This is a genomic window from Streptococcus mitis (assembly GCF_946190375.1).
In the GTDB taxonomy this organism is placed as follows: domain Bacteria; phylum Bacillota; class Bacilli; order Lactobacillales; family Streptococcaceae; genus Streptococcus; species Streptococcus mitis_CJ.
Window position 1 is genome coordinate 1 of the sequence record NZ_CAMIAF010000005.1, and the last position, 57671, is coordinate 57671.

Genomic DNA, 57671 nt, shown 5'->3' on the forward strand with positions numbered 1-57671 from the left:
GAATTCGCTCAAATTAACGAGAGATTCCTCGGTTTTCATTTCATTAAAAGTAAGAGGCCTATTTTTTCAGTGGACTCTGGTTAAAGTAGTACCTTTTTTTTATTACTTTCATTAGATGTATCCTCCATAACTGATTGTAGCAAATACAAAATCGCATGTCAATATATAAAGAACTCATATAAAAAGCAGTTACAAAAACTGAAACTGCTTTTCTATTCTTGCATAGCGTAACCAACACCACGCACGGTTTTAATGTAGCTTTTTTGACCTTTTACATCAAGCTTGCTACGTAGATAACGGATATAGACATCCACGATATTGGTTTCGGTCGCACTTTCATACTTCCAGACACTTTCCAACAACTGCTCACGCGTCAGGACTTTCTTGCTTCCCATAAGAGTAGCCAAAAGATCATACTCACGACGCGTCAGAGCAATCATCTCTTCGCCACGATAAACGGTATGATGTTCTACATCCATACGCAGATTTCGGTAAGACGTTGGAACCTTCATCTGACTACAGTGTTGGTCGATAAAGTCCCGACCTCGGAAAATGGCTGAAATACGAGCTACCAGATTCTCAATAATAACTGGCTTATAGATGTAAGAAACGGCAAAGCGTTGGATTGCCTCAATCTGATTTTGCAAGTCTTCGCGATGGTCCAAAACCATGATCACTGAGGCTGGCTTAGTCCGACTCAGCTTGTCTGCAAAATCTTGGGCTGTCATATCCCCCAGATGAGCATTCAATAAAATCAAGTCATAGTCTGTCTGAAGAGCCATAGAGAGGGCTTTTTGCCCCTCCTCAACCTGATCAACTCGGTATTGCTCTTTTTGGAGTTCCAAACTTAAAAAATGAGCTAGATTTCGTTCTTTCTCAAGTAATAAAATCCGTTTTCCCATGGCAGACCTACTTATTTTTCGTCATACCAAGAGTAGTGGAAGGTTCCTTCTTTGTCTTTACGTTGGTAAGTGTGGGCACCAAAGTAGTCACGTTGTGCTTGGATCAAGTTAGCTGGAAGGTCAGCTGAACGGTAGCTATCAAAGTAAGTAATAGCTGCTGAGAAGGTTGGTACTGGTACACCAGCTTGAACTGCAAGAGCTACGATATCACGCACTGCTTGTTGGTACTTAGCAGTAACATCCAAGAAGTATTCATCCAAAAGAAGGTTGGCAAGGTCTGCATCACGGTTGTAAGCATCTGTGATCTTTTGCAAGAAACGAGAACGGATGATACAGCCATCACGCCAGATAGATGCGATGTCTGCAAATGGCAAGTTCCAGTTGTTTTCTTTAGAAGCTACACGCAATTGAGCAAAACCTTGTGCATATGAAATGATTTTTGAGAAGTAAAGGGCTTGACGAATCTTTTCAATCAACTCAGCCTTGTCTCCTTCAAATTTGAAGGCAGCTGGTTTTGGAAGAACCTTGCTAGCATGTACACGTTCTTCTTTATAAGTAGAGATGTAACGTGCAAATACTGACTCAGTAATTAGTGACAATGGCACACCAAGGTCAAGTGATGATTGGCTAGTCCATTTACCAGTCCCCTTGTTACCTGCAGCATCAAGGATGTAGTCTACGATTGGTCCGGCTTGGCCTTCATCGTCTTTACGGCTCAAGATATCAGCTGTGATTTCAATCAAGTAGCTGTCCAATTCACCCTTGTTCCACTCAGTAAAGATTTCAGCCATATCTTCTGCAGAAAGGCCTAGCAAGTGTTGCATCAAGTCATAGCTTTCTGCGATCAATTGCATATCCCCATACTCGATACCGTTGTGAACCATTTTTACATAGTGACCAGCTCCATCAGGGCCGATATAAGTCACACATGGTTTGCCATCTTCTGGTGCTTTAGCTGAGATTTCTTCAAGAACATCTGCAACTAATTCGTAGGCTTCTTTTTGTCCACCAGGCATGATAGAAGGACCTTCAAGGGCACCTTTTTCACCACCAGAAACCCCAGTACCGATAAAGTTGATACCTGAGTTTGCCAATTCTTCATTACGACGAATAGTATCTTTGTAGAAAGTGTTTCCACCGTCAATCAAGATATCACCCTTGTCAAGGTGTGGAAGAAGGGCTTGGATAGTAGCATCTGTACCAGGTCCAGCTTGAACCATCAGCATGATACGACGAGGTTTTTCGATTGAGTTTACAAAACTTTCAACGTCATAGCTTGGTACAAAGTTCTTTTCAGGATGGCAAGCAATTACATCTTCAGTTTTTTCTTTACTACGGTTGTAAATAGCAACTGTGTAACCACGAGATTCAATATTAAGGGCAAGGTTACGACCCATTACGGCCATACCAACAACACCAAAGTTAGCTTTTGTCATTTGACACTCCTCTTGTTTAATTTGTTTTATTTTATCATTTTTACTTTTGAAAAGAAAGAATTTTGTAACGACTGCTTAGTAGTCCAAGTCATCCGCATGCCCAGAACCATTTCCAACAAAGTATCCTGTCTTACAGTTAAGGGTAAAGAGATAGGTTCCATCTGGCTTATAGAGGTTGTAATAACCATTGCCATTAACGATATTGACACGTTCGAGGATGTATTGATTTCCAGTGATATAACCACGTGAACGTGAAGTCGCTAGAATTTGTTCCAAGACGCCATCAGTGAAATCCCAGGCAGAGTTGTTACTATCATCAATAGCAGACTGATTGAACGGCACACGGCTTGAAGCTCTTTGTAGGTTAACTCCAGAACTTGATAGACCGCCATGACTATCATCACGCGCAGAAACTGAATTGTTTGATGAGGCGCTTGAAGATGGACTGGTGTTACTTGTACTACTCTCTGTAGAAGAATTTGAACTTGCTTGACTAGAACTGCTAGTTTGACCTGAGCTTGAGCTAGACGTACTTGTTTGCTGGCTCTTACCGAGGCTGATAGCCTTATCTAGCACTTTGTCAATCTCCGTATTCCCGGTTTTAATATCTGTAAATTTAGCGTCAGATTTAGCTTTGGCATTGGTATCCAAGACACCATCCACAATAGCTGGTTTTTCAAATTGTGCATTGACATCTTGAATGGCCTTGATTTGCGTTGCTAGACTATCATACTTAGATTTGGCAAGCGTATGTTCACGACTACCTTCTAGCTTGTCAAGCAAGGTCTTAAGTTGGCTCAACTTATCAAACTGGCTATTTTTCAAAGCCGTTTTATTGCTATCTGTATAGAAGGCATCATAAAGTGTATTAAAATCATCCACATCTGATTGATTGGCTGTAGTTGATTGAGCAGTTTGAATTTCCTTGGTCGAGCGATTCACTTGACGATAGACATAATAAGCACTGACACAGATAATCACTGACACAAGCGCCAAAGCGGTCAAAACAAAGCCTTTTTTACTTTTCTTTTCTGAGTCCTCTTGATCCAGACGAGAAAAAGTTTTCTCCTCTTCCACCTCCTCAGTCATTTCTGCTAAATTTTCATCCTCTAGCACTATAGGATCCCAGTCTTTATCCTCATCATCCAAAGACAGTGGAGGTAAGATAGCTTCAGAAGATGGAACTTCCTCTGAAGAGGTTTCCGACTCCTCTACAGCTTCACGCACTTCTTGGATTAAATCATCCAGACTCTGAGTTTCGACTAACTCCTCTTTTTTGTATTGGCGAGTCGCAAACTTATCTGCTTCGATTTCCTCTTTGTGTTGCTTGACATACTTGTCCAAAATGGAATCTTCAGGCAAGACTCCTGCTTCCACTTCTTCATTTTTACGAATCGCTTGACCAACTGTTAACTCTTTTGCTTCATCAAAATCAAATCGCGGTTCTTGGACTTCTTTTTTATGCCGATTCCGTCTTTTCTTACTCATGAGTATCCCTTTCTATTTTAACTCTTGGCGTTTAACACGCTGACCAAAATATTGATACAGATCTACTTTCAAGGTTCCGTTGTATAACTTACGTTTCTTATCCGCCTGACTACCATACTTGCTTTCAAATGCCTCATCACTAGTTAGGATAAACTTACTCCAAGTTTTCAGTGGTGCAAATACTTGCCCCATCTCAGCATAGAGCTTGGTAACTCCTGCATCATCTGATAAACGTTCTCCATAAGGCGGATTGGAGATAATCACTCCATTTATTTTATCAGAACGCAAATCCTGCACGCGCATCTGCTTAAAAGTAATGTCTCCTGCAACACCAGCTGCCTGGGCATTGGCCTTAGCAATTTCCACCATGCGAGCATCAATATCACAGCCCATGATATCCAGTTCCAGCTCACGATCCACTTTTTTAGCCGCCTCTGTGCGCACTTCTTGAATCAAGCGATCGCTAATCCAGTTCCATTCTTCAAAAGCAAAAGAGCGACGAAGTCCTGGTGCCATCTTTCGAGCAATCATAACTGCCTCAATACAGAAAGTCCCCGAACCACAGGTCGGATCAATCAAAGGCTTGTCTGGATACCAGTTAGAAAGTTGTAAAATGGCTGCCGCCATGTTTTCCTTGATAGGGGCTCCCCCTTTTTCGGTACGATAACCACGTTTAAAGAGGCTAGACCCTGTCGTATCAACCATGACAGTTGCCACATCTTTTAGAATAGAGACCTCAATCTTAAACTCTGGGCCATTCTCCATCAGAGGGACACCTTCTGGGCGAGCATAGTGTTTCTGCAATTTCTTAACAACAGCTTTCTTAGAAATAGCCTGAACACTCGGCTCATTGTGAAGTTTAGATTTAACACATTTGGCCTTGGAAATCGGGAACCGAGCTCCGAGTGGTAAATAATTTTCCCAATCTAAAGCAAAAACTCCCTGAAACAGCTCTTCAAAAGTCTTAGCTGGGAAAGTTCCTACGATAATTTTGATACGATCTGCTGCTCGAAGCCAGAGGTTGGTTTCGATAATAGCTCTCACGTCTCCTTGAAAACGAACACGTCCATTTTCAACCTGACAATCGTAGCCCAACTCTCGCACTTCACGACCAACGACAGCTTCAAGACCCGCTGCAGCAGTTGCAATTAAATTAAATTCTTTTTTCATGTTACAGTCTTGCAAGACCTTTCTATATGTCCACTTTAAAAAATGAGGTTGAGAAAATTTCTCAGCCCCAACCTATATGCAATTTTCTATAAGCCATGTTTTGTTCCAGAAGTGACTAGGACCACTTCCTTCGATAATCATCTGTCTACCACTAACAGCTCTAGCTGATAGCAGTCAGAATACTACGTTCGTTTCCGCGTACTCCATGCCCCGACCAAAATTTGGGTTGCTAGCTTGAGGGGTTTACCGCGTTCCACTCTCTCCGTTTCCAGAAAGACTCCGTCACTGTGGCACTTTCAAGCTTACTCTGGCCTATCCAAGGACTTAGCCATTTCAACTGCCGTAACGATTTCTCGTCCCTAGGCTTATGGTTTCGCCTAGCACAAACACTACAGGCATCACAGCCTGTGCTAGCATGGACTTTCCTCATGAGAAGCAACCCTCCTCACGCGATTATCCAAAAATTGCACATCTCAAATAACTACTTAGAAATCTGAGTTATCTAAAATTTGTTTACCAAAAACTTCTTTTTCCAATCTATTCAGGCGTTTCAAAATATCAAAATTCGTCATAGAACTTGTAGTTGCCGCTTCAATAGGCTCTGCTTGAACTGGTGAAGATTTCGGTTTACGAGCCAGTTCTTCCTTCAAATCCGCAATTTCCTGACGAAGTGACTTGACCAAGGCAGCATAGGTTTCATAATCCTTAATGACATCGTCTAAAAACTCATCAACTTCTACTTTACTATAGCCACGAACTTCACGTCCAAACTCTTGTTCAAAAATATCTTTCGCTGAAAAAATAATACTTGCCATGTCTCTCTCCATTCTCGCTTGCTAGTATTATTATATAAAAAAAGCCAAACAAAAATCAAGGTCAAAGCTTCAATTTTCGGAAAAATTTTCAGCAAGTTCATTTAGCTGATCAAATGTTAATCTCTTTATAAAATAGTCCTCTTGATTTTTCATCTTTTGGTAAAAATAAGCTAGTTTCGTTTGATTTTCTTCATCATAAAAAAGATAGGAACTATTCGTATTTTCCAGTAAAAACTGCTGGTAATCTCTTAACTGCCCCTTGTGTTCATAACGAGGATAGGCATATTTGACAAAGTCTACCTGCTTAAAGCGACTCAGTTTCATCTGATTGCCTTCATTCCAATTTTCCCCATGGGTTTCAAAAGCAAAAATGGTGGCCAAGTGGAAACCATATTCGGTCTTCATTTCCTGAGCAACCTCTAAAACCCAATATTCAAAGCCCAAAGTCCCTGTAAATACAAGCCAAGTCACCCCATCTGCTGCCATAGCTTCTAAATCTTTACGTATCGCTTTTTTAATCAATTTAAGACGAGGATCCTTGTCAGAAAACAAACCCAAATCAAAAGCAGAATAGCCTAAAACCAAAGCTGTAGTCATTTTTAACCCTTCCTGTGCAAATTTATGATATAATAGAGTGATGTTATTGTACCAATAAGGAGAATTATGGTCAACTATCCTCATAAAATTTCATCACAAAAAAGACAAACATCTCTTTCTCAACCCAAAAATTTCGCAAATCGAGGAATGTCTTTTGAAAAGATGATCAATGCTACCAACGACTACTATTTGTCTCAGGGATTGGCAGTTATACACAAGAAACCAACTCCTATTCAAATCGTACGAGTGGACTATCCACAACGAAGTCGTGCCAAGATTGTTGAAGCCTATTTTCGACAAGCTTCAACGACAGACTATTCTGGCGTTTATAATGGATATTACATCGACTTTGAAGCTAAGGAAACAAAACAAAAACGTGCGATTCCGATGAAAAATTTTCATCCACATCAGATTCAGCATATGGAACAAGTCCTTGCCCAACAAGGAATCTGCTTTGTCCTTCTTCACTTTTCTTCCCAGCAAGAAACCTACTTATTGCCGGCATTCGATTTGATTCGCTTCTATCATCAAGATAAGGGACAAAAATCAATGCCACTTGGATACATACGAGAATACGGTTACCAGATAAAACTAGGGGCATTCCCACAAATTCCCTATCTCGATGTTATCAAAGAACATTTACTAGGTGGTAAACAAGATGAATAAATACATTCTTATGCGAATATTAAAGTATACTGGAATCTTTTTCCTAACTCTCTTTATCGCATTATTTCTATTGGGCGGGGGTGTTTTCCTCTATTTTGTGAGCAAAGCTCCAGCCCTATCAGATAGTAAATTAGTTGCAACAACTTCTAGCAAGATTTATGACAATAATAACGAACTCATTGCCGATCTGGGCTCTGAACGCCGAGTAAACGCTCAGGCCAACGAAATTCCTACTGATTTAGTCAAAGCTATCGTGTCTATCGAAGATCATCGTTTCTTTGACCACAGAGGGATCGATACGATTCGGATTATGGGAGCCTTCTTACGTAACTTACAAAGTAATTCTTTACAGGGGGGATCAACCCTAACCCAACAGTTGATTAAGTTGACCTATTTCTCAACATCAACTTCGGATCAAAACATCTCCCGAAAAGCACAAGAGGCTTGGCTAGCTTTCCAATTGGAACAAAAAGCTACCAAACAAGAAATCCTTACCTACTACATCAATAAGGTCTATATGTCAAATGGTAATTATGGAATGCAGACAGCAGCCCAAAATTACTATGGAAAAGATCTAAAGGATCTATCTTTACCTCAATTAGCTTTGCTAGCAGGTATGCCTCAGGCACCCAACCAATACGATCCATACTCTCATCCGGAAGCAGCGCTAGACCGTCGTAATTTAGTTCTTTCAGAAATGAGAGGGCAAGGTTACATTAGTGCTGAACAATATGAAAAAGCCGTCAACACACCTATCACTGATGGTTTACAAAGTCTTAAGTCGGCTGCTACTTATCCAGCATATATGGATAACTATCTAAAAGAGGTTATTGAACAAGTAGAGCACGAAACTGGATATAATCTTCTTACTACTGGGATGGAAGTCTACACAAATGTAGACAAGGGAATTCAACAACGACTTTGGGATATTTACAATACAGATGAGTATGTCTCTTATCCAGATAATGACCTTCAAGTAGCCTCAACTATCGTTGATACTTCCAATGGTAAAGTCATCGCTCAACTTGGAGCACGTCACCAAGCAAGTAACGTTTCATTTGGTACCAACCAAGCTGTGGAAACCAACCGTGACTGGGGATCAACCATGAAACCAATCACTGATTATGCCCCAGCCTTGGAATACGGTGTATACGATTCAACTGCAACTACTGTCCACGATATTCCTTATAACTATCCTGGAACAAGTACCCCTGTCTACAACTGGGATCGAGCATATTTTGGTAACATTAGCCTGCAATATGCCCTTCAACAATCTCGTAACGTGCCTGCCGTTGAGACACTAAACAAGGTTGGTTTAGACAGAGCCAAAAACTTCCTAAATGGTTTAGGAATCGACTATCCTGTAATACACTATTCAAATGCTATTTCAAGTAATACAACTGAATCTAGTAAACAATACGGGGCAAGCAGTGAAAAAATGGCTGCAGCCTACGCTGCATTCGCAAATGGCGGTACTTATCACAAACCAATGTACATCAATAAAATCGTCTTTAGTGACGGTAGTGAAAAAGAATTTTCTGACGTTGGTACAAGAGCTATGAAAGAGTCTACTGCCTACATGATGACAGAAATGATGAAAACAGTTTTGACATCTGGAACAGGTTACAACGCCTATCTGCCTGGAATTCCTCAAGCAGGGAAAACAGGGACTTCCAACTATACCGACGAAGAAATTGAAAACCATATTAAGACTAGTCAATTTGTAGCACCAGATGAACTGTTTGTCGGTTATACTCGTAAATATTCAATGGCTGTTTGGACAGGTTATAGCAACCGTCTCACTCCTATTCTAGGCGACGGTCTCACAGTTGCTGCTAGAGTCTATCGCGCTATGATGAGCTACCTTGCTCAAAATAACCATCCTGGAGATTGGACAATGCCTGAAGGACTATACCGAAGCGGCCAGTTCGTATTCCAAAATGGAGCAAGAAATACATTAAATACTCCTGACACACAACAAACACAATCAGAAGTAGAGAATCCCTCTACCACAAATGAAAATACAAGTACACAAGTAACACCTACTCCTGGTCAACAATCAAATAATCCTGCTCCAACGAATCCAAATCAGGGACAGCCTGGCCAACAAATCCAACAACAACCACAGGCCCCTCAATTTCAACAACCACAACAGTAAACACAAAAAATCCTGAGAGTTAGAAATTCTCAGGATTTTTTACTACAAGATAGCTAATACTCAACGAAAATCAAAGAGCAAACTAGGAAGCTAGCCGCAGGTTGCTCAAAATACTGTTTTGAGGTTGCAGATGGACGCTGACGTGGTTTGAAGAGATTTTCGAAGAATATAAAGGAGTCGGCTACAAACCAACTCCTTTACCTTTATTTGACATGTTTGGCAAGTTCTTCTTGCGCTTTTTTATTGGATTCTTCTTTTTCTTTCATCCATTTATCTTGAGCTTTTTGGTATTCATCCACAGTAACTGCCTTGTCTTGAATTTCCAAGTATTTGTACAAGAGTGGCTCACTTGTACCTTTATTTCCTGACAATGCAAATGGTATTGTAAATGGTACCATCTTAGACAAGATTGGACGTCCTGTACGAGATGTAGTTGGAATAATCAAAGCACTATCTGTCAACCAAGCTTGAGCTGCAGCGTATTTATCATATCGTTTAGCAACATCTATAGCCTCATCACCAGCTTCAGTAACCAATTTTTCGTAATCATATAGACCTACTTTTTTAGCAGCTACATTATCTTTCCCTGAGTCAAATCCTAAATATGTTTTAGTACTTTCTCCTACAGATGGTTTGATGATATCAAGGTAAGTTGATGGATCGGCAAAGTCTGGACCTCAACCGACATTATCTGATAAATCCCAGTCTTCTCCAGCAGCATTTTCAGCAAAATATGTAATATTATTTACTTCGTCTTTTTGTAGTTGTTGGATATCAATAATGACATTATCAGTTCCTAAAGTCGCTTCCAAGGATTGTTTCATAGATTGCACGCGCTGAACTTTTGTAGTTGCTGTTTGGTCAACAGGCATATCCAAATGAATTGGGAAAGTCACACCTTCTGCCTGAAGAGCAGTCTTAGCCTTAGCAAATTCTGCTTTAGCTTTTTCAGGATTGTACAGACCGTCTTGAGCATCAGCAAGGTTCACATCCTTCCATTCATCCCCATAGGTTACTAATTTTTCTTTGACCATATCGCCAAAGTTCTTCCCATCTGCTTGAACAAATGTTGGTGGTACAAAGAGATTACGCAAGATTTTGCTTGCACCAGTTTCTCCATTCAACTGAGAGGCATAGGCTGTACGGTCAAAACCAAAGGCAATAGCCTGACGGAAATCCTTGTTTAAGAGAGCTTTTTTAGTAGATGTCTTTTGTTCTTCGCTGGTCTTAGATGTGTATTTATAAGATTGGCGGTCAATATTTGTACCAACTAGATACGTAACAGAGTCTTGTTGCGTATAGACGATATTGTCTTTCATACTCTTCTCAAGCTCTGCGAAACTTGCACTTGTTGGATAGAGACGAGCTGCTGTAAGGCTACCATCTTTAAAGTTTTCTGCTGGTTTGCTGGTATCTTGCCCATCCCAGAATGACAATTTGACCTTGTCAATATGCACATTGTCTTTATCCCAGTAGTTCGGATTTTTCGCAAATTCAACAGAGGATTTGGTCACAAGAGATTTCAACAAATAAGGACCATTGTACAAGATACTACTTGGATCCGTAGCTTTGGCAAAATCATCCCCTTTTGAGTTCAAAAACTCTTCATTGACTGGCGCAAGCACACCCATAGTTGTTTTAGAATTCCAAAAGCTTTCAGGTTTGTTCAAAGTGTATTGGACTGTTTGATCGTCAAGTGCTTTAATCCCAACTTGAGAGAAATCTTTAATTTCCCCTTTAGCATAGGCATCTAGTCCTTTGATTGAATCCTGTACCAAGTAAAGGGCTTCTGCTTTCTTATCTGTTGCATATTTAAGACCTGTCACAAAGTCTTGAGCCTTAACAGGAGCATACTCTTCTCCCTCAGATGTATACCACTTGGCATCCTGACGAATCTTATAAGTATAAGTCAAGCCATCCTTAGAAACTGACCAGTCCTCTGCCATTGAGGGAATAAGGTTCCCATATTTATCATTTTCAAGCAATCCATCAATCACATTACTAGTAATGTCGGCAGTAGCTGCCTTACCAGTTGTTAAATAGTTGAGATTATCTGGGTGGGTCTCGTAGGTAAATGCAAAAGTCTGCTCACCTTTAGCGCCTGAGCCCCCTGAACAAGCAGCTAAAATACCCGCTGCTAATAAAGTCACTCCCGCAAGAGCCAATACTTTTCTTGTTTTCATAGTCTTCTCCTTTGTTTTTTTATTCATTATAGACCCTTTTTCAAGTCCTGTCAATACAATTTTCTGAATTTTAGAAACTTATTTTTTAAACAATAAGGTTGCAAAAATATGAATATTATCAAAAAAACTCAACTACATTAGGTAGTCGAGGAATGATCAATCATATTTCTGTAAGCAGTTTGAGTTGTTTAATCTAACTCATTTCTTACACACTGCAAAGCTGCTCCGATTACCTGGTGCATATCGTAATAGCGATAGTGTCCTAAACGACCACCAAAGATAACCTTCCCTTGCTCATCAGCCAATTTTTTATATGATTTATATAAATGATTATTACGATCATTATTAACTGGATAATAAGGCTCATCACCTTTTTCCCATGTTTTAGAATATTCTTTAGTAATGATCGTCTTTGCTTGATTTCCAAATTCAAAATGTTTGTGTTCAATAAGGCGAGTATATGGGGTATCTGCATCTGTATAGTTCACAACTGCATTTCCTTGGTAATTCTCCATATCCAAGGTCTCATTTTCAAAACGAAGACTACGATACTCTAGTTCACCCAACTTATAGTCAAAGAATTCATCAATCATACCGGTAAAGACAATCTTAGGGAAGTCCTTCATATATTGCTCTTTATTGGCAAAGAAATCAACATTTGTTTCTACATCAATATTTTCATGATCCAACATTTTTTCAACTATTTGAGTGTAGCCACCAATTGGAATCCCTTGATAGGTATCATTAAAATAGTTGTTATCGTAGGTCAGACGTACTGGCAAACGGCGAATGATAAAAGCTGGAAGTTCCGTAGTTGGCTTGCCCCACTGTTTCTCTGTATAATCTTTGATTAATTTTTCGTAGATATCTGTACCTACAAGAGAAATCGCCTGTTCTTCCAAATTTTCAGGAGTTTTGCCATTTAAAATAGCACGTTGCTCCTCAATCTTAGCTTGTGCTTCTGCTGGCGTTACAACTCCCCAGAGTTTATTGAAGGTATTCATATTAAAAGGGAGGTTATAAATCTCACCCTTATAATTTGCGACAGGAGAATTTGTATAACGGTTAAACTCTGCAAACTGATTGACGTAATCCCAAATCTCCTTATCAGAAGTATGGAAAATATGAGCACCATACTGATGAACTTGAATTCCTTCCTCTTCACGAGTATAGATATTACCCGCGATATGATTTCGTTTTTCAATGACTTTTACTTTTTTTCCTTTTAAGGCTGCTTCATGGGCAAAGACTGCACCAAAGAGACCAGCACCAACAACAAGATAATCGTACATCTTAAGCTCCTTTGGAGTTCATTATCTGCCTCTTTTATTAGACTAGAAAATCATTCTATTGCTTATCTTACTTCTTGTTTATAAAATTCTTTCAAAGCATCTTGCCAAGTTGGAATAACAAATCCAGTAGCTTTGGCTTTAGCCAGGCTCATCGTTGAGTTTAGAGGACGTTTAGCTTTTGCTGGAAATTGACTGGAATCTACTGGCTTGATTTCCACATCTGTATCTTTCAAAATTTCAACTGCAAAATCATACCAAGTTGTGTCTTCTGTAGCATCATTTGACAAATGATAATAACCAAATTCCTTGCGGTTTTCAGCCAGGTAGGTAATGAACTCAGCCAAGGTACGAGTCCAAGTCGGACGACCGTGCTGGTCATTTACAACTGTTAAAGTCTTATGATTTTTCGCAAGATTTTGCATGGTAAAAACGAAATTTTTGCCATAATTTCCAAATACCCAGGCAGTACGGATAATATAGAAATTAGACACATGCTTCTCAACTAACTCTTCCCCCATACGCTTAGTGCGTCCATATTCTGTCTGTGGATCTGGTCGGTCATCTACTTCCCACTCTTGTCCAACTGGTTTCTTACCATCAAAGACATAGTCCGTAGAAATATAAACTAGAGTTGCGCCATGCTTTTCAGATGCTTTTGCGACATTTTCTGTCCCCGTCACATTAATGGCATAGTCCAATTCTTTCCCTTCATCCTCTGCTGCATCAACAGCAGTATAGGCTGCACAGTGGTAGACTAAGGTTGGTTTCACCTCTTCAAAAACTTTCTCAACCATCTCTGCATTGGTAATGTCCATCTCAGCCACATCTACTGCTACGTATTCTTCATTACGCTCATCCAATAAATAGCGAAGTTCCGTTCCTAATTGACCTTTTGATCCTGTAATTAAAATCATCTCTATACCTTTCTAATTTTCAACTCTTCCCAATATAGCAATAAAAAGCAGCGATTTCCTGCTTTTTATAATTTGATAATCTCCTGAGTTTTAGCATAATTTGCTTCAACAGCTTCTTTCTCTGCTTTCCACCATTCTTGATTATCTGTATACCACTTGATTGTTTCTTTGAGCCCAGCTTCAAAATTGGTAAATTCAGGTTTCCAGCCCAACTCATCACGGAGTTTGCTTGCATCAATCGCATAGCGAAGGTCATGTCCTGCACGGTCAGTCACATGGTCATAAGCATCCGCAGCTTGCCCCATTTCCTTAAGGATAAGCTCCAAAACTTCCTTGTTATTCTTCTCGCCATCAGCCCCAATCAAGTAGGTTTCACCAATTTTCCCTTTTGTCAAGATTGTCCAAACACCTGAAGAATGGTCATTGGTATGAATCCAGTCACGAACATTCTTACCTTCACCGTAAAGTTTTGGCTTGATTCCACTTAGGATGTTAGTAATCTGACGTGGGATGAATTTTTCAATGTGTTGATAAGGACCGTAGTTATTTGAACAGTTAGAAATCGTTGCCTTGACACCAAACGATCGTACCCAGGCTTTGACAATCAAATCTGAAGCAGCCTTAGTTGATGAGTACGGAGAGCTTGGGTTGTATTTTGTTTCAGCAGTAAATTTCTCACCTGGTCCTTCACCATGACCTGGCAAATCCTCACGTAGAGGGAGATCCCCATAAACTTCATCTGTTGATACATGGTGGAAGCGAATATCATACTTACGAGCAGCTTCCAAAAGAGTATAGGTTCCGATAAAGTTAGTATGGATAAATGGCGATGGATCATTCAGCGAATTGTCATTATGACTTTCCGCCGCATAGTGAACGATAGCATCGGCTTGAGCTGCCAACTTATCCACCAACTCCGCATTAACAATGTCACCAACAACTAACTCAACACGATCACCTAAAATTTCCTCAATATTAGCACGATTTCCAGCATAAGTCAACTTGTCCAAGACTGTCACGTGAACTTCTGGAAAATTCTTGTAAACATAATGAACAAAGTTAGAACCGATAAAACCTGCTCCACCTGTCACGATGATATTTTTGTATTCAGTCATATTCTTTCCTTTTTACAAATCTTCTTTTTTCAAAGGTTTTACATCCTTAAGTAGTGGATGATTTTTATCTGCTTCTGAAACCTCTGCTTCTGCAAGATTTTCCCATTCAATGCAAAGGCTTGGATCAGCGTAGTTCACAAAGGCATATTTGGGTTTGAGTTCAAGAGCCCAGTAGTCATTGACCAGGTAACTATAAGACACTGTATCTGATAGGACTTGGAAACCATTAGCCACACCTCGAGGAACAAAGATTCCCTTGCTTGCATCAATTACTGTCTGATAGGTATTCCCAAATGTTTCTCCCTTGCGTAGATCAACCCAAGAACCCAGAACTTTCCCACCATCTGCTACAGAGATGTACTTATCCCAAGGTTCTGCATGTAGGCCACGGAGGACATTTTTACGTGAGAAGGATACATTGTTTTGCAATTTTCCTTCTGCAAAGAAAGATTCTGGAAATCCAAGTGGGAGCATTTTTTCCTTTTGGAAATTTTCTTTAAACCAGCCACGATTATCTCCATGAACAGGAATATCAAACTCCAGCATACCTGGAATTGCATCAACCTTGCGTGCTGCAAGCGTCTTTCCGAAAAAATTATCTGTCATCTATGCTTCTCCTATCAAACGGAGTAGATACTGTCCGTATTCATTTTTCTTAAGTGGTTGGGCTAAAGCCAATACATCTTCACGACTGATATAACCCATGCGATAGGCAATTTCTTCCAAGTTTGCTACCTGAACATTTTGCATCCGTTGCACTGTCTCAATGTACTGCGAAGCCTCTAATAAACTTTCATGAGTCCCAGTATCCAACCAAGCAAAGCCACGTCCCATAACCTCAACGGATAAATCTCCACGATCTAGGTAAACCTTGTTAACGTCTGTAATTTCCAATTCACCACGCGGGCTTGGTTTAATACTTTTAGCAATTTCTACTACATCATTATCGTAGAAATAGAGACCTGTAACTGCATAATTTGAACGTGGATGCTCTGGCTTTTCTTCGATAGAAATAGCGTTCATATCCTTGTCAAACTCAACAACGCCAAAGCGTTCTGGATCCTTCACATGATAGCCAAAGACAGTTGCTCCTGACTCTTTACTAGCTGCCTTTTGTAGCATTTTAGAAAGGCCAGGCCCATGATAGATATTGTCGCCTAAGATCAGAGCAACTCTATCATCACCAATAAATTCTTCACCAATAATAAAGGCTTGTGCCAAACCATCTGGACTCGGTTGCTCTGCATAAGACAATTGAATCCCCAACTCAGAGCCATCTTGAAGAAGCTCTTTGAATCGATGCAAATCCTGTGGAGTTGAGATAATCAAAATATCTCTAATCCCAGCCAACATCAATGTTGAAAGTGGGTAGTAAATCATCGGTTTATCATAAACCGGCATCAGTTGCTTTGATGCAGCTCGAGTCAAAGGATACAAGCGAGTTCCTGAACCACCCGCGAGAATAATACCTTTCATAGTAGAGTACCTTTCTTTGTTGATGTACAATAATCAAATTGTTAAAAATACAAGTTTCAGTAACCAAACTCTTCTGTTACTACACTAAGTGCACGTTCAATGACTACATGCATGTCGTAGTATTTATAATCTGCTAAACGACCACAGAAAATAACCTTGTCATTTGTTGATGCTTCTTCTTGATATTTAGCAAATATGGCATTGTTTCTCTCATCATTGATTGGATAATAAGGTTCATCTCCACGTCTCCAATCAGCTGGGTATTCACGAGTAATGACCGTTTTATCTTGTGTTCCATACTCAAAATGTTTATGCTCAATAATGCGTGTATATGGAATTTCACGTTCTGTATAGTTTACAACTGCATTTCCTTGATAGTTTTCCTCATCTAACACTTCATGCTCAAAACGAAGACTACGGTATTCTAACTCACCATGTTTATAATCGAAGTATTTATCAATCATCCCTGTAAAGACAACTTTTTCAGCAGAAGCTTCTAATTCCTGACGATTGGCAAAAAAGTCAACTCCAAGTTCTACTTCTACATCCTTCAGCATATTTTCGATGATGACATTATAGCCACCGATTGGAATTCCTTGATAACGATCATTAAAATAATTATTATCAAATGTTAAACGAACTGGTAGACGTTTGATGATAAAGGGTGGAAGATCAGTCGCAGAACGTCCCCATTGCTTTTCAGTGTATCCTTTAATCAACTTTTCATAAATATCTGGACCAATCAACTTGATGGCCTGTTCTTCCAAGTTTTTAGGTTCAACGTCCTTCATGTGAGCCGTTTGCTCAGTAATCTTATCTTTGACTTCTTGAGGAGTTTTTGTTCCCCACATAGCATAGAAAGTATTCATATTGAAAGGTAGATTATAAAGGCTACCCTTGTAATTAGCTACTGGTGAGTTAATATAGTTGTTAAACTCAGCAAACTGATTCACATAATCCCAAACTTCTTTATTAGAAGTATGGAAGATATGCGCACCGTATTTGTGAACATTGATTCCTTCAACGTTCTCACAATAGATATTCCCACCAATGTGGTCACGTTTATCAATAACTTTTACTTTTTTTCCCCGCTTAGTTGCTTCATAAGCAAAGATTGCACCTGACAATCCAGCACCAACAACAAGATAATCGTACATTTTATGCTCCTTTAAAATTAAATTTTCAAAAATATTTAGTTAAACTTTCTTTAATTTCTTATAAAAATTTTCAAGAAAATTAATAATGAAATCATCCTTTAATAATACTAGAATCACAGCATAACTTCCGAAGAAAATAATTCCTTCCACACATAATAACCAAAAATAACTTAGTTGTAAGTTCTTTGCAAGAATCATTCCTAAAGTACTTATACCTACAGTAAATAGATAGCGTATCCCAACTATTTGATGTATTATTTTAAAGAGTAAATCTCTCGTATAGTAAATCTGAACACATAAAACAACGAATTCAGCAATCATAGTGGCAAACGCTGCTCCACTTACACCATAAGATGGAATTAAAATGAAGTTTAGTAGTAAATCTATTAACGCTCCTGAAGTCACTGAAAGTAATACGTACTTTTCTTTTTCTAAAGGTGTTAATACTTGAATACCTAATACACCCGTAAGTGCATTAGGAATAACTGCAAACATTAAAAATTGCATTCCTATAACAGCACCCAAATATCCTTCCCCAGCAAGTAGCAAAATACTTTCCTTTGATACTGAAATAAAGAATACTGACAATGGAAGCGATAAGAATAACGTAAAGTTCAAAGCTTTTGTCATGATTTCCAAAAACCGATCCTTCATTTGATTATTAGCATAGTAGGACATTCTTGGAAGCAAAACATTTCCTAATGAGGTAACAACACTCAAGAGAATTCCCTTTAGTTTTGTTGCTGCAGTATATAATCCCACATCATATGTTCCTTTCATACTTCCTAGCATAACGGTATCAAGATTCGTATAAATCGACACTACTAATGTCTGAGCAAATAAAATCAAAATAGGCTTTATATGTGGTTTAAAATGATAAGGTTCTGTCTTTTTAAATGATATATATTTAAATAATCGTTTAAAATTTAAAATATTTGATCCCACACTAGCAAAAACAGAAATTCCTGCATACATAATATAATCCTCAGGACTATGGATAAGTAAGAAAATCATAGCTAATGATAAAAGTCTGAAGAAAATCGATCTAAGAGTAATATAATCATATTGTTCAATTGCTTGAAAAAACCAACCAACTCCTATGACATTTAATAGTATGCCTATTGCATTGATATAAAATAATTCTTTATAGACGTACATTGATGGTAAAGTGAACAACATTATAAAATATGCAATGAGTACTAAAAATACAAGAATTACATTAATAATCAATAGTTCTTGGACAATGGTAGATAATTTTCTTTTATCATCACGTACTTTTGCTGCAGCACGTATGCCGTACGTTGGAATACCAAGTGAAGCAATCATCATAAAATAAGATACAATAGATGATACATATGCTACCGTACCATTCGCCTCAACTTGAAGTACTCTAGAAACATAGGGAAATGTTAACAACGGAAAGATGAAATTTGAAACAGTCAAAATAAAATTCATTATAAAATTATATCTGATGGATTTAACTTTATAACTTGCCATATTATCCCTCATCTAAATAGAAAATTTTTCTGGATGTTCTTTATAATACTCGAACATAGCCTTATTCTGAGGACCAAACGATAAATGTCCCACAACCACATTTTCACTGACCATCAATGGTTTTGAATTTAAGATGCAAAAATTACAAATTTGGACTTCATCCACTCCAAGTCCAGCTCCCTCAAACTCAACATTAAAATGATCCATCAATTCCCATAAGCTTTTCTCAAATAAAATTGCACCGATACTGAAGCGAATTGCACACGGATTAACTTTTTTCTCTTCTTTTGAAAATTGTGCATTCAATGTATCTATGGTAGGAATTACTTCTCCATCGCCCCAGAAAAACTTCGCTACTTCGGGATTACTCTCTATAAAACGAGGCTGTCCAGCTATATATTTCGATTTTTCTCCAAATTTTTCATAATAAACATCTTCCAAGCCTAATTTTTGTAAGATTCTTTTATGTCCATAACCATTAACCGGAATAAGTGGTGCTACCACACCTGGTGCATAATCCCCTTCTTGTGCAAAAATATATGCTTCTTTTAAATTTTCAAAATAATGTTCTGTAATAAAAATATCTTCATCAATTTTATAAATATATTGTGCTTGAGGATGTAGATTAATAGCTACGTTTTGAATTAAAGATATATTGTTCTGTTCCGTACTCAAATACGACCAATTATTTTCTTCACAAATTTGGTTTAATTTTTCTGAATAGATGCCAGAAGATAGGACACAAATATCCATTGTTTCTGGTGCAAATGTCTTTACTCTTCCTAGCACATCGTCATATAAAAATTCTTTATACCCCGCTAATATGATACATAAATCTTTACTATCTTTTTTACGGTCAATAAATTTCCCTGTATATTTAAATTTTTTTTCTAAGCGATATTGATTCTTTTTTCTTTGTAATTGATGATAAATTCCTTTGGTCAGACGACTCTTTTTAAGAAACTTTTTAATACCCATTTTTTCTCCTTTACGCTCTATAAAATTTTTTTAATTCACTAACCATTTATACTTCGGAAGTAGTTTTTTAAATGCTAAAGTAATCAGCAAGCTTAAAATTAATGTTACCAAAAATCGAAAAATTACCATTAAAATAATTCCATGAGGTGTAATCATTAAATCCTCAGCAACAATAAAGCCCCACTTTAATATCAAATAATTAAGAGTATCCGAAAAAATATAAATTCCTAGACCATTGACTAAAATAAGCTGGTATATTCTGGTATTCATCCATTTCGTGTTTATTGTTAAATAATAAGCAATGGTATAAGTTACTAAACTCCCATACACTGCTAAAATTTCTACAAATACCTTTGAAAGAATAATTGAGTATCTTTTAATACCCAAATTCATGAAAATTAACAAAACAAATCCGATTAAGAGGAAATATACAAATTTCTTGGTATGATTCAATAAATGGTTGTATACCTCCCTTTTTTGTTCAAATTTAAAGCCAATCGCGAAATAAAATAAAAATTGAAACGAACTTTTTATTAAAGGAACATTAATTTTATAACTGATTAAATGAAGTACAAATAGGAATAGTAACATTCCAATCCCCGTATCTCTTCTCAAGACGAAGTATGCAATCATAAAAATAATAAACAATGTAAATAAATACCACAGATGAGTATTTCCAAATAAAAACAGTTGGCCAAGGATGGCATTCAAAATACTCGTTTGTACAAAATAATTTGAAATATATTTTACAGGAAGCGTATATAAGATTGTAAAAACAATAAAGGGGATTATTAGTCTTTTAAATTTATTTTTAAATAAAGTGAAAAGACTCTGCCACTTATTTTTTTCAACTTGAATTCTAAAAAATGCCCCAGATATAGCCATAAATAATGGCATATGGAAATAATAGATAATTTCTGTTAATACATTCAAAACCTTTATTACTATAAGTGAATGATTGTTATTTATATAGTGATGATAATCAATCCCACCAAAATTTGTTGTGATAACATAATATGTACTATGTCCTAATACTACCAATAATATTGTGAGTACTTTTAAAAAATTATATTCTTCTTTTTTCACATCAATCTTCCTCAAAATAATTATTGAGATTATTTTTTATTATGCTTAAAGATTTTTCAATCGCTAAATTCGTAAAATAACCTTGCCTTACCTTTTTGGACAACTGTTCAATATTTTCTCTAAAAATCTCATATTGCTCTTCAGTCATATTAGTAATAATCTCTTGCATTTCAATTAAATCATTTACTACAATTCCAATATTATTTTCTTTAACAAAATCACTCAAGGCAGATTGTTTCCAAACAATAACCGGTATTTTTGAAGCTATAAATAACGACACTTTATGAGGATTATTGTATGTTAAATACTCCCCAGTAATCCCTGAACAAGTTAATATAGAATCGCCATCCCAAACTAATCCAAAATCACCTTCAAGTACAAAAGGAATTTTTTCAGGCGAAAAACTTCCTTTATATGATACATAATCATTATTGTTAGTCGATGAAGTAAAATTAGGTCCATATAAATTAAATTTTATTCTATTTTCATTTTTTAATAACTCAGTTAAATAACCACTTTTTTGGGGTGAAAGATTCCCTGCAATTACAACTGTTTTATCAAAAGATGCTTTTTCTTTATTAAAATTATCCAGTAAGTAATCAAAAATACCGAGTACAACTATTTTTTCACTGCCGATCTTATTTTCTATTAAAAACTCCTTCATTCGTTGGTTATGACAAATAATCACATCAGCATTTTTAACATACTGTTCCTTAGAAATTAGATTTTTTTTATTTCCCGAATACCTTAACGACTCTAAATCGTTTATTAAAAAGATCATTTTAGCTTTTCTACATTGTAGTAATTTCATTAAAAAATTTTTTAGTTTCCCATGAGTAGCAAAAGGAAATTGAAATATCACAATATCATTACTTCTAATTCTAATAAGACACAACAACAATTTAAACGCATAATCAAATATTCTTACTATCTTACTATTTTTTTTTAATGTTACTAGTGGTTTAAATTTACAGTCTTGAAATATTTTCTGTAGATCATTTGGTGCTTTTGTAGCTGCTGTTGAATCACTACCAAACTCTTCATCAATATAATATAAGTTACTCATTTTTCACCCTCTTAACAATTTTTCTAATTCTAGCCATCATTACTACCATATATACTAAAATTAAAGGCTGTTCAAGATTAATAGCGGTTTGCTTAATTCTTTGGTTTCTAATTTTATGATAATTATAGATCATCCCAAATTTTCTCTTTAATGTAAAATCAATTTGTAACAATTCCTTGGTCATCATTTGATGTGCAACTGGATTATTAAATAAAATTTTTTCACTATTTTTGGTTAATCCGTCTTCTAAATAGTCACAAAAATAAATGATGTCATTAAACCAACGTAATTTATAACCTCTTCTTGCAACTTCATTCCATAAGACAACTTCACTCATAAAGTTTTCTCCATCTATCTCTGGAAACTTAATACTCTTCAAAATAGCTGTTCGATATACTTCCGCCTTATCTCCTAAAATATTATGTTTAGCTCGATGTAAATTGTCACAATCTATATATGTTCCTTCAAAGGTCTCTCCAACTATTCTTTTTTTAGAGAAACCTCTATTAAATGCTATACCTGCAAAACTGTTATCAAAGGCAATTCCAGAATAGTAATTAAAAATTTTCTCAATAGCATCATCTGTCAATGAATCATCGGAATCAACGATGAAGAATAGCTCCCCTCTAGCTAAATCCAAACCATGATTAATTGCTCTATGCTTACCCCCATTTTGTTGATAAAAATATCGTATTTCAAAATCTGCCTGTTCCTTAAATGTTTCAACAAGCTCACCTGTCTGATCTATGGAACCATCATCTACAATAAGCCATTCAAAATGTTTATTTGTTTGACTGTTTAATGAATGAAACAACTTATTCATTAAATACCCTCTATTAAAAGTTGGTGTAAATACGGTAATTTTATTCATTAATACTTTCCTTCCTTTTTCCTAAATAATCAAAAAATAATATTGGAAATAGAAATACGGTGTAACCATAGCTCTCAAACATTAGAGAAATAAATACACTAATCAGTAGAATACTTTCTCTTAGTGTAAATGAGTATTTCTTTATTCTAGAAAAAATAAATATCAAAAATAATACAAAAAAAATAATTCCTTTCTGTAATAGCAATCCTATATAACCACTGTCAATTATGACTGTTCCTTGAACTAATGAGACAATTGCATCAATTCTTTTGCCAAATAAACTAATCCCATATTCTCTAAAAAATATATAACTACTAAAAATTCGATTAGTGAACAATTTATTTAAAAATTGAAAAATGCTATTGGCTTCAAAATTAATTGACATTAGAGTTATAAACAAAACAGACACAGTAATAGCTAAGTTAATAAAAAAACTATTTAACGGTCTATTTAACTTACCCATTTTATCAAAAAAGTAACAAAGGAGAATTACTAAAATACTTATATATCCTGAAGTTCTAGAGTCCGCTAACTGTAATACCCATAAATTCATCAATAATAAAAATAAATAAAAGAAGGATTTAAATCGTTTTATTTCAAAAAGATTTAAACTACAAACCGTTAATGAATAAATCATTAACCCTAATGAATTCGGGTGTACAAATCCTAAACTATTCCTAATACCACCATTTGATCTATATATTACAAAATTACTAATATAGCCAAAATGGGACAATAATATAATTGTTAACACGAAAACTGTAAGTGTAATAAAATGTATTTTGAAAAAATTTTTATTATCTTTTAATATAATTGTATATAATAAGAAGAAGTACGGTATTTCTAGAAATGTAAAACCATTAAAAAGATTTAAAATAAATGTTAAAAAAAACAATATTAAGGAAGTTAGTTTTAATCCATTTATTCCATACTTAAGACTATGCATCATAAACAGGAATAATATACATATAAAGATTACAATCGAAATTCCATCAATTCTGTCAATATTTACAAATTTCAGTAGATACAATATTGTTAACAGAGAAAAAATTATATTGAACAATGTGTTATATTTCTCTTCGAATTTCAAAACTTCCACTTCCTTTCTTAAATATCTCTAAAAATTTGTAATAAGCTTCTTCATTAAAATTAAAATTAACATTAGCAAAGTTATTCGCAATGACTTCCTCTAGCCCTTTTGCTAATTCGTTACTCGTATGCTCTACCTGGATTACTTCAAAATATTTTGCCATAACCTCAGAACCTTGAGTTTTTGTTGAAATACTAGGAATGCCTAAAACAGCTGCTTCTGCTAATACATAACTAAAAGACTCTGATACTGAACTTTGAATTAATCCCACACTATTCTTTATATATTTATATGGATTAGATTGAAAACCTAATAATTTTATATATTGGCTCTCTCCTAGATTGTTAATTTGATTCTTTAAATGATCATATAAACTACCATCTCCCAAAATAATTAAATGATATTGTGAATACTTTTTTCTAAATAAATGAAAAGCATTTATTAATAATTCAAAATTTTTAACAAGTTCTAATCTTCCTATCGCACAAAAATAAGGAATATTTTCTAATTCTATTTCCTCTTTACTTAAATTTTTTATTTCATCAATGTTAAGTAAATTAGGGATTACTTCTAAACTTGTCTTTGGAAAAATCTCCTCAAAGGATTCTTTTTGTGGAGTAGAAACAGCTAAGATTGAATTAAACTTTTGATAACAAGTCAATTCTTCTTTAAAATTTTTAAACGATCGTTTTGAATACCAATTTTTTGAGAAATCGCAATGGATATAAGCCAGTTTTAAGCTATCTTTATTCGATGATCCCGCTATGATTTTTGTTGGTTTTCCTTCTATATATGCAAATTCATAATCAAATTTTTCATTTTTAAAAATACTTCTCTGTATAATCCATCTATTCACAAATGACGGTGGCAAAAACTTAACAAGCTTATTCACTATTTTTTCAATAATAGCTGGTGTATTCTTTCTAATAAAATAATCAAGCCTTAAATGACTTAATTTTGAGCCATAAAAATTATTTTTTCCCGTATATACTAGAATGCTAATTTCAAACATACTTTCAAATTCTTGAACAAAGTTAACAAGTGATTTTTCAGCTCCCCCACCTGTTAAACTAGTTATACAAATTAACATTTTAGGTTTCAAAATTATTCCCTCCAGTCATTTCCTCAATTAAATCAATCCACTGTTGAATTATTTTATCTTTATCAAATTTATCCATATTATCCTTGGCATGATTAGCAAAGGAAGTTCGCAAGTTCGAATCTTCCATCAATTTAAGTAGTCTCTCACTCATCTTATCGGTATCATAACAATCAATTAGATAACCATTGACCCCATCTTCAACAATCTCATTAGGTCCCGTTGGACACCTGAAGCTAACAATGGGAAGATTATATTGTTGAGCTTCTAACAATACCAAGGGTAATCCTTCGTAACGAGAAGTCATGACATAAATTCCTTTATCTCCATAAATCACATCCTGATTTTTTTCGAGTCCTTTTATGATTAACTTATCTTGCAAATCATTTTTAATGATTAAATCCCTGATTTTATCTACCTCATCTTGATTACCAGAACCATAAATTTCCCAAGTCCAGTCAGTCTTTTCTTTCAGTACTTTCTTAGCAACTTGAACAAGATAATCATAGCCCTTTTGATAATCGAAACGACCTACTGTTATAATCTTGGTAGACTCATTGTTATAAGTTATATCGGAAAGAACGTTCTCTTTCCAATTATAAATATAAGCAATCTTGCTCTCAGAAATGCTGTATTTTCGTATAAAATTTCTACGATCTTCTTGCGTGAGAGTAATAATCTTGTCTGCTAATTTTGTTCCAACATATCTTTGGATTTTCCGAGAAAATTCACTATTATCCGCAATTGAATTGGTATGATCACACAAAACTACTTTAGTTTGAGTTCCTATTCCTGCCAAAGATAAAAATATATTAGCAGTTATCCCTATCCCAAAGGTAACCTCTATTTCATTATCTATGAAATATTTTTTTAACATTTTTGAGATTTTTAGAATATTCTTAGACAAGCGTACTCTATGGTCAAAAAAATTGGAGTATCTTACTTGAGAATTGATTTTAAAGAATAAATCTGATTGCTTTGTTGTAATTCCAATTAAATGAACTTCATACTTTTTTGTAAGTTCGTTTGCCAAAGATACCGCAACTCGCTCACCGCCACCAGAATCATCCAAAATCCATCTTACTAAAGCTATTTTTTTCATTTTTTACCATCATTTCAATTTACTTTTAATTAACGCCGAATAATTATTTTCAGGATCACATTTTATTTTTGTATCTAATTTATATGTCGTTTTAAAAATCTTCGTGTTTTCTGAAATATGTTCCCATATATTTCTATCAAATTTTTCAGAAAAATGATTTTCAAGCCAAAACAAATTCAGATTTGTTGATTCTAATTCCAACATTTGTTTTTTTATCTCGGCATCTGTATCAAATGCTATATCAAAAATATAGTCAATCAACAAATAATCAATGACATAATCAAATTTTTTAAAATATTCAAAGAAAAAATCACGAGTAAATTCGTATAGCGAACTATTCCCTGATAATAAAAAAGTCTTCCATCGATTCTTGGAAACATTTGGAGAATAATCTGTCATCTCACCTGTCTTTATTGTAAAATAAGATTTAGAAAAGTTATCCCATTTAAAAGACGAATGAATGAACACTGTTGAATCAATCCAAGTTCCACCATACTGCGAAAGAAGACAAACACGTATCATATCTGAAATATTTGCAATTGAAATATAGCCTTTTTTAATTTTTAATTTTAGATATTCAGGAATTTTAACATAGCGCTCAAAGGTGGATTCGTCTAAACAATAAAATTCAAAACCATTTTCATGAGCTAATTTTTTTCATGTTATCTAAACAATACTTTACAATTTCAGGAGCATTATCATAACCTTGCCACCACAATGTCCAAATAATTTTTTTATTTTCGAGATTATCTTGAGTAAAATTATAATTTTCTACAAATTCATCAAAATGTAGTTTTAGAAATTCTTTTGTTTTCTGGTGACGTTTTTCGCAAAAAAATCTTGCTTGATTTTCACCTATTACGTTTGGTACTTGTCCCAAAAATTTTCCTAAAAGTTGCCAATTTAAAACATTTGAAGGAAAATATTTTTTCTTATTTTTAATATCTAAATAGTAAGCTTGTGCTTTTCTAATCTTACTCACCTATATTCTCTCCTAAACTTATAACTCTATATTGATGAGGAAGTCTTTGTTCAATTGGAGGTAATGTCATATAATTATTACCATATATTGCTTTGAGGTAATCTTTATATTTATTTGGACAGTTCAGTTTTATTCCTTCAAAATCTAATTTAACAGGTTCACCAAAATAACAACTTGGTACTAACTCACGAAGTTTATATGCCCCTGTAAAATTACCTGCATAACCCTCCATTACTGAATATTTCTTTATCGTTTTTAAATATTTGTACTGTTGTTTTTCAAACGATAAAATATTTTCTATTTTTAAACGATCTGCTATTTTGATTATCAATTTTTCATGCCAAGGTCTATCAGCTTTATTCTGATTTACAATACTATTAAATTGAGATAATTGAACCATCATTCGTCTATATAAATACCGTTTTTCATGAATTTTTTTCTTTATACCTTTACTGGGTAAACCATCTATTGGAAATATATCAATCCACAAACTTTCTTCTTGTTCGACATTACTATAATTCATCACTATTCTTGTTGAAGTATCTCGAATCACAGAAAATGCTTTTCTATATCCTGGTGTATCCTCACTCAAAAACTGATATTTACCATTAATTTGTTCAGTAGCAATTTGTTTAAATCGTTCATAATCCTCTCTTGGCATACCCAAATCGATATCATCATCCCAAGGTATAAATCCTTTATGTCTCACAGCTCCTAATAAGGTTCCACCCAAGGCGTAATAAGTCAAATCATTATTTTCACAGATATCGATGAATAATCTTAACAACTCTATAATTTTACTTTGAATAATTTCTATATCTGACTTCATTTGTTGACCAATTTCTCTCAATATTTTCTAGTTAAATAGTCTATATAATTATTAGAAACTCTGTCCATATTTCTTTCCAAAAAATTTTGCCATTAAAAATGATATTCCTTTTTTAAACAAGTCAACCTTTTCCATGTACATAAAAGGGACTTCCTTAATTTTTAGATCGTTTTTATCTAACCACACATTAAATAGTATCTCACTAACTCTTCCAAATAATCTAGCCTCAAAATCAGTTAAATCTGATAAATCCATACTTTCATACATACTATCCAAAATAGGAAATAACCAAGAAAAATAATTGTCTGCCAGTTCTTTTTTCATGATGAACATGTTAAACATGCATCCGCTTCTTTGTTTCATTACCTTATCAAAACTAGAGAGATATTCTGGATTATTCATTTCAATCATTTTTCTAGCTAAATCTAAATGAGTACCATCAAAAGTATGATCGTAATGAGAATAAAGAGTTTCAATATAATATTTTCTTCTTTTAGGAACGATGACTTCTGAGTTCTCTAACAATTTCTCCACTTCAAACCTATTTAAAATTACATCATCAATATTTATTGATTCGTTGTACCCTTTAGTCATTTTAGTAAAATAACGACGATAGTGTACCAAACCTAAATAGTCGCACTCTAAATTTTTCCAAGCCCAATAGAGACCTGTAAGTTCACAATAGTACGGGTTTAAGGTTGAAATGTTTTCTCCAGAATTATCACCTTGAAATCCTAAATTTTCCTTTCCTTCACATCCTACGTAAATTGGCAGATACATACTTGTATCACTGGGCATTTTATATTTTTTATGTGTTGCTACTAATATTTTTATATTTTTCATATTAATTATTATTACCCATTAAAACTGTATAAAATCCCTTCAAAATAAGCAAAAAATCAGTCTTAAAAGATACATTGTCAATATATAATAAATCTAGATTCATTCTATCACCAAAAGGCATGTCATTTTTATTTGGCGTAACTTGCCAATAACAAAGCAAACCAGGTTTCACAGACAATCTTTTAGACATCTTTAAAGTATTATCCGTTTCTTTATGAGTAAAAATATGATGAGTTATCTCAAACTCTTGTAATGGACGGGGTCCCACTATAGCCATATCACCCTTTATAATATTCACTAATTGAGGTAATTCATCAATTGAAAGTTTTCGTATCACTTTACCGACTTTTGTAGTCATACTTTGAGAATGTTCTTTAAAATTTAGACGATCAGTTTTACCACTATTAATGCTTTCCTTTATTCTCTGATCAGCATCTTTGTACATGCTACGAAACTTTATTACTTTGAATTTTTTTCCATTTAAACCAACTCTATCTTGTAAATAGAAAACATCTCCTGGATCTTCTATCCAAATAGCCAGAATCGTTATAGGAATAATCGGTATGATTATCAAGGTAATAAATAGAAAAAACGCCAAAAATCTATCTAAAGTATCTTTTAAAATCAAATACATTTTTAACTAATTATTTCTTCCCATAAGCTCCATAGGAACCATAGACTCCATAAGCTCCATATTTTTCAACTTCTGTGTTAAATTTATTTAGAACTACACCTAAACATGGAATTCCTGTTTGTTCTAACTGTTCTTTAGCCTTTAAGACATCACGTCGTTTTGTCTCCCCAGCTGCCGTTACCAAGATAGAAGCATCACATTTTTGCGTAATGATGGTAGCATCAATGACCATCCCAATCGGTGCCGTGTCGACAATGACATAGTCAAAATACTTACGCAGGGTATCAATCATGGTATGGAAATTTTCACTCTGCAGGAGGGCTGTTGGGTTAGGTGATACAGGACCTGCCTGAATAACAAATAAATTTTCAACATTGGTATCACAAAGTCCATGAGAGAGGTCTGCGGTCCCTGCCAAAAAGTCAGTCAATCCAGTAATTTTTTCTCTTGACTTGAAGACACCAGACATAACTGAGTTACGGATATCCGCATCTACTAGTAATGTTTTATAGCCTGCACGCGCGAAAGCCCAGGCGATATTAGTTGACGTTGTAGACTTCCCTTCACCAGGTTTGACAGATGAAATGGCAAGAACTTTCAAATCATCACCACTTAATTGAATATTGGTGCGCAAAGCATTATAGTGTTCTTCAGCTTTTTTGGCAAAAACCAAATGCTTTTGTGCGATTTCTAATGTTGGCATATTTTCTCCCTTATTTTAACTTATTCAAATCTGGAACAATTCCTAAAAGTGCAACATGCATTACTTCTTCCACGTCTTCTGGTCGTTTGACACGATCGTCCAATAATTCAAGTAATAAGACCAAAATAACCATCACTGCTCCACCTGCTAGAAAAGCAAGTAAGGTATTTCGACGAATATTAGGTGAGGATGGTGTTAGAGCTGGTCTCGCTTCCTCTAGTGTTGTCACATCTGATACACGAGTAACTTTAATAATTTTTTCAGCAGCCACCTCACGAAGAGCGTTTGCGATACGACTGGCTTCTTCTGGTTGATCATCCTTTACAACAATCGATACGATACGAGTATCTAAAGGCACTGTTACTTGAATCTTCTTGCTTAATCCTTTGCCTGATTGCTCTAATTTAAGATTTGAAATGACTTTCTCCAGTACATCTTGCGAAAGGATAATTTCCTTATAGTCTTTTACCAGGTAAGTACCAGCCTGCAAATCCTGGTTGGTCAACCCTGCATTTTCTGATTGATTTCGATTGACCACATAAATCCGTGTCGTACTCGAATACTCAGGTGTCAGTACAAAACTACTTACACCAAAAGCAACTAAAGCCGCCACAATCGCCGTTAGGATAATAGCGATTTTCTTCTTCCAAAGGATTTTAAATAATTGAACAACGTCAATTGCGATTTCTTTATTTTCTTTCATGTCAACTCCTAAATAATTTGATCCGCTAAGATGAAACGAGGATTTTCAATAAATAATTCTCTCGCTCTTCTTTCACCGTATTGTTTTGAGATAAGTTCATAGGCTTCTTTCATATAAGGCGGTCTTTGGTCTAAATTGTGCATATCACTAGCAACAAAATGAACCAAATCACGCTCTAGAAAATAGCGAGCTCTTTTCTTCATAAATTTGTAGTTATCCCCAAACAACTTTGGTTTTAAAACACTTGAACTGTTGATTTGTGTATAACAGCCCATATCAATCAACTCTTTTACTCGTTTTTCGTTATTTTCTAATTCATGATAACGTTCAATGTGAGCAACTACAGGCGTTATCCCAAGCATGAGAACATTGCTCAAAGCAGTATGGATTTCCCTGTAAGGGGTAGCCATGCTAAACTCAATGAGTGCGTATCGCGTTCCATTGAGACTTGGGATCACCTGTTTTTCTAACTTCTCAAGCACATCATGGGTATAATAAATCTCTGCTCCATAGAGAATGGTCAAGTCTGGAGCCACTTCCTTGGCTATCTCCTTAACTTCTTGGAAATTTGTTGCTATTGTCTCCTCAGGTGTCTCAAACATTCCTTTTCGTCTATGTGATGTCGATACAATAGTCCTTACCCCTTGCCTATAGGCTTCTGTCAGAAGCGCCTTGCTTTCTTGCTTCGTTTTAGGACCATCATCCACACCAAATACAATATGCGAATGAATATCAATCATTTTGTTTTATTTTCCTTCCAACACATCATTAATTGCATCCTTGACTGACTCTAAACTGCTGTCACTTATCTCCATCATGTAAAGATTACTCTCAGGCATGGCGTAAGACGGTAAATCCATACGCCCTGTTCCTTTAAGATCTTGCGAATTGATCTTATAAGTTCCACCACTCTCTAGCTGGGCATTAACTAAATTCATCATAGTTTCAAGCGGCATATTGGTTTGCAAGGAATCCTGTAGCCCCTTAATAATACTGTCATAATTTTTCAAAGCTTCTGTAGAGGTTAATTTTTGCAGAATAGCCACAATGACCTTTTGCTGATTGCGACCACGGTCTCGGTCCCCATCTGCCAGAGAATAGCGTTCACGCACAAAGCCAAGAGCGTCTTTCGAATCCAAATGTAATGTGCCTACAGAGTAATGTTTTCCGTTATTTGTATGTGCATCAAATTCTTGGTCATTATAGACATCAACTCCACCGAGAAGATCAATCAACTTCAAGAAAGAGGTGAAATTCAAACGAGCATAATAGTTCAGGTCAATACCGTAGAGATTTTCCAGTGTATGAATGGAAGCATCTACTCCATAAATCCCCGCATGGGTCAACTTATCTTTTTGGTTGTTGCCTCCATCTGCAATTGGAACATAGGAATCACGAGGTGTCGTTGTCAAGAGAATCTTTTTCGTTTCACGATTAACTGTCATAATAATATTGACATCCGAACGAGAAACTGAACTGATTGGACCGTAAGTATCAATTCCGCTGATATAAACGTTGAAACTGTCACCTTTGACATCTTTTGGAGTTTCAACCGTCTTGGTTAATTCTTTGGTATAGATTTTCTTAATTTTTGAAGCATAGTCAGGATATTCCGATTCGATAATGTTTTCAAAGACACTGTTTAGAATGATTGCCTTTGTATCACCGGCTAGCAAGCTCTTATAGGCTGCAAGATAGGAGCTACTTTCTTCAACTGTCAATTCTTTATTTTGACTCGTCTTAATATCAGCGATTAGCTTTTGAATATTCTCATTATCCGTACCTGTTGGCCCCATAACACTAGATAATTGGGTAACATTATTGATATCGCTATCCTTTAAAACGACGACGCTGAGAGAATACTCTGAATAATTTGAAGTTGCATTAATATGACCTGTAAATCCTACAAATTGCTGCAGAGTAAATAACGAAACTGAACTCACTAAAACAGCTAGTGTCAAAAAGAAAATCGTGAACTTTTCTGCTTTTTTATAGATTATTAATAATCCGGCAATCACAGCAACCATCAAGGCAAAAACTGCGACCACTATATTAACGTGCCTGAAAGCAAGTATATTGTACTTAAAGATTAAAAACAATAAAAAACCAGCCAACAATAAATAAATAGTCAACAAAACTATATTAACACTTCGCTTCACTTTCTGTGAACGTGATTTTTTAAAACGTCTACTCATGATTAACACCTATACATTTAATGTTACTATTATATCACCTTTTTACGATAAGTTCTACATCTAGCCAGTTTATAAACATCCTTCGATATAGGTTATTTGGACATCATAAGCACTTATACTCTTTGAAAATCTCTTCAAAGTATACCAACACCACCGTATAATGGTTATATGTTACTGGAGACAATCTCAAAACAAGTCTTTGAAATTCTGTGTATCTCTTCCTAGTTGATCTTTGATTTTCATTGAGCATTAAACCATCAAAATCAATACAGCATTTCATTTACACTTCAACATAACTAGACAACTACTAGCCCATACAGCAAAAAACAGTCCTATTAGGACGACTTTATAAAAATCATCCAATAGAACTGCTCATCATTATTTAACATGATTTTCTGCTTCTTTTTGAGCTTTTTCGATTGCTTTTTTGCTTTCTTGCTCCCATTTGGTCTTCGCTTCTTCATACTGTTTGGTTGTCACAGTGTCTTTTTGCAGTTTCATGTACTTGTAGTTATTGCCGTCACCCTTGATACCGACCAGTGAATAGCCTCTTGTAAATGGCGTTACTTTGGTTACAGATGCTGTACCACCACTTGACATGGCTGACATAATCAGAGAATTGTCAATCATCCAAGCCTGTGCTTCAGCATATTTTTCATAGCGTTTGGCTACATCTTTATTTTCGCTATCTGCATCTTTGAGCATCTTGGTGTAAGTATCTAGCCCCAAGCTAGCAATCTTAGCTTTATCTTCTTGAGCATCTAGACCAAAGATTTTGAGATAGAATCCATCCTCTGCATTGAAAGGATTAAGATAAGTTGACGGATCTTGGTAGTCACCTACCCAACCATCAAAGTTCAAATCATAGTCTCGATCAGCTGGTGTCGGTGCCAAGAAAGCTACGTTATTAAAATCATCTGTTGAAAGTTGTTGAACATCAATGACAATGTTATCAGCACCTAAAACTGACTCCAGGGTCTGCTTAACAGAGTTCATACCTGTCACAGCATTCTTACTTGTTTGATCAACAGCCACATCCAAGTGAATAGGGAAAGTCACACCTTGACTTGCCAATTCTTTTTTAGCTTCCGCAAATTTTGCTTGGGCCTTTTCTTTGTTGAAATAGGCATCCTGAGCATCTGCCAAGTTAATACCTGACCATTCTGTGCCATAGTTGACCAATTTAGAAGCGACTACTTCTCCAAAGGTCTTGTCTCCAACTTGGACAAATGTAGGAGGTACTAGGGTGTTACGAAGGGTCTTGCTAGCTGCTTCTTCCCCATTTGACTGAGCAGAATAGGCTGTGCGGTCCAAGGCAAAGTTCACTGCTTGGCGGAAGTTCTTGTTCAATACAGCTGTCTCAGTTGAATTCTTCTGCTCATCTGTCGTTTTAGACGTATGGTTGTAAGCCTTACGGTTGACGTTGAAATTGAAGTACCAAGAAGTCTTGTCCTGCAAGCTATAGACGATATTATCCTTATATTTTTCCTTAGTCTTAGCAAAGTTAGAACTATTTGGATAAACCCCAGCGATAGAATAGGCTCCACTTTCAAAGTTACGGATGGTCAATTCTTGGTCTGAACCATCAAAGTAAGCCAATTTCACATGTTCAATCGATACTTTGTCATGATCATAGTAATGCGGATTCTTCACATACTCAATCGATGATTTTGATGTGAAATCTTTTAACAAATAAGGTCCGCTGTAGAGAATACTATCTGGAGATAGGGTACCAAAATCTTTCCCTTTTGAATTTAAAAACTCTTCGTTTACTGGGAAAAGAATACTGTTGGTTGTTTTTGAGTTCCAGTAAGGCTCTGGACGTGCCAAAGTATACTCAACAGTCTGGTCGTCAATAGCCTTCACTCCAACCTTAGAAAAGTCAGAATCCGCTCCTGTAATATAATCATTCAAGCCCTTGATCGAGTTTTGAATCAAGTCAATGGCCTGTGATTTATTGTCCACTGCGTACTTAATCCCTGTCACAAAATCTTGTGCTTTGACTGGGGCGTACTCTTCACCGTCAGCCGTGAACCATTTGGCATCTTTTCTCAGTTTATAGGTATAAGTCAGACCGTCGCTTGAAACAGACCAGTCTTCTGCTAAAGACGGAACTAGGTTTCCATGGTTATCATTTTCAAGCAAGCCATCAACTAGGTTAGTAATAATGGCTGTATTATCAGCGTAGTAGTCTAATAAATAGTTAAATGTAGTTGGATTTCCACTAAAGGTTGATGAGTAAGTTTTTGTATCTGAACCAGATTGTCCGCAAGCAGTTAAAAGCAGGGCAGCTGCAAAAGTCAGGCCTGCACTAAGGACACGCTTTTTTGTAGTCATCTTCTTTCTCCTTTATGTTAGTTTTTATAACATAAGTTTATTTTACCAAAATAGTGGAAATTTGTAAAGTTAATTGAATTTTGAGAATGAAAATTTATAAACCTTGGTTATAAAAAAACAAAGGATTTCTGCCTTTCATACAGTCCTCCCTTGTTTTTATACGATTTCAATTTTAAATTTTTCTGTAAAAAATATTTATAGTAATTCCACACAGAAAGCATCCCATGGAGCTAAGATTTGTTTTTCAAACGCTTCTTGAGCTAGGGTGTTTTCAATCAAGACAGACTTGACTTTTCCTTCTACTGTCAAGCCTTGCTCTTCATTGGATAAGTTGGCCACAACTAGGAAACGACGGTCCCCATCTTTACGGATATAGGCGAAGACCTTGTCAGTTGTTTCCAAGAGTTCAAAGTCAGCTCGAATCAGCCAGCTGTTTTCCTTACGGATTTGAACCAACTTCTGATAAGTATAGAAAATAGAATCTAGATTTGCCAGTGCTTCTTGAACATTAATTGCTTGATAGTTTGGATTGACTGCCAACCAAGGCTGACCTGTCGAGAAACCGGCGTTTTTGCTATCGTCCCATTGCATAGGGGTACGGGCATTATCACGTCCAATGACACGGATACTGTCCATGATTTCTTCCATCGGAACGCCTTTTTCAAGAGCCTCACTCGCATAGTTGAGGGATTCAATATCTTCTACTTGATCCAGTGTTTCAAAAGGATAGTTGGTCATCCCTATTTCCTCACCTTGGTAGATATAAGGAGTTCCTCTCATGAGATGAAGTAAGATTGCAAAGGCTTTGGCAGATTTTTCGCGGTATTCTTGGTCATTTCCCCAGATTGAGACGATACGAGGAAGGTCATGATTGTTCCAAAAAAGCGAATTCCAACCGTCCTCAACTCCTAACTCTGTCTGCCATTTGTTGAAAATCTCTTTCAACTTAGCGATATTCAGCTCTTTTTGATAGTGCCACTTAGGTTGCCCTTCCTGATACTGAAGACCGATATGTTCAAACTGGAAGACCATAGACAATTCTTGTCCCTTTGGATCTGAGTAGAACTTGGCAATCTCAGGCGTTGCTCCCCAAGTCTCCCCTACTGTCAAGAGATCCTTATCTCCAAAGGTCGCCTGATTCATTTCCTTGAGATAGGGGTGAAGCATAGGACCATTATTGACTACCTTCTCGTCAGGAATTTTCCCAATCATGTCAATGACATCCATGCGGAAACCACCAATGCCTTTATCAATCCAGAAGTTCATCATCTCATAAATTTTCTGGCGAAGTTTTTCATTTTCCCAGTTGAGATCGGGCTGTTTCTTGCTGAAGAAGTGAAGATAGTATTGACCTGACTTTTCATCGTATTCCCAAGCAGAACCACTAAAGATAGAATCTAGATCGTTGGGCTCATCGCGCCAGATATAGTAGTCTCGCTCAGGGCTGTCAGGATTTTCACATGCCTCGACAAACCAAGCATGCTCATCTGAGGTATGATTGACCACCAAGTCCATGATAATTCGGATATCACGCTTCTTAGCTTCCGCGATCAGTTGGTCCATGTCCTCCATAGTTCCGAAAATAGCTGCAATCGCTTGATAATCAGCAATATCATATCCATTATCATCCATAGGACTGTTATAAACAGGAGAAAGCCAAATCGCTGTGATTCCTAACTTAGCTAGATAGTCTAACTTACTGGTAATACCTGGCAAATCGCCAATTCCATCTCCGTTGCTATCCATAAAACTCTTAGGATAGACTTGATAGACTACGGCATTGTGCCACCATTTTTCTTGCATCTTCTTACCTCATTATTTTAATAATCTGTAGTCTATGATAGCGCTTTTTAGAGTTTTGTGCAAGCGTTTGCCTAATCTTTTTGATTCCTTTTTTAACTCCATAGTTTCCTAACTTCCAATTTTTTATTATAATAGAGGTCAGAGGTAAAAAAATGAAAAAACAAGCTTTTAGTTCTGAACAATATTTGAATCTACAGCGCGACCACATTTTGGAGCGCATTAACCAATTTGACGGCAAGCTCTACTTGGAGTTTGGTGGCAAAATGTTAGAAGATTTCCACGCTGCTCGTGTCCTTCCTGGTTATGAGCCTGACAACAAAATCAAGCTCTTGCAGGAGTTGAAAGAGCAGGTTGAGGTCGTGATTGCTATTAATGCAAGTAATATCGAGCATTCCAAAGCACGTGGTGACTTGGGCATTTCTTATGACCAAGAAGTTCTTCGTTTGATTGATAAATTCAATGAATTGGGAATTTTTGTCGGCTCCGTTGTCATCACACAGTACGCTGGCCAACCAGCTGCAGATGCCTTCCGCAACCAACTTGAGAAAAACGGAATTGATTCTTATCTTCATTATCCAATCAAAGGATATCCAACAGATATGGATCACATCATTTCTCCAGAAGGTATGGGGAAAAACGACTACATCAAAACCAGTCGCAACTTGATTGTCGTAACCGCTCCTGGACCTGGTTCTGGAAAATTGGCAACCTGTATGTCCAATATGTACCACGACCAAATCAATGGTATCAAGTCTGGTTACGCTAAGTTTGAAACCTTCCCAGTTTGGAATCTTCCCCTTCATCATCCAGTCAATTTGGCCTACGAGGCTGCCACAGCTGACCTTGATGATGTCAACATGATTGACCCCTTCCATCTCCAAACCTATGGAGAAACCACTGTCAACTACAACCGTGATATCGAGATTTTCCCAGTGCTCAAGCGCATGTTAGAACGTATCCTTGGTAAATCTCCATACGCTTCTCCGACAGATATGGGTGTCAACATGGTTGGTTTCGCTATTACAGATAATGAAGCTGCTGTCGAAGCTTCTAAACAAGAAATCATCCGCCGTTACTACCAAACTGTTCTTGATTTTAAAGCCGAAAAAGTTGGTGAAGCTGCTGTCAAGAAAATCGAGTTGCTTATGAACGACCTCGGCATCACACCTGCAGACCGTAAGGTTGCTGTCGTTGCACGCCAAAAAGCAGAAGAAACTGGCGGACCAGCCCTAGCCCTTGAATTGCCAAATGGGGAAATCGTCACAGGTAAGAACTCAGAACTCTTTGGCCCTACAGCCGCTGCCTTGATTAACGCCATCAAAAAATCAGCTGACATTGCTAAAGAAGTAAAATTAATCGAACCCGAAGTTGTTAAGCCAATCCAAGGTCTTAAAATCGATCATCTCGGTAGCCGCAATCCACGCCTTCATTCAAATGAAATTCTGATTGCACTTGCTATCACAGCTACAGAAAATCCTGATGCTGCCCGTGCTATGGAAGAACTTGGTAACCTCAAAGGAAGCGAAGCTCACTCAACTATCATCTTGACAGATGAAGACAAGAATGTCCTTCGAAAATTGGGTATCAATGTAACCTTTGACCCTTACTACCAATACGACCGCTTGTATCGCAAGTAACGATTTCAACCTCTCCACTCTCGGAGAGGTTTTCTCTCTGTCTCAGGAGCCAGCTTTATGTTATAATGATAGGAGAAAACTGAAAGGATTTACCATGTCAAAAGAAGTTATTGTTGAAAGTTTTGAACTTGATCACACTATTGTTAAAGCACCTTATGTTCGCTTGATCGGGGAAGAAACAGGGCCAAAGGGAGACATCATCTCCAATTATGATATTCGCTTGGTGCAACCAAACGAAGACTCTATCCCTACTGCTGGCCTTCATACTATTGAGCACCTCTTAGCCAAACTCATCCGTACCCGCATTGACGGTATGATTGACTGTTCACCATTTGGGTGCCGTACAGGCTTCCACATGATTATGTGGGGACGTCACACCAGTGCTGAAATCGCAGCTGTTATCAAGGATTCGCTCAAGGAAATCGCTGAAACTACTACTTGGGAAGACGTCCCTGGAACAACCATCGAATCTTGCGGAAACTACAAGGACCACAGCCTCTTCTCTGCTAAAGAATGGGCTAAACTCATCCTTGAACAAGGGATTTCAGATGATGCATTTGAGCGTCATGTGATTTAAACACAAAAAAGGAACCAGTTTTTCAGCTGGTTCCTTCTTTTTATTCTCAAAATTCTGTCTTAGGCTTTTTCACGAATGACCAAAACACCATCTTCCATGTCAGCTTCTAGGTGTTTAGCATCAAGGTTATCCAAGTGGAAGTCTGTGACTTTGTCACGGATTTGTTGTTCAACCACACGACGGAGTGGACGAACACCCATGACTTCATCGTAGCCTTCCTCAGTCATGTATTCTTTAGCAGCTTCGCTCACTGCCAAGTCAATGTCTTTCTTAGAAAGCGTCTTGTTAACTTCAACCAACATAAGGTCTACAATCTTAGAAAGATCTTCTTTGCTCAAGTGTGAGAATTCGATGACAGCATTGAAACGGTTAAGGAATTCTGGACGGAAGTAAGGTTTCAAACGATCCATCAATTCTGGTTTATCCGCATCTTCTGTCAAGTTGGCTTCGTAACCAAAGCCTGCGTTTGAAGTTGCGATAATCACCGTATTCTTGAAGTTGACAGTGTTACCTTGACCATCTGTCAAACGACCATCGTCCAAAACTTGAAGGAGAAGGGTGATGACTTGAGGGTCAGCCTTTTCAATTTCGTCGAGAAGGACGATTGAGTATGGATTGCGACGGACGCGTTCTGTCAAGGTATTGTTGTTGTCATCGTAACCAACATAACCTGCAGTTGTACCAATCAATTTAGATACAGCTGTGCGGTCGCTGTATTCTGACATGTCCAAACGGATGATAGCATCTTTCGTTCCGAACATATCTAGAGCCAATTGTTTAGCCAACTCAGTCTTACCAACACCAGTAGGACCTACAAAGAGGAAGCTACCGATTGGACGGTTACCTTCATCAAAACCAGCACGGTTACGACGGATAGCTTTTGCTACTGCTTCAACGGCCTTATCTTGACCAATAACTTTCGTCTGCAAACGATGACCCATATCTTTCAAACGTTCGATGTCCGTAGCCCCCATTTGTGATACTGGAATACCGGTCATTCGTTCTACAGACTCAGCCACATCGTTGACACTTGCAGTCACTTTCATATCTTCTGTATGGTTTTCGATTTTCTTTTCCAATTCTGCAATGCGTGTTTTATAGTTTAGAGCTGCTTCAAAATCTTCTGCCTCAACTGCTTTTTCTTGCTTGTCTTTTTCTGCCTCAATTTCACGTTCAACAGCATGAACATCTGTTACTGGATGCTGAGCCGCCAAGTGAGCTGCCGTTACATCTACAAGGTCGATAGCCTTATCTGGCAAGCTACGTTGAGGAATATACTGAACAGAATAATCCACCGCTGCTTTCAAAACTTCGTCTGGCAAGATGACATTGTGGTGTTGTTGATAGAGGTCACGAATTCCTTGAAGGATTTTATATGTATCCTCTGCTGAAGGAGCATTGACCTTGACTTCGTTGAAACGACGAGCAAGAGCTGCATTCTTCAAGATGGTGTTACGGTATTCGTCTTGAGTCGTTGCCCCAATCACGGTCAATTCTCCACGTGAAAGAGCTGGTTTCAAGATATCAGCAAGACCTTTAGACCCTTGACCATCACCTGTGCTACCAGCACCAAGAATTTGGTGAATTTCATCAAAGAAGAGGATAATATTCCCTGCTTCTTTCACTTCATTTACTAGATTTTGAACGTTTTCTTCAAAGCTACCGCGGTATTGAGTCCCAGCCTCAAGGCCTGAGATATCAATGGAAATAATTTCCTTGTTCTTAATAGCAGCTGGAACATCACCATTCACAATAGCTTGTGCCAAACCTTCGACAACGGCTGTCTTACCAACGCCTGCATCTCCGACCAAAACAGGATTGTTCTTGGTACGGCGTGAGAGGATTTCAGATGCTTCTTGAATTTCCTTGTTTCGTCCGATGACAGGATCTAACTTACCTTCACGTGCTTCTGCAGTCAAGTTACGTCCAAGTTTTGCAAGGACACCGTCTTGTTTCATACTTGAAGCCTGTTGTGGCATTTGTCCATCAACTTCTACATTTCCTGGCAATTGACCTGTTGCACGATAGTGAGCAAATTCCTCAGATGTTACTTCACGTCCATTAATCAAGTAGCGACGGTTTTCAGAACTGTATCCTCGCATACCACCCATCAATTGGTTAAATAAATCATCCATGTTGTTAAAATTATTAAAGTTGTTGTTCATATTCTTTACCTCATTTTGTTTACTTAGTTATGATTACTGATATTGACTATCTTTGACCTTTTTTTAAAAATTTAGACTAGCTAAATCGCTACTCTACGTACTATTTCTGGTTTTTCTTTTTCAAGCAGGAGTAGACTATCTTTACTTCTGAAGATTTCTAGATTAAACATAGACCCCACCTCTTTCTTTTTTACTTTAAATAAGTGTTCTAGTAAGGCTTTCATTTACCTTACGTTCATAATATACTACATTAGTCAGAAAAGGTCAAGGATTTTGACTTTAATTGACCAATATTTTTTAAAAAGCAAAAACACCCTGAAACATCAGGGTGCCATTCTTATATCAAATACAAAATTGCTAGTGTCAGGAGACTTGCTAGAAGCCCTACTCCCCAAAAGAAGAAGTCAACCTTCCACTCGCTCCAAGGATTTCCTTTACCAGAAAATCCTCCAAGTTCAAAATGGTGATGCACAGGCGTCATACGGAAAATACGTTTACCACCTGTCAGTTTGAAATAACTTACTTGCATCATGACTGAGGTTGTTTCAAAGACATAAATAATTCCGATAATCAAGAGAGTCCATTCTTGGTGGAGGGCCATAGAGATAGCTGCCAGCATTCCACCGAGAGCCAAACTTCCCACATCTCCCATAAAGACTTTAGCAGGCTTATGGTTAAAAACAAAGAACCCGAGCAAGCCACCAATCATGGCAAGAATCACTAGAAGAATATCCATCTGACCTTGCACATAGGCAATAACTCCATAGGCAGACAAACTAATCACAACGGAAATACTAGCTAAACCGTCAATGCCGTCTGTCAAGTTTACTGCGTTTGAAAAACCAACTAGCCAGAAAAGGGCGAAGACAATATAGAAAATCCCTAGATGCACTTGGTAGCCAAAGACTGAAAGCATATCGCCACCGCGCTCATAGAAAAGGTAGAAAACGACCCCACCTAGGAGCTGAAGAGCCAATTTTTGCTTAGGATTAAGCCCCTCATTGATTTTACGAAAGACCTTGAGAAAGTCATCTAAAAATCCGACAAGTCCATAAAGGACCAAGATGAACAAAATCATTCCCACATTATTGGTCAATTGTTTTGAAAAAAGAGCAACGAGGAAACTCACTACAACTGCAGCAATGAGGAAAACAAGTCCCCCCATAGTTGGCGTGCCAGCTTTTGCCTGATGCTGTTTGACATCCTCGTGCATCTGCTGACCTGTAATTTGCGCCTTTCGATAAAATTGGATAAAGGCCGGAATTCCTACCAAAGTTAGTAAAAATGTCACAATTCCAGCACTGATGGAAATAAACATATTAGTCTCCTAAAGTTAATGTAATTTTTTTAATGCCCTTGATAGCTGTATTAGCAAGAACATCTTGCTTCTGCACAGTAGAGCCTGAACCTTCAAATTCAAGTTCTATATTTAACCACTTAGAAAAAGCTTCTGCGGTTGCTTTTGTCCAACCATACATATCTGGAACTTCCTCTGCTTTATCAGATAAGAGGAGAACTTGCTGGTTAGGTGTAAGATTGGTCCCTTCTTCTACAGATGATTCTTTAATCTTTGTTCCTGTTCCTACAACGATTGGTTGCACAATATTGCGACGTAAGGCTTCCGCCAAATCACCGGGTGAAATGTCCTTGATGCTAGGCATGGCATAAGCGCTTTGATTGGTTACCTGATCTAACGTTTTAGCGGTAGATTGGAGGTTAAGGGAATCTTTCATGGCCACTGCTCTTTCCAAGATAGGATTGGCAAATTCTCCCAACTGGATACCTGAATAATGCTCAGGCTGTTGAACCGTCACATAGAGGATAAAATCAGGATTTTCAGCAGGGTTCATCGATACAGCCGAAAAAATGTAATTGGTCGTACCAACCAAGTAACCCCCATTTTTCTCATCGGCAATCTGGGCCGTACCGGACTTGAGGGCTACATTTTGACCAGGAACAGTTACAGTTGGCTTGCCTGTGCTGTGGTTATGCATGGTTCCATAAACTGGATCTGTTCCTACCAAAACCATGTTTGTTCGAGTTAGACTGGCTGCATCTTTAGAAACAGGATTTCCTACAATCTCTTTTTGAGATTTCCGAACAGATTGGTCATTTGGGTCATATAAGGCACTGATAAATTTAGGTTCTAGCATAACTCCATCATTGGCAATAGCCGTAAAGGCACGAATCATTTGCGTCTGAGTCACTGAAATCCCTTGCCCAAATGAGCTTTGCGCAATGTTGACAATATTATCCGCAGGAAGCTGACCAGCATACTCATCCGTCAAACCGAAACGGGTCGGAACACCAAATTTAAAACGATTAAGATAATCAAGCCAGGTAGCATCTCCCATCTTTTGCTCAAGGAGGGTCATCCCAACGTTACTTGAGAGTGCAAAACCTTGAGAAAAAGTCATCATTCTGCCACCAGTCAATCCTTCATTGACGTCCCAATCTCGAATCGTGACATCTGCAATTTTTAACTCACTACTATCGAAGACTTCTCCTCCTGGAAAGGTATTATTATCAATAGCAGCAGCGAGCGTCATAACCTTCATGGTTGACCCTGGCTCATAGTTACTTTGATAGAGGATATCACGCCAAACAAAGTCCTCTGTAATGCCTTCTTTTGTATCTGCATCAAAGGTCGGTCGTTGTGTCGTTGCGAGTATCTCTCCCGTTTTAGCACTGACCAAAGTCGCTGTCATGTACTTTCCTTTTACCTTCTCTTGAAAAGCATCCATCTGGGTTTCCATAAAGGACTGAAGGGGGCTGGAAATGGTTGTGTAAACATCCTTGCCATCTACCGTTTGTTGGGAAACTTGTTCCGTTCCGGGGACAATATTACCCAGACGATCTTTTTCATAGGTAATAATACCGTCTTTCCCTGCGAGAATACTATTCAAGGAACTCTCCATCCCAGAAGTTCCCAGCAAACTCTTGCTACCATCCTCATTTTCATGGAGTTGAGCTAAACCAATAAAACTAGAAGCGAATTGTCCATTTGGATAACTTCTGTTAGGGCTAGTTGTAAAGTCAATTCCTTCAACACTAGCATCTTTCAAATCCTTTTTAATAGCCATCATATTGGCATAGGTAATTCCATTTCCTTTGGCACCAAAAGAAACTTGGGTCAGATTCGGTTGAGACAATTGTTCTTTAACATAAGCCTCGTCCATATCCAAATACTTATGGAAGACCTCTGCTACCTTATTAAACTGGGCATCTTCTACATAAAGAATTTTACCCGTTGCTGATTTGTATTTTTTATCAATAACAGCATAGACATTATAGGAGGTTGCGTCCTCAGCAATCGGGACTCCATTTCGGTCATAAATAGTCCCACGTTTGGCAGGGACTGTACGGGTTATTTGGTGAACTTTCTTGGCCTCTTTGACTAGATCCGTTCCAAATTTACTACCACTCCCGATAATAACAGCAAAATTGACCAAAAAGACAGCGAAAAGTACGACAGCTAATAAGCTGATGTACTTCCCTACTATTTTACGGTTTTCTGCTGGAGATTTACGGTTTCTAATCGCAAATCGGGTTATTCTTTTTGTCCACTTCATATCTTACTCCGCTGATCGAATATTCTCGTTATTCAATTTTAAGTCCTTAGAATTTGCGATTTCTTTCAAGCGTTCTGCCCTCAACAATTCATTTACCTCTTGTTTGGCATCATCCAACTCTGTCTTCTTCTCCTCTATCTGCGCATTGATTTTTGTCAAATCATTTTGTACTTGTAGGAGTCGGGTCTGCATAAAGATAATACTCAGCGCCAAAACGAGAGCTGTAAACGCAATGGAAAGATAAAAAGCCTTCTCCACACGGGAGAATTTTTTTATACGATTCTGCAAGAATTGACTGGTTGTTTCTTTTTTATCTACCATTTTTTCCTCTTACTTGTGAATTTTTCTGGCCACGCGCAACTTGGCTGAGTGCGAGCGGTTATTGGTTTCTAATTCTTCTGAACTTGGCAAGATTGGCTTACGGGACACCAATTCCATCTTGGGCTTGAGATCATCTGGGATGAAAGGCAAGCCTTTTGGAACTTCCACTGTTGAAGCTTCCTTGAACAATTGCTTGGTCAAGCGGTCTTCCAGGGAATGAAAGGTAATCACTGAAATTCTACCATCCAGAGCCAACATATCCATAGCCTGCTGGATAGATTCATCTGCTGCTCCCAGTTCATCATTGACTTCAATCCGAATAGCCTGGAAGATCTGTTTGGCAGGATGGCCCTTCTTCTTGAGTTCCTTGGCAGGTTTGGCCGACTTGATAATTTCTGCCAACTCAGTCGTTGTCTCGATCGGCTTAACTTCACGCGCTTGTTCAATCTTACGTGCAATCTGTTTAGAAAATTTATCCTCACCATACTTGAAGAAAATACGAACCAAGTCATGATAGTCATAGTGGTTCACCACTTCATAGGCTGTCAGACTAGCATCCTGATTCATGCGCATGTCTAGTGGCGCATCCTTTTTATAAGAAAAACCACGCTCACGCTGGTCCAATTGAGGACTAGACACTCCCAAGTCATAACAAATTCCATCAATTTCCTGAACACCAGCTTCGCGCAAACGTGCCTGTAAATGACGGAAGTTATCCTTGATAAAAGTCACCATCCCCTTTTCAATGTAGGGTGCCAAGCGTTCTTGCGCATTGTCAATGGCATTCTGGTCCTGGTCAAAGGCATAGAGATGGCCTTTTTCACTTAATTTGCTTAATAAATATTCGCTGTGGCCTGCTCCACCTAAAGTCGCATCAACGTAGATACCGTCAGGCTTTACGTCGAGCATATCAACCGTTTCGTGGAGTAAGACCGTTACATGATGAAATTCTTTTGTCATATCTTATCTATTTTACCACAAATCCGACTAGCTTGCACTAGTCAGACAAATAGGTCAAAAAAAGTAAGAATTTCTTTAAGAAATATGTCAAATATGCTTGACATTCGCTCTATAGAAGAATATAATGTAGTCAAATATATACGACACAAATCAGAAAGGAGACCAGATGAATCGTGTGAAAGAATTTCGCAAGGAACTGGGCATTTCCCAGCTCGAACTCGCCAAGGATATCGGTGTCTCGAGACAAACCATCAATATGATTGAGAACGACAAGTACAATCCAACACTGGAACTCTGTCTCAATCTCGCCCGCAGCCTCCAAACTGACCTCAACAGTCTCTTTTGGGAGGATAATTTTTAAAAAAGGAGCAAACTCATGAAAAAAGAAACATTCACTGAAAAACTGATCAAACGCACATACGGTATTTCTGATCCACTTGACGAATACAAACGACGCGAGGCTGATCGTATCGGCAATCAAGTCTTTATCTTCCTCTTTTATCTGATGATTTTCGGCAATCTTATTCCACTCCTTCTGGCCTATAAATACCCTCAACTAGTGGCTCTAGTCTATCCTCCTCTGATTTTAGCGATTGCTCTCATCGCTGCTGGCTATGTCACCTACCAAATGAAAAACACAGGGATTACAGCTATTGATCCAGATGTGCTGAGTGAGAAAGAAAGCAAGCAACTACATTCCCCTGGTCTGAAAGCTGGTTTGTTCTTTGGTTTATGGATGTTTTTTATAACTCCTCTTCTCCATATACTCATAGGTGAAGGTCAGGACTATTTTCAGTCTCTTCTCACTATAAGAAATGCTGTATCAAGCATTCTCGGTTCTATCTTCTTCGGGGCAAGCATACAGTTCCTCATCTCCCGTCGCATTGCAAAAGCCAAGAAAGATCAGGATAATGATTAGGAGGAAACTCATGAAAAAAGAAAAGAAACAGTTACGTCATCATGGTCTGAAAGCAGGTTCGATTTATGGAACAGTGATATTTTTTATAATTCCACTCATTGATACCCTAACAAGTGAAAATCCAAATTTTATCAGTTCTCTTCTAAATACAAAACATATTTTTAAAACTATACTGGGAGCTTTCTTTTTCGGAGTGATGATACATATTGTCGACTCACTTCGTATTGCAAGAGCTAAAAAAGACCAGGATTAGGAGGTACCTATGAAATCATTACTAACTTTACTGACCTATCATCTTTTGTTCAGTTCCCTGCTCATCTTCATCATCGTTTCAGGGAACTTGCCAATCAGCGAGATATTCCTCGGGCTAGTCTTTATTCCAGCCCTTAACAAAGGACTGACTTATCTAAAGATTGACTCCCAAAAAACGCGCATACTCAACTTAGCACTATACTTTATAATTCTATCTTTACCACAACTGATGCTCATATCAAGCGGTTGGAAATATTATTTACTGTTCACTATCGCTATCCTTTCTTCTATCACTTATCTTTATTATCTCTATCAATTCATAAAAGAAAGTCAGTAAAACCGCTCATTTAGGAGGTTACCAGCATGAAAAAAGAAGACTTCACCACTCGCCTACTTCGAAATCTCTTTCACATCCAAGGCCCTTTTGATGAATGCCGGCAAGAGATTATCTACAAAGCTTGTGCCCGTTCCATGGTCCAAATCGTTTATTCTTCCTTCTTTCTCTTCTTGTTTTATCTATTATTTGGACGCTTCATAGAGGTCGTTCGCTATGCCATGCCCTACGTCTACTCTGGACTCATTTTTTTCATTACTTTAAAAACTCAAAGAGCCGTCAAAGAACTCCACTTGGAAAAAGATGACAAGTCAGAAATCATCCTCAAAACCTACAGCAAAGCCCAAATCAAATTCCGAAGCTGGATTGTGTTTATCGGTCTTCAGATTGGCCTCTTTACCTTACTCATCTTTCATAAAGTCTTCGTTCAGCAGATGTCCCTTCCAGATTTTGTTAAGTTACTCACGCAATTTGATAAAAGTGGTCCTTTCCTAATGTATGGCCTGATTATCGGCAGCATTTTTGGAACCCTGACCTACGGATTTCTATCATTACAGGAGGAGAAAACTCCTAAAAATACCAAACAGAAGGAGAAAAGCAAGCAATGACTTCACTATACGATTTTTCAGTCTTGAACCAAGACAATCAAGAAACTCAACTAGATATCTATCGTGGTAAGGTACTCTTGATTGTCAACACTGCTACTGGATGTGGTTTAACGCCCCAGTACCAAGGACTTCAAGAACTCTATGATCGCTATCAAGAACAAGGTTTTGAAATCTTAGACTTCCCTTGCAATCAGTTTATGGGACAAGCACCAGGCAGCGCAGAGGAAATCAACAGCTTCTGTAGCCTACATTATCAAACCACCTTCCCACGTTTTGCCAAGATCAAGGTCAACGGTAAGGAAGCAGATCCTCTCTATGTTTGGTTGAAAGAACAAAAATCTGGCCCACTGGGAAAACGAGTCGAATGGAATTTCGCTAAGTTTCTCATCGGTCGTGATGGGCAGGTCTTTGAACGCTTCTCTTCAAAAACAGACCCAAAACAAATTGAAGAGGCGATACAAACCCTACTATAATTTCACAATCTCACTATGATTAGGTTTCCTTTAGCCTATTGAATAGTGGGATTTTTTGATGGGCTTTGACTTAATAGAAAAACACTCCATGATATGAAACATGAAGTGTTGTAAAAATGATACATTCATAGCAGACAAGGCACTACTGACTGCTATTCTTGACTCCTGAATATGTATAGGTCCTATTTCTAGGACACGCTTTTTCCTTTACCACCCTAAAATAAAAGCTATGCTCTCGCCCATCCTTGGCATTTTCCTTGTTTAAGACAAAGTAGTTTTTCTGGTTCATCGCCATGGTTCGTAGGATGTCATCAATCAAGAAAGTCAAGGGTACGTTCATGGCAGAGTATTTTTGAAAATCCTCTTCAAAACGAATATAGTTATCTGAAAAATAATCCATCTGCAGTTTGTTTTCATACAGCTCTTTTCTAGTCATAAACTCCCTCCTCCCACAGCCGAATTTCTAGGATATCTGCAACCTCTATCAACCTATACCCCTCGTTTGTCCTAATAGATAGAGTCTGATGTGATAACTCCCTCACCTCACCGATGATAGTCGCCTTCTGGCTCTTTTCCTTAACCACAAAACTTCCCTTCAGTTGACCAACATAAAGCTGAGAAAGTAAATGTAGTTTCTCAACTGGGTCCAAATCTATCGAAAAATCAACACGGTTTTTTTCTTCACTGAGCGAACTGGTGTGTTCTGAGAGGTAAAATCCCATCCACTTCTGCATACCTGGATCTTGATAATCTCGCGCAGATTGAAAAGGTAAATAAGAACGATCAATCATTGTAATCCATCTAATCCTCCAGCAGAATGTCCTCCAATCAGCTTGCTTCTAGCAAGACTCCTAGAGGCCTCTTCCAGTGCATTGGCCTTTAAGAGAGAAGTGAAACCAAATTGTTCCCGAATGGAGTCAATGGCCGTCTGGAGCCTTTCTTCTTTTTCTAACTTGTCAACATCATCAAAGAGAGATATCAAACCAAAGGACTCGTCTACAAAGCCTGAATAGTTTACACCGACACTTCTGACTGCTCCAGAAGTGTATTTGCTATGAAATAACTTCAAAACATAATCTGTTAAAACAGCTGTATTGTTGGTCGGTTCGACCTTCATTTGTGTGTGAATAGACGACCTGACCTCCTGTCTAGAGAAACCGACATAGATAGAGACAAGGGTTGTTTTCTTGCCCGCTCTTCTCAATCTAATAGCCACCTGCTCCGCCATTTCTCGAAGAATAATTTCAATATCCCGTAGCTTCACATAGTCTCTCGGCAAGATTTGAGAATTCCCCAAGCCCTTGGATTTGGCTTTATAGGGCTTATGAACATTGCTCTCATCAATCCCATTGGCATGAAACCACAAACGCAGACCAGCCTGACCCAGAGCTTTCTTTAACTGATCTGGATTGCTGGTTGCCAATTCCTTGATAGAAAAAATCCCCAGAGCATGCAAGCGTTTCTCCATCCGCCTGCCAATTCCCCAAAAGTCGGTCATCTTGGGAATGGACCAGACCTTCTCTTCCACATCCTGGTAAGACCAGTTGGCCCTCATGGTCGGAGTGTGCTTGGCCTCATTATCCAGAGCCAACTTGGCCAGTAAAGGATTGGCATTTGACATGCCTACTGTAGAGTAGATCCCTGTCTGCCTCCAAATATCCCTCTGAATACGAGCAGAAAGCATATCCAGCTTGTTTTTGCGAGAGAGACTCTTATCTGGGATAAAATAGTTGAGCGAACTAGTCAGATCAATAAAGCCCTCATCGATAGAGTAAGGATAAATATCATCTGGACTGCCATAGTTTTGAAAGATTCGCTGAATTTCCATATTGACTGCTATGTATTCATCCATCCTAGGAGGCACAATCAAGGTCACTTGAGCCCAATCTTCGATGTAGCGAACATAGTCTGAGTCGGTAGGTAGCCCTTGCTTTCGAGCATTGTAATAGGAAAATTTGCGGGTCTTGATATCAAAGGGCAGATCATAAGCCCGACCAACATTTGACTTGCCAAAAATCTTCTTAAACAGGGGAGAGGAGGCTAGGATAAGACCAGTTGAATTATCCGCGCGACTCATGACACAAAGCGAGGTTTTCAGCGGATGCAATCCTCTTTTCACGCACTCAACACTAGCATAAAAAGATTTCATATCAACAAAGGCAATGTCACTTTTGGGCTCTCTGGAATAATCAAAGTAGCCCATAGTCTAGCCCTCCATTGGCACAAAGTTCCCAACGATAATGCCCACAATCCGAGGATCTTCCTCATAGGAGATGAAAATATCCTTGTATTTAGGATTGATCGATACCAGACGCAATCCATTCTCCTCTCGATAGACCCGTTTGATATAGGTCTGGTTGTTGCAAACCACTGCATAAACTGCTCCATCATAGTCAAATCCTGTCTCTCGAATCAGAGCTACTGAGCCATTTTGGTATTTAGGTTCCATGGAGTCCCCAGACACCCATGACGCAAAATCATGAGCCAACTCCTCATTAAAGTAAACCGTATCAAAATTCTGATCATCGTAGACCGAAGCCCCAATCCCTGCTGACATGCGTTCATAAACACGGTACTCGTAGAGGCGCTCTGGCATAGCTGTCACTTTCTGGGCTTGCTCCTCTTGAGATAGGTTGCGAGCATAGAGAACAACCTTCTCCCGCCCTTGCTTGGAAAGGCTATGGTAGAGACGGACAATCTCGATCTGAGTAAAATATCCTTTGGGTACCTTTAAAATATTCTCTAACTGGAACACCTTCTCCTTGGACGGTTCCTTGACTCCACGTTCCCAAGCTGAGTAAGCCTGAAAACTAATCCCAAGTTGCTCTGCAATTTCCTTCTGTGTTAGTTTTAACTCTTTCCTCCGAGCCTTTAATTTTTCTGGCTGATACATACTTCACCTCCTATTATGATACTTTAATGGACATTATCTCCCTTAGAAAGACTAATCGATGCTTGAAGCCATATTTTTAAAATTCAACCAATATGGTTTAGTTTTATTATATAAAAAAAGTGAACAAATGTCTACTAGGAATATCAGAAACATCGTGAATTTTATACTCAATGAAAATCAAAGAGCAAACTAGGAAACTAGCCGCAGGCTGTACTTGAGTACGGCAAGGCGACGTTGACGCGGTTTGAATTTGATTTTCGAAGAGTATTAATCAAACTAAAAGGACCTAGCCCTATACAATACAGAACTAAATCCTTTGAATAAATAATTGATCTAACTTTTAGAATCCCTACAGAAATTCCAGTTTTTCTCTATTTGATACCAGACATTAGTTTTTCAATACGTGGAACGTAGAAGAGTAAGATAATACCGAATACAATCGTAATTCCTCCAACAATTCCATAGTAAGCCACTTCAGTTTCGCTTGTATAAAATTTTACAATTTGAGCATTGATAGCTTGGGCAGCAGCATTACTCAAGAACCAGATAGACATCATTTGTGCTTGGAAGGATTTTGGTGCTAGCTTAGTAGTGACTGATAGACCAATAGGCGAAATCAACATTTCCCCCACAATCACAATAGCCCAACTCATAATCAACCAGAAAGGACTGACCTTAACATCTGTTCCAAAAAGCATCCCCGGTAACATCATCCACAAGAAGGATAGACCTGCCGCAAATAAACCGTAAGCAAATTTCTTAGAAGAGGACGGTTGCTTGTTACCCATTTTCCCCCACAACCACGCAAAAATCGGCACATAAATCATAATGAAAAGTGGATTGATACTTTGGAAAAAGCTAGATGGAAACTGAATCTGATTTCCAAATACATTAAAGTAGAGTCGAGTCTGATCATCCGCAAATAGAGCGAGAACAACAGAACCCTGCTCCTCAATAGACCAGAAGAGTACTCCAGCGATAAATAGAGGAATGTAGGCAAATACTCGGGATCTCTCAGTAGCAGTTATTTTCTGACTAGATAAAATTTTGAAGAAATAGTAGATTGGAATGATTACCGCAATTATTGTAAAGATATTAACAATCATATCCACGTTAAACTGGTGAGTAAAGACTAAACCTAGAACCACCAGAACAACCATGACAAGTGTAATCAGTAAGCGTTTAATCAAGGTCTGCTGCTCCTTCTGTGAAAGTGGATCAGTGGGGTAAAGACTTGATTCAGGCAGGTATTTCTTCCCATCTAAAACATATTTCACCAGACCAAAGAACATCCCAACAGCAGCTAATGAGAAACCTAGGTGGAAATTGACTTCCTGACCTAGATAACCCACTAGATAAGGGGCAACGAAGGCACCTAAGTTAATACCAAAGACAAAGATACTAAAACCTGCATCCCGTCTATCATCCTCTTTCTCATAAATTCCCCCAACCATATCTGATATATTGGGTTTTAAAAATCCAGTTCCAAAGATAATCAAGGCAATAGAAAGATAGAGAGCCACTTGCCCAAAAGGTGTTGCCAAAGCAATATGCCCTAGCATAATCAGAATCCCACCGTAAAAGACAGTCTTACGACTTCCTAAAATACGGTCACTGACAAAACCACCGATAACCGAGGACAAAAATACCAGCGAGCCATAAATCGCCATAACCGATGCAGCTGTGGTCTTATCCATACCCAACCCACCATCTTGCACACTATAGTACATATAGTAAAGTAGGATAGCTCGCATCCCATAGTAAGAAAAGCGCTCCCACATCTCTGTAAAGAAGAGGGTGGACAAGCCCATAGGATGTCCAAAAAATGTTTTCTGTTTTTCCATATATATTCTCCTTTAACGATATAATAATTCATTTTACAGAATTTTCAAACAAATGTCAAACAAATTCTATCCCTTTTAGAAAATTTTCTGAAAAGATCAAACGTCTCATACTTATACTCAATGAAAATCAAAAAGCAAACTAGGAAGCTAGCCGCAAGCTGTACTTGAGTACGGTAAGGCGACGCTGACGTGGTTTGAATTTGATTTTCGAAGAGTATTAATTCCACCATAAAAATTCATTTCAAACTAACTTCTACTTCGGTCAGGCAAGTGGAAGTTAGTTTGAAAAATTTCTCTTGTTTAGTTTAAAAAAGAGGCTGGGCAAAAAGTCTTTAAAATCATAAAAACATCCCTATGCCAAACTTGTAATTACTAAAAGACAAGTCAATAAGCATAGAGATGTAAAACTATTACACATTAAAAAATAAATAATTAGTAATTAAAGAATAGAAATTGTGTACGAAATGTCTCAATTAGTTTTGGCTAGTAAATATCATTTCCAACAAACGTCCTCTCAATTCCTTATCCTGATGATGCAAGATATTCATTAAGTCATGAGAATTTTTAGCATTGATGAATTCATTTAACAATCTATCTTTTAATTCATATGGAAGAGAAGCCGTCTTTAGTAGCCTAAAAACTTCGTCATTTAGAGATGTTCTTTTATTATCTTTATATTCAAATCCAGCTGTAGCATTCTTATTTGGCAATTCAATGATAGACACATTCGTTCCTTTAAAATGAATTCTATGCCTTCTATTGCTTGGAAGGATACTAGAATCTCCTTGTAATGCTAACTCTACCACGCCCATTTCCCAATCGATTGATAATCTTGTTTTATATCTTTGACCATTTTGATCTTCAATCATTTCAAAAGAATGTTGTTTTCCTGGGAATACATACCAATCTACAACTTCAGGTAAATCAACACCCATATCTATCTCAGAACCAACCAAGGGAATAATTGCACCACTTTTTGCAAACACAGGAATAGTCGAAATGTCTCTATAAACACTTAAGTTCACACCACCTGTGTACTTTTTCTCTGAAAAGAAGTCATACCATTCACCTTCAGGGAACCATACATCTACTTTTGCAGATTGAAATGCCAAATCCATCTTTTCTACCATGGGAGCCACCATCAATTCTGTTCCAAAAAAGTATTGGTTTGGAACATTATAGCTCTCATCATTCTCTGGGTAGAAATAGTACATTGGGCTGATTAATGGGGCACCTTCCTCATGTGTCTTTACATTCATAGTGTATAGATAGGGAATCATCTGATGTCTCAAACGAAGGTATTTCTTCATAATCTTAGATGTTGTTTCTGAAAAAAACCAAGGTTCTTTACTATTGAAAGGACTTCTAGAACTATGTAATCGAGTAATCGGACTAAAAACACCAAACTGTAGCCATCTAGTTTGTAGCTCTTCGTCATAATCCCCCAACATATGTCCACCAATATCATGGCTCCACCAACTATAACCGATATTTGATGCTGTTGCTGTAAAATAAGGTTGAAATCTTAAGGAATTCCAACTAATAATAGTATCCCCTGAAAAACCAACAGGGTAGCGGTGACTACCAGGACCTGCATACCTTGATAAAATCAAGCCACCTTCTGAATTTTTACAACTATCCTGATAATGATAATGATTTAAAAGCCACAGTGGATCCAACATACCTTGCGTCCCTTGTTGCCAGTCAATCCACCAAAAATCTACTCCCTGCTTTTCTAGCTCATAATGAACATCTTTAAAGTAAGCTTCCCTAAAAGAAGGATTAAAAAAATCAAAAATAGCAGGTTCTTCTAGTTCTACATTTAACCCCAATCGTTTTGCGACTTGAGGATAAGCTTCTTCATAAGCCCGTATACCATCAGCAGGATGGACATTTAAGGAGAGTTTTAACTTTCTATCATGAAGTTGTTGCAATAACTGTTCTGGATTAGGTATTAAGTTTTTATTCCAACTATATCCTGTCCAGCCACTTCCAAAACGAGCTGGAATGTCAGTTATATGCCAATCCATATCTAAAACACCGATAGATAATGGAATTTTCTCTGTTTCAAATCTGTCTATTAAATCCAAGTATTCATCCGACGTATAAGGCCAATACCTACTCCACCAATTGCCTAAAGCATATCTTGGCAGCAAGGGTGTTGAGCCAGTCAATTGGTAAAAGTCTCTGATTGCTCCTCTATAATCATGCCCATAGGCAAAGAAATAGAGGTCAATTTGATTTTCTCTCTCAATATAACCAGACTGTTCATCCCAAATAAATCCTTGAGAATCATCCAGTAAGGCAATACCATTTCGGCTAATAATTCCATCTTCTAACGAGATTGCGCCATCTGCCTTATCCAGAGTCCGAGCTGTTCCTTTTAACGTTTCAATAGACTCACCAAAATACCAGCGACTACCATATACGGCAAAATTTCCTTTTAATTCTATAAATAAATTTTCGGCGTTAAATTCTCCTTTATTAAAGTGCAGATGAAAATAGTCCGTCATAATATCTAGTACGTTTGATGTCTCGATATAATCTAACGAAACTTGACCAAAATCTCTATTATAGATAAGTTGTGTAGTCCTATCCTCAAAACTTCCAGTTTGAGAGTATTCTAATCTTACTAACTTATCTGTTAATACAGAGATTCGATAAAACTCTCCCTTAAAAATTTTCAATTTGTTTCCCTCCTTTTAGTAAATTTCTTTACCTTATCAAACATTTTATTTGTTATCGTTACATTCATCAATCCGCAAAAAGCAAATCCCCCAAATGTAAATACGTAAATAGCTGTTAAAACTCGTTCTGGACTACTAAAACTCATATACAGTACAGAAATATTAAATAAAACCAACATGATAGCTTGTATTGGATTTAAAATACAAATTAATACGCTATTTACAATACTATTTTTTAGATTATCTTTAAATAGACCAATATAGGGAAAAACAACACTCATAAAAAGTATTATAACAAATAAAAAGGGCAACACTAACAATAAACTATACTCTGAAAGTAAACTTGAATAGCCCCAAAGACAATAGTTCACATATAAAAGTAATTCTATTAGGAGGATAAACAACCAAATAAAAGTTGACTGTTTAAAATTTCGTCTAAAGATCCGAAAATAATGATAAGCAATATCGGTATCTTTACCTTTTAAAATACGATACCACATTGTCGTAAGAGAAGTTAGTGATGCCCCAATTGTAACTATTGGAATACAACTAACAATAAATAGAGTATTTAAAATAATTAAATCTGTCAAAAAAGTTAAAATTCTAACCACTTTTCCATCTAATGAAAATAATTTTTGCATAATATATTCTCCATAAAATCAATCGTCTTAACTCTATATTTTAGAATGTCAGTTGCACAAAAATATTACCTAAATTATTTAAAAAACATTTCCAAATTTCTTTAAAAATTAGAATAAAGGAAGCGAGATAATTTGATGTTATCAGTCTCGCTTCCTATAATTAGCTAGTCCCTTGTTCATACAACCAAGAGTTCATATAAAGTATTACTCTTTGACTTCTTTTTGGTAACGATTATATGCTTCCTGTTGAATCTTCATAAATTCGTCCAATCCCATATTCTTAAGAGTTTCTTTGTATGAGTCCCATTCTTTTTCTATGCCACCTTCAACTACCCATTTAGATGCTTGTTGTTTGACATAAGATTCAATACTCACATAGATTGATGATAATTTGTTAAGCTCTTCTTGTGAATAAATCACATTAGGGTAAGCTGGCAACGCAAATTGTTTCAAATCTTGGTCCATCTTCAATTTCAATCCATCACCTTGTGTTTGATCGATTTCTACGCGACTATTGATATCATCGCTTACGTATTTAGGACCAAAATCTCGAAGTGAATTAATCCATGCATACTCATCGGCTGATTTACCATCTTTAGGA

Annotated in this window: 53 protein-coding genes, 1 other RNA gene and 2 pseudogenes (1 of these 56 running past the window's edge); 10 read left to right on the plus strand and 46 right to left on the minus strand. The window is 37.2% G+C overall.

The features are described 5' to 3' along the window. Positions 1 to 212 precede the first annotated feature (212 nt). The 7 genes from N8M09_RS03240 to N8M09_RS03270 all read right to left on the minus strand — a co-directional run bounded on the left by N8M09_RS03240 (position 213) and on the right by N8M09_RS03270 (position 6408). Positions 213 to 902, minus strand: a complete 690-nt coding sequence (locus N8M09_RS03240; RefSeq protein ID WP_261063766.1) for a response regulator transcription factor — start codon at positions 900 to 902, stop codon at positions 213 to 215. A gap of 11 nt (positions 903 to 913) precedes the next feature. Next, a complete protein-coding gene (gene gndA, locus N8M09_RS03245) occupies positions 914 to 2338 on the minus strand; it encodes an NADP-dependent phosphogluconate dehydrogenase (protein ID WP_000158769.1) in 1425 nt (474 codons plus the stop codon). A gap of 75 nt (positions 2339 to 2413) precedes the next feature. Continuing rightward, positions 2414 to 3826, minus strand: coding sequence for a cell division site-positioning protein MapZ (gene mapZ / locus N8M09_RS03250; RefSeq protein WP_261063767.1), 1413 nt, complete (start codon positions 3824 to 3826; stop codon positions 2414 to 2416). 12 nt (positions 3827 to 3838) lie between these two features. Next, complete coding sequence (locus N8M09_RS03255) at positions 3839 to 4996, minus strand: THUMP domain-containing class I SAM-dependent RNA methyltransferase (protein ID WP_261063768.1); 1158 nt, start codon at positions 4994 to 4996, stop codon at positions 3839 to 3841. Positions 4997 to 5080: 84 nt separating this feature from the next. Further along, positions 5081 to 5461, minus strand: an RNA gene (gene rnpB, locus N8M09_RS03260) — RNase P RNA component class B. Between the two features lie 20 nt (positions 5462 to 5481). Further along, the gene (gene gpsB, locus N8M09_RS03265) at positions 5482 to 5811 is read right to left on the minus strand and encodes a cell division regulator GpsB (protein ID WP_261063770.1); all 330 of its coding nucleotides are present in this window, start codon (positions 5809 to 5811) and stop codon (positions 5482 to 5484) included. Positions 5812 to 5880: 69 nt separating this feature from the next. Beyond that, positions 5881 to 6408, minus strand: coding sequence for an SLOG family protein (locus N8M09_RS03270; RefSeq protein WP_261063772.1), 528 nt, complete (start codon positions 6406 to 6408; stop codon positions 5881 to 5883). 66 nt (positions 6409 to 6474) lie between these two features. On the opposite strand from N8M09_RS03270, the gene recU reads away from it, so the two are divergent. After that, positions 6475 to 7074 (plus strand): Holliday junction resolvase RecU, encoded by a 600-nt coding sequence (gene recU / locus N8M09_RS03275; RefSeq protein ID WP_153193550.1) that lies wholly within the window; start codon positions 6475 to 6477, stop codon positions 7072 to 7074. After that, a complete protein-coding gene (gene pbp1a, locus N8M09_RS03280; RefSeq protein WP_261063773.1) occupies positions 7067 to 9232 on the plus strand; it encodes a penicillin-binding protein PBP1A in 2166 nt (721 codons plus the stop codon). The genes recU and pbp1a overlap by 8 nt, the downstream gene beginning before the upstream one ends. Before the next feature lie 203 nt (positions 9233 to 9435). Here pbp1a and N8M09_RS03285 read toward each other — a convergent pair. From N8M09_RS03285 to N8M09_RS03410, 26 genes and pseudogenes are all read right to left on the minus strand, one after another. Beyond that, a pseudogene (locus N8M09_RS03285) lies at positions 9436 to 11415 on the minus strand (peptide ABC transporter substrate-binding protein). Positions 11416 to 11603: 188 nt separating this feature from the next. Continuing rightward, positions 11604 to 12707, minus strand: a complete 1104-nt coding sequence (glf, locus tag N8M09_RS03290; RefSeq protein ID WP_261063774.1) for a UDP-galactopyranose mutase — start codon at positions 12705 to 12707, stop codon at positions 11604 to 11606. A gap of 62 nt (positions 12708 to 12769) precedes the next feature. Continuing rightward, positions 12770 to 13621: a dTDP-4-dehydrorhamnose reductase gene (gene rfbD, locus N8M09_RS03295; protein WP_261063775.1), complete on the minus strand. Its 852-nt coding sequence runs from the start codon at positions 13619 to 13621 to the stop codon at positions 12770 to 12772. Positions 13622 to 13686: 65 nt separating this feature from the next. Next, positions 13687 to 14736 (minus strand): dTDP-glucose 4,6-dehydratase, encoded by a 1050-nt coding sequence (gene rfbB / locus N8M09_RS03300; protein ID WP_261063776.1) that lies wholly within the window; start codon positions 14734 to 14736, stop codon positions 13687 to 13689. 12 nt (positions 14737 to 14748) lie between these two features. After that, on the minus strand, positions 14749 to 15342 hold the full coding sequence (locus N8M09_RS03305; protein WP_261063777.1) for a dTDP-4-dehydrorhamnose 3,5-epimerase family protein: 594 nt from the start codon (positions 15340 to 15342) through the stop codon (positions 14749 to 14751). After that, entirely contained in the window at positions 15343 to 16212 is an 870-nt protein-coding gene (gene rfbA, locus N8M09_RS03310; RefSeq protein ID WP_261063779.1) for a glucose-1-phosphate thymidylyltransferase RfbA, read from the minus strand. A 56-nt stretch (positions 16213 to 16268) separates the two neighbouring features. Next, positions 16269 to 17369, minus strand: coding sequence for a UDP-galactopyranose mutase (gene glf, locus N8M09_RS03315; RefSeq protein WP_261063781.1), 1101 nt, complete (start codon positions 17367 to 17369; stop codon positions 16269 to 16271). Between the two features lie 39 nt (positions 17370 to 17408). Further along, positions 17409 to 18866 carry a flippase gene (locus N8M09_RS03320; RefSeq protein ID WP_261063783.1) on the minus strand — a complete coding sequence of 486 codons (1458 nt, stop codon included), beginning with the start codon at positions 18864 to 18866 and terminating at the stop codon, positions 17409 to 17411. Positions 18867 to 18878: 12 nt separating this feature from the next. After that, positions 18879 to 19844 (minus strand): hypothetical protein, encoded by a 966-nt coding sequence (locus N8M09_RS03325; RefSeq protein WP_261063785.1) that lies wholly within the window; start codon positions 19842 to 19844, stop codon positions 18879 to 18881. A gap of 30 nt (positions 19845 to 19874) precedes the next feature. After that, a complete protein-coding gene (locus tag N8M09_RS03330) occupies positions 19875 to 20930 on the minus strand; it encodes an acyltransferase family protein (protein WP_261063786.1) in 1056 nt (351 codons plus the stop codon). 1 nt (position 20931) lies between these two features. After that, entirely contained in the window at positions 20932 to 21996 is a 1065-nt protein-coding gene (locus tag N8M09_RS03335) for a glycosyltransferase (RefSeq protein ID WP_261063789.1), read from the minus strand. Next, positions 21989 to 22867, minus strand: coding sequence for a glycosyltransferase family 2 protein (locus tag N8M09_RS03340; RefSeq protein ID WP_261063791.1), 879 nt, complete (start codon positions 22865 to 22867; stop codon positions 21989 to 21991). The genes N8M09_RS03335 and N8M09_RS03340 overlap by 8 nt, the downstream gene beginning before the upstream one ends. Next, complete coding sequence (locus N8M09_RS03345) at positions 22860 to 23504, minus strand: hypothetical protein (protein WP_261043547.1); 645 nt, start codon at positions 23502 to 23504, stop codon at positions 22860 to 22862. The genes N8M09_RS03340 and N8M09_RS03345 overlap by 8 nt, the downstream gene beginning before the upstream one ends. A gap of 430 nt (positions 23505 to 23934) precedes the next feature. Then, the gene (locus N8M09_RS03350) at positions 23935 to 25059 is read right to left on the minus strand and encodes a glycosyltransferase (protein WP_261063793.1); all 1125 of its coding nucleotides are present in this window, start codon (positions 25057 to 25059) and stop codon (positions 23935 to 23937) included. Further along, the gene (locus N8M09_RS03355; protein WP_261063794.1) at positions 25049 to 26158 is read right to left on the minus strand and encodes a glycosyltransferase family 4 protein; all 1110 of its coding nucleotides are present in this window, start codon (positions 26156 to 26158) and stop codon (positions 25049 to 25051) included. The genes N8M09_RS03350 and N8M09_RS03355 overlap by 11 nt, the downstream gene beginning before the upstream one ends. A 9-nt stretch (positions 26159 to 26167) precedes the next feature. After that, positions 26168 to 26788, minus strand: a pseudogene (locus tag N8M09_RS03360) (capsular polysaccharide synthesis protein); the annotation flags it as partial. A 10-nt stretch (positions 26789 to 26798) separates the two neighbouring features. After that, positions 26799 to 27140, minus strand: a complete 342-nt coding sequence (locus N8M09_RS03365; protein ID WP_261063795.1) for a capsular polysaccharide synthesis protein — start codon at positions 27138 to 27140, stop codon at positions 26799 to 26801. Next, positions 27133 to 27990 (minus strand): LicD family protein, encoded by an 858-nt coding sequence (locus N8M09_RS03370; RefSeq protein WP_261063796.1) that lies wholly within the window; start codon positions 27988 to 27990, stop codon positions 27133 to 27135. Before N8M09_RS03370 ends, N8M09_RS03365 begins: the two co-directional genes overlap by 8 nt. Positions 27991 to 28020: 30 nt before the next feature. Further along, the gene (locus tag N8M09_RS03375) at positions 28021 to 28812 is read right to left on the minus strand and encodes a DUF4422 domain-containing protein (RefSeq protein ID WP_261063797.1); all 792 of its coding nucleotides are present in this window, start codon (positions 28810 to 28812) and stop codon (positions 28021 to 28023) included. 1 nt (position 28813) lies between these two features. After that, positions 28814 to 29446 (minus strand): sugar transferase, encoded by a 633-nt coding sequence (locus N8M09_RS03380; protein ID WP_261063799.1) that lies wholly within the window; start codon positions 29444 to 29446, stop codon positions 28814 to 28816. Positions 29447 to 29456: 10 nt separating this feature from the next. After that, positions 29457 to 30149 carry a tyrosine-protein kinase gene (locus tag N8M09_RS03385; protein WP_261063801.1) on the minus strand — a complete coding sequence of 231 codons (693 nt, stop codon included), beginning with the start codon at positions 30147 to 30149 and terminating at the stop codon, positions 29457 to 29459. 10 nt (positions 30150 to 30159) lie between these two features. Continuing rightward, positions 30160 to 30852 (minus strand): CspC family polysaccharide chain length determinant protein, encoded by a 693-nt coding sequence (locus tag N8M09_RS03390; protein WP_261063803.1) that lies wholly within the window; start codon positions 30850 to 30852, stop codon positions 30160 to 30162. 8 nt (positions 30853 to 30860) lie between these two features. Continuing rightward, on the minus strand, positions 30861 to 31592 hold the full coding sequence (cps4B, locus tag N8M09_RS03395) for a capsular polysaccharide biosynthesis protein Cps4B (protein WP_261063806.1): 732 nt from the start codon (positions 31590 to 31592) through the stop codon (positions 30861 to 30863). 6 nt (positions 31593 to 31598) lie between these two features. Further along, on the minus strand, positions 31599 to 33047 hold the full coding sequence (gene cpsA, locus N8M09_RS03400; protein WP_261063808.1) for an LCP family glycopolymer transferase CpsA: 1449 nt from the start codon (positions 33045 to 33047) through the stop codon (positions 31599 to 31601). Between the two features lie 378 nt (positions 33048 to 33425). Next, on the minus strand, positions 33426 to 35384 hold the full coding sequence (locus N8M09_RS03405) for a peptide ABC transporter substrate-binding protein (RefSeq protein WP_261063809.1): 1959 nt from the start codon (positions 35382 to 35384) through the stop codon (positions 33426 to 33428). A 195-nt stretch (positions 35385 to 35579) separates the two neighbouring features. Next, the gene (locus N8M09_RS03410; protein ID WP_261063811.1) at positions 35580 to 37187 is read right to left on the minus strand and encodes a glycoside hydrolase family 13 protein; all 1608 of its coding nucleotides are present in this window, start codon (positions 37185 to 37187) and stop codon (positions 35580 to 35582) included. A gap of 152 nt (positions 37188 to 37339) precedes the next feature. Between N8M09_RS03410 and N8M09_RS03415 the strand changes: the two genes are divergently transcribed. Then, positions 37340 to 38824, plus strand: a complete 1485-nt coding sequence (locus tag N8M09_RS03415; protein WP_049493124.1) for a DUF1846 domain-containing protein — start codon at positions 37340 to 37342, stop codon at positions 38822 to 38824. Positions 38825 to 38918: 94 nt separating this feature from the next. Further along, positions 38919 to 39401 (plus strand): S-ribosylhomocysteine lyase, encoded by a 483-nt coding sequence (locus N8M09_RS03420; protein WP_000032547.1) that lies wholly within the window; start codon positions 38919 to 38921, stop codon positions 39399 to 39401. Between the two features lie 59 nt (positions 39402 to 39460). Here N8M09_RS03420 and N8M09_RS03425 read toward each other — a convergent pair whose 3' ends face one another. The 5 genes from N8M09_RS03425 to rsmH form a co-directional block, all read right to left on the minus strand. Then, complete coding sequence (locus tag N8M09_RS03425) at positions 39461 to 41566, minus strand: ATP-dependent Clp protease ATP-binding subunit (RefSeq protein ID WP_261063813.1); 2106 nt, start codon at positions 41564 to 41566, stop codon at positions 39461 to 39463. A 337-nt stretch (positions 41567 to 41903) separates the two neighbouring features. Further along, positions 41904 to 42884 carry a phospho-N-acetylmuramoyl-pentapeptide-transferase gene (gene mraY, locus N8M09_RS03430; RefSeq protein WP_261063815.1) on the minus strand — a complete coding sequence of 327 codons (981 nt, stop codon included), beginning with the start codon at positions 42882 to 42884 and terminating at the stop codon, positions 41904 to 41906. Position 42885: 1 nt separating this feature from the next. After that, complete coding sequence (gene pbp2x / locus N8M09_RS03435; RefSeq protein WP_261063816.1) at positions 42886 to 45138, minus strand: penicillin-binding protein PBP2X; 2253 nt, start codon at positions 45136 to 45138, stop codon at positions 42886 to 42888. A gap of 3 nt (positions 45139 to 45141) precedes the next feature. Then, complete coding sequence (gene ftsL / locus N8M09_RS03440) at positions 45142 to 45459, minus strand: cell division protein FtsL (RefSeq protein ID WP_000227822.1); 318 nt, start codon at positions 45457 to 45459, stop codon at positions 45142 to 45144. Positions 45460 to 45468: 9 nt separating this feature from the next. Then, the gene (gene rsmH / locus N8M09_RS03445; protein ID WP_261063819.1) at positions 45469 to 46419 is read right to left on the minus strand and encodes a 16S rRNA (cytosine(1402)-N(4))-methyltransferase RsmH; all 951 of its coding nucleotides are present in this window, start codon (positions 46417 to 46419) and stop codon (positions 45469 to 45471) included. A 166-nt stretch (positions 46420 to 46585) separates the two neighbouring features. On the opposite strand from rsmH, the gene N8M09_RS03450 reads away from it, so the two are divergent. The 6 genes from N8M09_RS03450 to N8M09_RS03475 are packed head-to-tail and all read left to right on the plus strand — an operon-like array spanning position 46586 to position 49005. Next, complete coding sequence (locus tag N8M09_RS03450) at positions 46586 to 46780, plus strand: helix-turn-helix transcriptional regulator (RefSeq protein WP_001082471.1); 195 nt, start codon at positions 46586 to 46588, stop codon at positions 46778 to 46780. 15 nt (positions 46781 to 46795) lie between these two features. Beyond that, the gene (locus N8M09_RS03455) at positions 46796 to 47338 is read left to right on the plus strand and encodes a DUF3278 domain-containing protein (protein WP_261063821.1); all 543 of its coding nucleotides are present in this window, start codon (positions 46796 to 46798) and stop codon (positions 47336 to 47338) included. 10 nt (positions 47339 to 47348) lie between these two features. Then, the gene (locus N8M09_RS03460; protein ID WP_261063825.1) at positions 47349 to 47591 is read left to right on the plus strand and encodes a hypothetical protein; all 243 of its coding nucleotides are present in this window, start codon (positions 47349 to 47351) and stop codon (positions 47589 to 47591) included. A gap of 9 nt (positions 47592 to 47600) precedes the next feature. Continuing rightward, positions 47601 to 47927 carry a hypothetical protein gene (locus tag N8M09_RS03465; protein WP_261063827.1) on the plus strand — a complete coding sequence of 109 codons (327 nt, stop codon included), beginning with the start codon at positions 47601 to 47603 and terminating at the stop codon, positions 47925 to 47927. A 26-nt stretch (positions 47928 to 47953) separates the two neighbouring features. Next, positions 47954 to 48532, plus strand: coding sequence for a DUF3278 domain-containing protein (locus N8M09_RS03470; RefSeq protein WP_261063829.1), 579 nt, complete (start codon positions 47954 to 47956; stop codon positions 48530 to 48532). Then, positions 48529 to 49005, plus strand: coding sequence for a glutathione peroxidase (locus tag N8M09_RS03475; protein ID WP_261063831.1), 477 nt, complete (start codon positions 48529 to 48531; stop codon positions 49003 to 49005). The genes N8M09_RS03470 and N8M09_RS03475 overlap by 4 nt, the downstream gene beginning before the upstream one ends. A 142-nt stretch (positions 49006 to 49147) precedes the next feature. Here the strand turns inward: N8M09_RS03475 and N8M09_RS03480 are convergent, their stop codons facing one another. The 8 genes from N8M09_RS03480 to N8M09_RS03515 all read right to left on the minus strand — a co-directional run. Continuing rightward, positions 49148 to 49441, minus strand: a complete 294-nt coding sequence (locus N8M09_RS03480) for a DUF5960 family protein (protein ID WP_261063833.1) — start codon at positions 49439 to 49441, stop codon at positions 49148 to 49150. Further along, a complete protein-coding gene (locus tag N8M09_RS03485) occupies positions 49434 to 49796 on the minus strand; it encodes a hypothetical protein (RefSeq protein ID WP_261063834.1) in 363 nt (120 codons plus the stop codon). Before N8M09_RS03485 ends, N8M09_RS03480 begins: the two co-directional genes overlap by 8 nt. Next, on the minus strand, positions 49793 to 51208 hold the full coding sequence (locus N8M09_RS03490) for a Y-family DNA polymerase (RefSeq protein ID WP_261063836.1): 1416 nt from the start codon (positions 51206 to 51208) through the stop codon (positions 49793 to 49795). The genes N8M09_RS03485 and N8M09_RS03490 overlap by 4 nt, the downstream gene beginning before the upstream one ends. 3 nt (positions 51209 to 51211) lie before the next feature. Beyond that, positions 51212 to 51898: an XRE family transcriptional regulator gene (locus tag N8M09_RS03495; protein ID WP_261063838.1), complete on the minus strand. Its 687-nt coding sequence runs from the start codon at positions 51896 to 51898 to the stop codon at positions 51212 to 51214. Positions 51899 to 52269: 371 nt separating this feature from the next. After that, the gene (locus N8M09_RS03500; RefSeq protein ID WP_261063840.1) at positions 52270 to 53742 is read right to left on the minus strand and encodes a peptide MFS transporter; all 1473 of its coding nucleotides are present in this window, start codon (positions 53740 to 53742) and stop codon (positions 52270 to 52272) included. Positions 53743 to 54215: 473 nt separating this feature from the next. Then, positions 54216 to 56429, minus strand: coding sequence for a glycoside hydrolase family 31 protein (locus N8M09_RS03505; protein WP_261063842.1), 2214 nt, complete (start codon positions 56427 to 56429; stop codon positions 54216 to 54218). Continuing rightward, complete coding sequence (locus N8M09_RS03510) at positions 56426 to 57070, minus strand: YesL family protein (RefSeq protein WP_261063844.1); 645 nt, start codon at positions 57068 to 57070, stop codon at positions 56426 to 56428. Before N8M09_RS03510 ends, N8M09_RS03505 begins: the two co-directional genes overlap by 4 nt. 204 nt (positions 57071 to 57274) lie before the next feature. Then, positions 57275 to 57671, minus strand: partial view of a type 2 periplasmic-binding domain-containing protein gene (locus N8M09_RS03515; protein WP_261063846.1) — the 3' end only. The gene runs 1169 nt beyond the window's last position; the window shows 397 of its 1566 coding nt (coding positions 1170-1566); its start codon lies beyond the right edge, outside the window — the gene reads right to left on this strand; it ends in the stop codon at positions 57275 to 57277.

Excerpts from the sequence above, each read along its gene's own strand:
- N8M09_RS03510 (WP_261063844.1), bottom strand. The coding sequence starts at position 57,070 with ATGCAAAAATTATTTTCATTAGATGGAAAAGTGGTTAGAATTTTAACT.
- N8M09_RS03325 (WP_261063785.1), bottom strand. The coding sequence starts at position 19,844 with ATGGGTATTAAAAAGTTTCTTAAAAAGAGTCGTCTGACCAAAGGAATT.
- pbp2x (WP_261063816.1), bottom strand. The coding sequence starts at position 45,138 with ATGAAGTGGACAAAAAGAATAACCCGATTTGCGATTAGAAACCGTAAA.
- glf (WP_261063781.1), bottom strand. The coding sequence starts at position 17,369 with ATGTACGATTATCTTGTTGTTGGTGCTGGATTGTCAGGTGCAATCTTT.
- N8M09_RS03385 (WP_261063801.1), bottom strand. The coding sequence starts at position 30,149 with ATGCCAACATTAGAAATCGCACAAAAGCATTTGGTTTTTGCCAAAAAA.
- rsmH (WP_261063819.1), bottom strand. The coding sequence starts at position 46,419 with ATGACAAAAGAATTTCATCATGTAACGGTCTTACTCCACGAAACGGTT.
- mapZ (WP_261063767.1), bottom strand. The coding sequence starts at position 3,826 with ATGAGTAAGAAAAGACGGAATCGGCATAAAAAAGAAGTCCAAGAACCG.
- N8M09_RS03455 (WP_261063821.1), top strand. The coding sequence starts at position 46,796 with ATGAAAAAAGAAACATTCACTGAAAAACTGATCAAACGCACATACGGT.
- N8M09_RS03490 (WP_261063836.1), bottom strand. The coding sequence starts at position 51,208 with ATGGGCTACTTTGATTATTCCAGAGAGCCCAAAAGTGACATTGCCTTT.
- gpsB (WP_261063770.1), bottom strand. The coding sequence starts at position 5,811 with ATGGCAAGTATTATTTTTTCAGCGAAAGATATTTTTGAACAAGAGTTT.
- N8M09_RS03355 (WP_261063794.1), bottom strand. The coding sequence starts at position 26,158 with ATGAAAAAAATAGCTTTAGTAAGATGGATTTTGGATGATTCTGGTGGC.
- ftsL (WP_000227822.1), bottom strand. The coding sequence starts at position 45,459 with ATGGTAGATAAAAAAGAAACAACCAGTCAATTCTTGCAGAATCGTATA.
- N8M09_RS03495 (WP_261063838.1), bottom strand. The coding sequence starts at position 51,898 with ATGTATCAGCCAGAAAAATTAAAGGCTCGGAGGAAAGAGTTAAAACTA.
- N8M09_RS03450 (WP_001082471.1), top strand. The coding sequence starts at position 46,586 with ATGAATCGTGTGAAAGAATTTCGCAAGGAACTGGGCATTTCCCAGCTC.
- N8M09_RS03460 (WP_261063825.1), top strand. The coding sequence starts at position 47,349 with ATGAAAAAAGAAAAGAAACAGTTACGTCATCATGGTCTGAAAGCAGGT.
- N8M09_RS03465 (WP_261063827.1), top strand. The coding sequence starts at position 47,601 with ATGAAATCATTACTAACTTTACTGACCTATCATCTTTTGTTCAGTTCC.
- N8M09_RS03255 (WP_261063768.1), bottom strand. The coding sequence starts at position 4,996 with ATGAAAAAAGAATTTAATTTAATTGCAACTGCTGCAGCGGGTCTTGAA.
- mraY (WP_261063815.1), bottom strand. The coding sequence starts at position 42,884 with ATGTTTATTTCCATCAGTGCTGGAATTGTGACATTTTTACTAACTTTG.
- N8M09_RS03320 (WP_261063783.1), bottom strand. The coding sequence starts at position 18,866 with ATGGCAAGTTATAAAGTTAAATCCATCAGATATAATTTTATAATGAAT.
- N8M09_RS03500 (WP_261063840.1), bottom strand. The coding sequence starts at position 53,742 with ATGGAAAAACAGAAAACATTTTTTGGACATCCTATGGGCTTGTCCACC.
- N8M09_RS03415 (WP_049493124.1), top strand. The coding sequence starts at position 37,340 with ATGAAAAAACAAGCTTTTAGTTCTGAACAATATTTGAATCTACAGCGC.
- gndA (WP_000158769.1), bottom strand. The coding sequence starts at position 2,338 with ATGACAAAAGCTAACTTTGGTGTTGTTGGTATGGCCGTAATGGGTCGT.
- N8M09_RS03270 (WP_261063772.1), bottom strand. The coding sequence starts at position 6,408 with ATGACTACAGCTTTGGTTTTAGGCTATTCTGCTTTTGATTTGGGTTTG.
- N8M09_RS03475 (WP_261063831.1), top strand. The coding sequence starts at position 48,529 with ATGACTTCACTATACGATTTTTCAGTCTTGAACCAAGACAATCAAGAA.
- rfbA (WP_261063779.1), bottom strand. The coding sequence starts at position 16,212 with ATGAAAGGTATTATTCTCGCGGGTGGTTCAGGAACTCGCTTGTATCCT.
- N8M09_RS03425 (WP_261063813.1), bottom strand. The coding sequence starts at position 41,566 with ATGAACAACAACTTTAATAATTTTAACAACATGGATGATTTATTTAAC.
- N8M09_RS03335 (WP_261063789.1), bottom strand. The coding sequence starts at position 21,996 with ATGAGTAACTTATATTATATTGATGAAGAGTTTGGTAGTGATTCAACA.
- N8M09_RS03380 (WP_261063799.1), bottom strand. The coding sequence starts at position 29,446 with ATGTATTTGATTTTAAAAGATACTTTAGATAGATTTTTGGCGTTTTTT.
- N8M09_RS03375 (WP_261063797.1), bottom strand. The coding sequence starts at position 28,812 with ATGAAAAATATAAAAATATTAGTAGCAACACATAAAAAATATAAAATG.
- N8M09_RS03470 (WP_261063829.1), top strand. The coding sequence starts at position 47,954 with ATGAAAAAAGAAGACTTCACCACTCGCCTACTTCGAAATCTCTTTCAC.
- N8M09_RS03485 (WP_261063834.1), bottom strand. The coding sequence starts at position 49,796 with ATGATTGATCGTTCTTATTTACCTTTTCAATCTGCGCGAGATTATCAA.
- glf (WP_261063774.1), bottom strand. The coding sequence starts at position 12,707 with ATGTACGATTATCTTGTTGTTGGTGCTGGTCTCTTTGGTGCAGTCTTT.
- N8M09_RS03405 (WP_261063809.1), bottom strand. The coding sequence starts at position 35,384 with ATGACTACAAAAAAGCGTGTCCTTAGTGCAGGCCTGACTTTTGCAGCT.
- pbp1a (WP_261063773.1), top strand. The coding sequence starts at position 7,067 with ATGAATAAATACATTCTTATGCGAATATTAAAGTATACTGGAATCTTT.
- rfbB (WP_261063776.1), bottom strand. The coding sequence starts at position 14,736 with ATGACTGAATACAAAAATATCATCGTGACAGGTGGAGCAGGTTTTATC.
- N8M09_RS03305 (WP_261063777.1), bottom strand. The coding sequence starts at position 15,342 with ATGACAGATAATTTTTTCGGAAAGACGCTTGCAGCACGCAAGGTTGAT.
- N8M09_RS03340 (WP_261063791.1), bottom strand. The coding sequence starts at position 22,867 with ATGAATAAAATTACCGTATTTACACCAACTTTTAATAGAGGGTATTTA.
- cpsA (WP_261063808.1), bottom strand. The coding sequence starts at position 33,047 with ATGAGTAGACGTTTTAAAAAATCACGTTCACAGAAAGTGAAGCGAAGT.
- N8M09_RS03390 (WP_261063803.1), bottom strand. The coding sequence starts at position 30,852 with ATGAAAGAAAATAAAGAAATCGCAATTGACGTTGTTCAATTATTTAAA.
- rfbD (WP_261063775.1), bottom strand. The coding sequence starts at position 13,621 with ATGATTTTAATTACAGGATCAAAAGGTCAATTAGGAACGGAACTTCGC.
- N8M09_RS03410 (WP_261063811.1), bottom strand. The coding sequence starts at position 37,187 with ATGCAAGAAAAATGGTGGCACAATGCCGTAGTCTATCAAGTCTATCCT.
- recU (WP_153193550.1), top strand. The coding sequence starts at position 6,475 with ATGGTCAACTATCCTCATAAAATTTCATCACAAAAAAGACAAACATCT.
- cps4B (WP_261063806.1), bottom strand. The coding sequence starts at position 31,592 with ATGATTGATATTCATTCGCATATTGTATTTGGTGTGGATGATGGTCCT.
- N8M09_RS03480 (WP_261063833.1), bottom strand. The coding sequence starts at position 49,441 with ATGACTAGAAAAGAGCTGTATGAAAACAAACTGCAGATGGATTATTTT.
- N8M09_RS03240 (WP_261063766.1), bottom strand. The coding sequence starts at position 902 with ATGGGAAAACGGATTTTATTACTTGAGAAAGAACGAAATCTAGCTCAT.
- N8M09_RS03345 (WP_261043547.1), bottom strand. The coding sequence starts at position 23,504 with ATGATTTATTCATTAACGGTTTGTAGTTTAAATCTTTTTGAAATAAAA.
- N8M09_RS03420 (WP_000032547.1), top strand. The coding sequence starts at position 38,919 with ATGTCAAAAGAAGTTATTGTTGAAAGTTTTGAACTTGATCACACTATT.